Source organism: Sulfobacillus sp. hq2 (genome assembly GCF_002903155.1).
In the GTDB taxonomy this organism is placed as follows: Bacteria; Bacillota; Sulfobacillia; order Sulfobacillales; family Sulfobacillaceae; genus Sulfobacillus; species Sulfobacillus thermotolerans.
The window spans coordinates 1-57,671 of the sequence record NZ_NWUL01000018.1 but is presented as its reverse complement, the minus strand read 5'-3'; the positions used below and the strand labels follow the sequence as shown (position 1 = coordinate 57,671).

Here is a 57,671-nt window from a genome sequence, read left to right as displayed (position 1 = left end):
GCAAGGCTCGTCCAATTTGGTTGGCCAATGGCAAGATATGGCGGTCAAACGCATGGGGTCTGTCGCTAATCAGGCTCAGCACACCCCACACCCCGTGGTGACGCTCGATGGGAATGGAAATGCCAGAGGCCCAGTGATAGGTTTCGATGAAAGAGGCATAGCCGAGATGGGTCAAGGCGGTAGCCAAGTCATTCTCATAGACAGCCTCTCGGGTGCGTACCGCACGTACGGCCAAAGACTGGAAGGCAGCCTCGTTGGTGTTGGTTGGAAACGGTAAGGTGTGCAAGGTCTTGGAACCCGGGCCTTGTGTTACCAGGACGCGTATATGGTCGGGGTCGACGACGCCAATCCAGGCGGCATGAAATCCTTGAGTGCAAAGCGCTGAAACGAGAGACTGCAAACAGTCAGGTTCGGTAGTAGCGGTACTCGTGATGCGATTGACCTCAGAGAGCACGGTATAGAGTTGAAGGGTAAACACATAGCGTTCTCGAGCGTGGTTTAGGCGACTGATAATAGACAAAATGGCCGAATCTGAGATGACAACAAGCCCGGCAAATGCGATAAGGCCGATGAGCATAGTGTGGAGCCAGTCGGCAAAAACCGCCTTTAAGGGGATGCCTTCCACCACATATAAAGGGTAATTGGCCAGTTTGGCGGCGGCCCACAAATCACGGGGAGATCCGGGAACTTTGGCGAGAGGGCCTTCGCCCATAGCGGCTGTAAGGGCGGGGGTCTGATGCAGTTTCCGGATTAACCACGGTTGCCAAGCCGAGCCTTGGTTCGGTGAAAGCGATGATTGAGCTTGGATCAGGCCGTTGTGGCGCACGAGTTGCACCATCAATTCAGCATATGGGGAAGCCGTTAAGTTCTTTATGAGCACAGGCAGAAAGGCAGACCGGGCGATAATGAGGTATTGACGAGTCCCGGGAATGCTCATGCCGGCCAACACCCAAGGCTGATGGTCTTGACGTAAATTGGGGAAAGGCCGAGATAAAAAGAAAGACCCCGTAGAAAAAGCCGATTGCCGGATGGCCCAAGAGCCTAGATGAGCACTGTTCCCAAGCGGCCACTGGACTGGTACGCCCGATTGTAGAAGGGGAACCCCGTTGGCATTCACAATCGCTGCTGTTGCCGCATTTTCTGCACCGAGTTCATTTACCAAAAGGGTCAGAACTTGCCGCTTAGCTGAAGATGAGGGGTCTGTGGTCAATGCTTGGCGTGCGCGCCGCAAAAATTCCTCGTCAGCAGATAGCTTGCTGTCAAGGAGCACGGCTGATCCCGATGCTTGAGCTTCGAGATTGCGCTCAGTCGTCGCAACGTTTGTATTCCAATAGACATGGGACAAGTACACGAACAGAACAACAGCCAGACTGTTGAGTACGAGTAATATCCAAACATAGCTTCGTGATAAACGGACCTTATAAGAGGGGGTCCTATGAAAGTGGTGAATGCCCATGGGGGCTCCTCTCGGGTCGAGTGCAAGAACAGACCGACAGCGGCGGCTATGTAGCCAGGCGAAGGGACCACTCACCTGAGCATCCGCACGAGGAGGACAGCAGCAAGACCCATAGTGTCGTATATATCGGTACTATAGCAAAATAGACAGGCGTAGGCCTTCTTTCAAGGACGAATTATGTCAGAAATGATGAGCCAACGAGGAAGGAAAGGAACTAATCCCGTGGTCTCAAATCTGTCCTGTTCACCAGCCGACACAGGCGGTGGGTCAATGTTGGGACCCATGACACAGAGACGCGGTTGGTCGGAACCGCGTCTGGTGCTAGATACGGTGCAGTCATAAATTAAGGAATTGAGAGGACTAGCTCTAGAAATCTCTTGACGCCGGGGTTATGGCGAGCTACGCGTTCAATCACCTATCAGGACCTGTCATGCGACATCAACAAGGATTGGCAATTCACCTTGCAAGATCGCTTAGTCCCGATGCTGTAACACAAAACGAAAGACGGTTTTATTGTTGCCAGTCAATCCTGATATTCGAATCATTTGCTTGAGGATATGATGAGGCTTGATATCCCATAACTTGCCAAAGCATTCATCCGCAAAGGCGCTTGTCATCACATCAATTCCCCGAAAATCTAGGTGAATGGTTTGCTGCTGCTCTACAGAGTCCACCAATAACTGTCGAAGCTTTCTTCCTTGCTCACGGCTTCCTAATAAGTCAGTGGACATCCATTCTTTAACATTAAGAGAAAATACTTGACCACCCGAGGCTATGGCTACAGCCATTCGTTCACCTCCCATGCGTAACAGCGCTGCTAGCCATGAATCCGAATGACGTAGACCTTGAACTAGAACATCTTCTGTCAATTGAGCCGGAAGATTAATCATAGTACACCTCAATCCATCAGCACTACCCTAGAGGAATTCCTCATTATATGGTAAATTTCTTCCATTCTATCGTCTTTGCCTATTTGTTGTCGAGGTCGAGTGCGGTGGTGTGTTGGTTCTTTACACCCTGAACCGCGAACAAAAATAGCCTTGCCTACTGAGTTCGCCACGTCCATCCGCAAAGAAGAGAAATCAGACTTGCTGCAATGCGCAGCAAAAGTTGCCGAAATGGCGACTTCATGGACGGCCGAAAAACAAAAAGGGCGCAGTTCCGACGGAGCTGCGCCTTTCCCGGTGCGCCCAGCATATTTGCCATGACACACTGGGGCCAGAGCTGGTGCTATGCTACACCACCAATCCATACGATGGCGTGCGAGCAATGCTTTACCCCTTAAGTGTCCTAAGGGTGCATTGCGTATCAGGACCTGAAACCCGATGCGATTGTGTAAATCCACAGCGGAGAGGCGTCTTACTCGATGAAGACCTCACGGGCTTATGGATTATTTCCGTCCGGAGTAGGCATAGCTTGGGCATTGAGTTGCTGCAATGCTTCGAGAATGCCTTGCGGATCAGTGACCGGTGCAGCACAAGTTTGCCCTTGGCAGAGGTACAGAGCGGGCATGGGAATCTCAGGATAACCGCTTTGGGCAAATTCCTCGGTGCCCACTCTCCATGTGCGTACAATACGGTTGCGGTCAAACAGGCCATAAATAGCCTGCCGCAAGGCCGAGCCGGGCCTGTGATGTGATTCGGCCACCGTTGCAGTTAGCAAGGGGGCTTGAGCACGGTCAGCGACAATCGCCCATAGCGCCCCAAAGACGCCTTGTTCTTCTGCTACCGGCGCAAACATGGCAATAAGACTACGCCCACGTGTTGTCCACGCCTCATCATCTAAGATAGCGCCGAGCCGCAAGAAGGCTTTGGCCATCAGGGCGTTTTCATTCACCGGCTGCTGACGGTGTTGCAAACGCCCAGGAGCTGAGGGAGTGTCAGCCTGATCGTAATACGTGTTGGCATCCGATTTGAGCACGGTATCAGCGTACGCAATCAATGTGCGAGCCCGGTCAAGATATACGGTATCTCCTGTGAACTCATACCCATCGATACAGGCATTAAGAAAATGGGCAACATCGGTGAGAAGACCAGGCAGTTCCGCGCTAGCATTTTCGTAGTGGTGAAGTCCTGTCTCATCGTCCCACATTCTATCCCATAGCGCTTCTAACGCCGTCAGCGCAATGGGGGAGTAAACTGTGGGATTGATAAGGGCTGCCGCCAAAAGCTGCGCGGAAATCATTTGCGCATTCCAGTTCGTATGGACGACGGGATCGACAAAGGGCGCCTTGCGCTTGTCGCGTTCTTCTTGGGGCAGGCGATAGTACTCTTCGTCAGCATCTTGGGAGCCGCCCCAAAGGCCATTCATATTCAACAAAAATTTGTTGGCCCAACTGAGCACTTGGTCTGCAATTTGACGATAGGTCTCGTCCCCAAGCACTTGATACGCATGCATGTAAAGACGTGCTAGTTGCGCATTTTCTTCGAGCATTTTTTCGAAGTGAGGAATGGTCCATTCACGTGTTGTCGAGTAGCGGAAGAATCCGCCAGCGACGGCATCAAACAATGCTGAACCCGCCATGGCATCGAGGGTTCGCACCGCCATGCCTGCGGCCCACCCATCACCTGTCGCAGTAAAGAAGAGAAGGGCGAGATCCCAGACGTCTACTTGGGGGAATTTGGGTGCGACACCTAATCCACCATATGCCCGATCAAATTGCTGACGGATAGCGTCCATTATTTTGGTCACAGATTCCGGGTTCGGTGCCGTCGCTTGCACATTCAAATTAATCCCCGCAGGGGCTGCCAACTGATCGCGAATTTCGTTTTTATGTTCTTGCCAGTATTGCATCACTTGGTCCAAAAGGGGACCCATTTGTTCGGGGGCCACAAATGTGCCTCCTGTAATCACTTCCCCCGAGGGTGTGAGAAACGCGGTGGTGGGCCATCCGCCCATGTTATAGCGCTGATTAATGTCCGGCCTTTGATCATTATCAATGCGAACTGGTATAAAATCAGAATTAATGCGGGCGATAATCTGCGCATCCGAATAGGTCGTCTCGTCCATCGTGTGACACCAGTGGCACCACACGGCAGAAATTGACAGCAAAACCGGCTTGTCTTCGGATCGAGCTTTTTCAAACGTGGCAGGGGTCCATTCCTGCCAATGGATTTCGTGAGCCCGGTTGGGCCGTGGACTAAAACGGAAAGTGGGTTCGGCCATGATTTCCATCCTTTCTCGACATCAACAACTCATTGGGTATCATACCAATCTTTGCCCCGGATTGGCGAGACTATGCCTCTTAGGGAGGAGACGAGTTTGAATAATCAACCCGTGCTCGTGGTAACAGGACTGACGAGCAGCATTGGTCGTGAACTAGGAACCATGTTGGTCAATGATTGGCGAATTTTCGGGATTAGCCGCAATCCGCCGCAAGTTCCGGATCCCTATGAGTGGATTGTGGCAGATTTATCGGTGGCTGGCCAAGGTGCAGACCAACTGGTGCGAAGACTGGCGCGAGAAAACATGGCCCAAGTCCAAGGATTTGTGCATCTGGCCGGCGTGGTCTTTAGCGATGCGGCGGTGGCGACAACCGGGTATGAATGGGATTACACCTGCGCCGTTAACCTGCGGTCGGCTTTTGAGCTGGCCGTCGTCTTGAAACCGTTTCTGACAACTACGGCCAGCGTGGTTTTTGTATCGAGCGTGGATGCGGCCTTGTCGAGTGCGGCAGGGCCGGCTGCGGCCTATGGCGCTTCTAAAGCCGGCCTAAACGGGCTTGTACGGCATTTGGCTGCTGAATGGGGGCCGGACGGTATTCGCGTCAACAGTGTGATGTTGGGGGCCCTGCAAGAAGGTATGAGTGCTCAGAACCCCCAAGTGGCGTCCGAGCTGGCCCGGCGAATTGCTTTAGGGCGTCTCGGCACTGCGCGTGATGCTGCGCAAGCTATTCGTTTTTTGTTGGATTCAGAGGCGTCTTCGTATATTACCGGCACAGCCCTACAGGTGGATGGCGGTCTTAATATTCGGTACTAAAGAGGTGGCTTTAGTTGGTTCGGGTGGACAATGTTCGGGGACATCTTTTTGTGCCTCAGTGGGAACCGTGGATCGTCAGTGGTCTGGCGATGGTGACAGGGGTAGTCGGCGGGGTTGGCGCGATTATCTTTCGGTGGATGATCCACGTGGTGCATACGTTGCTGATAGGCGATACCCTGTCTGCTGGCCACCTCGGTTTGGTTGTGCTAGGCCCGGCCGTGGGTCTTGTGTTGGTGAGTTTAATTACTCACTACGGTGCGCCCGAAGTGAAGGGGCATGGCGTGCCACAGATTCTTGAAGCATTGGCGCTTCACGGCGGAAAAATCCGACCTCGCGTGGGACTGTTTGGTATTATTGCGCCGGCCGTGACGATTGGCAGTGGGGGTTCGGTAGGCCGTGAAGGGCCGATTGCGTTGATTGGAGCGGCGTTCGGATCCACGATGGCGCAGCTGTTAAAGTTATCGGAAAAGTACACGACCCTGCTATTGGCGGCGGGATCGGCCGCTGGTATTGGCGCGACATTTAATGCGCCGATTGCTGGGGGCTTCTTTGGCTTGGAAATCATTCTCGGCAGCTATCAAATGGGTGCGGTGGTGCCCATTTTTCTGGCATCCGTTACGGGTACCACAATATTCGACGCGATTATGGGTAGTCGGGCGGTACTTCAGACGCCTCCTTATCACGTGATTAATCATTTTGCTCTGTTGTTTATGATAGGATTGGGCTTGATTATGGCCTTGGTCGCCGTTCTCTATACGAAGGGGCTAACTTTTTCTGAAGATTTTTTTAACCACCTCCACATACCCTTTTGGTTAAAAGCAGTGGCTGGAGGATTAGCGGTCGGCATCATTGGGCTCTTTGTGCCCCAAATTTTAGGGGTAGGCTATCCGACAATGCACATGGCGCTGACGAATCAAATATTGTGGGGTGGCTTAATTGTATTGTTTGTGACGAAATTTGTGGCAACCCTCCTCACTATTGGAGCAGGCGGCTCCGGCGGCGTCTTTGCTCCGTCACTATTTTTGGGAGGCATGGTCGGAGGAGCGTTTGGCCACCTGCTATATGCGATCTCGCCGCAATTGGCGCCTCACCCCTCTATTTATGCGATTGCGGGCATGGCGGCATTGTTTGCCGCTGCCGCGCAAGCCCCTTTTGTGGCGATTACCATCTTGCTGGAAATTACTGGAGATTATCATTTGACGGCGCCGGTGATGGCTTGCGCAGTCATCAGTTTTTTGACTTACACGTACTTCACGCGAGATTCGATGTATACCGTCAAATTGCATCGGCGGGGCATTAAAATTCTTCGTGGGGATGATGTGAGGCCTATGGCGGTCATCTCGGTGCAAACGGCAATGGAACCGTTGGGCGACGTTGTGATTCGCCCTAGTGCCGAAATATCCGAAGCGTGGCAAAAAATGACGCGCCTTAACCGAGGGTTTCTTCCCGTTGTGACGCGACAAAGCGGGCTAGAAGGGATTGTGACCATGCGCGATATTGTGGCGGCTATCCAGAAACAACAACCTCATCTGACGGTTCAAGATATTGTGCAGCGCCTACCCAAGCCTATAGCCAGCAATGCTTCGCTCGATGAGGCCATTCGCTACTTGTCGCTATATAACGTGGCCGTCCTACCTGTCCAAGACAGCACGACGCACAAAATTTTAGGAACGATTACCCAAGCGAGCGTACTAAAGGCCTACAATGCTTCGGCTGTGCACGCTGTGGAAACTTCGCACCAGGTGGAGGCATTGAAGCAAGCCAACCCCGGCCTATTTGTGGAAATGGAGTTGCCGTCCTCGTCTCCCGCTGTTGGCAAATCTCTTCAAACCTTGAATCTCTCTCAAAATGCTTTGATTGTGTCAGTTTTCCGCCAACAAGGCGCCATGATCCCCCATGGATCTTTTGTTCTGCAAACAGGAGACAGGCTTTTGGTGTATGTCGCATCGTCCTTCGACCGCGAACGAATTATTGAGCAATTAAACGCCAAGGAAATCGTGTCCTATCAGGGCGCTTGATGGGTGTCTGGAGGCTCTAGGAGGCGTGCTCGAAGACGTAAGATTTCATAGTTGGCTTGGGCGAACGCCACAAGAATTTCAAACCGCCGAATTTGCGATGAGGAAAATCCTTTGGTATCGCTGCTCGTGATGACCATGAACAAAGGTGTGGGTTCACTCGCGAGGTGCAGGCGAAAGCCGACCAGACTATGGATGCCTAATTGCTCGAGCTGAGCCGGGATGTCCGGCCCGTGCATCGCCACCGGAGATGCGGACAGAAGCGTTGGAGGAATCCAATGAGGCGCAATCGGAAGACCAAAGCAAGCTAACGGATGAGGAGCCGTAGCATTTTCTGCGATCCAGCCGCCGTTGGCTCGCAGATGCGTCAGCAAGACCCCTGCGATTTGTTGCCAAAGTTCTTGAATGGTGGTCGCTTGGGGCAAGGTTTTTATGGTGGTGAGCAGCCGATTTGTCTCTTGCTGGGCTTCGCTGACTTGCTGCTGCAACAAGTTGCGGTCTAATGCCGACGCCAAGGATACAACATAGCTGTCTAGCTCTGCCAGGTGGGGGGACAGCGTTCCTGGCGTGGCTGATCCAATCACCAGCACAAGATTGTGAGATGGTAGAGGAATGGCCGAACAGCAGGCAGGGTTTTTGAGGGCGTCTGGGCTCGAGTCGTCGCTGAGAACAAGCGGTTGGCGGATGCCGGTCTTAAGGGCCTGCTCGAGAGCCTTTTGGTATAAGGGGGTACTCAGATGCTTAGTAAAGGCGGTGTGGTAATCAGGCGACGGCGTTTGGATGGCTAAGGGCACAAAATGTCCCTGGTGCTGTTCTACAATGCTTACGAAGGGATAGGGGCCAAAATCGCTGACGGTGGCCACAAGCAGTTGAACGAGGTCGTCACGGGTATCTAAGGTGTTCATGGCAGCCAAGCCGCGGGCCATGATCTCTTGGCGACGTGCGTGAGCTTCGCTGGCTAGAGTGCTTAAGGAGCGTTCAATCAGCGCCGTCGCTAAAGAGCTTAAAGCCTGCAGGCGTCTAATGCGGCCGGGCGTGAATCCTCCGATTTGGCTGTGATAGACTTTCAAAATGCCGAGGAGTTCTCCTTGCGACATCAAAGGAAATCCTGCTGCGGATTTAATCCCACTATCGAGCATTTCATTCAGCCAAGGGTTAAGCATGGGCTCACTGGCAATGTTGGGGATAATGAGGGCTTGTTGATTGCGAACTATCAATCCCACAGGTCCTTGGCCATCTTGCGTGCTGGGATCCCACAGATCGGCAGCGGGCAGATCGAAGCGTTGGCCATCGGCGGTGACACAATGCAGCTGTTGTGCTTGTAAAATACCAATCCAACCTTCATGGCCGCCCGTAACGGCGAGGGCCGCAGCGACCGCCTTAGCGAGCAAGTGATCTAAATTGGCGGTGTCGGCCAAGGCAGAAATAGCTTCAAATAGCGGTTCTCCGAGTAAACTTTGATCCTCTAAGGATTCTTCACGTTCGGCATAACCAAGAGCCAAGGCGAACAGCGACGCTACTCCTTCCGCTAGTTGGATCACATCGGGACGAATTTGATCGGGCTCATAATATCCCAGGTGTAAAAGGCCCCAGCATCCGAGGTTGTCGCAAACAGGCACGGCGATCTGTGATTCCAAGGGGGAGTGTTGGGGGGAGGGTCCGAGTGCATGGCTTGCTGCACGCTGGAAGATCACGGGTTTACGTTTATGCAAAGCCGCCAATAGGCTAGGAGACTCCGAATTGATGAGGCGATTGTAATTCGTGACCTCTTGGGGGTTTAAAGGAAGTGTTGACTCGAAATAGTGAAGGCCTTCGCCGTCGGCGTTATAGAGAGCGGCCACATCGGCCCCTGTCAGGCGCTTGGACAAAGCCAAAAGATGAGTATAACGCCCTTCACCTTGTGCCATGCCACGAACCATGCGTCGAGCCGAACTCAGGAGACTGTCGAGCTGATCTTGAGCGGTGGGTCTGACGCGCTGCCGGCTGGCAAAATGGTGGGCCTCCAAAGCGGTGTGAAAAGCGGGGTGGGGGCGTCCAAGTAGATACCCTTGCCCATATTCCACACCGATTTCTTTTAGGGTATAGAGTTCGGCAAACGTTTCAATGCCTTCGGCGATAAGCGAGGTCGCGGCAGTCCGGGATGCGAACCGCGCTGTGCTTTCTAACAGCGCGAATTTTATGGAGTTGCGGTCCACATCACGGACTAAACTCAAGTCAATTTTTGCAAAATCAGGCTGAAGATCCACCAGACGATTCAATCCCGAATAGCCGGACCCGAGGTCATCGAGTGCAATGCGGACGCCCATTTCCCGGAACGGCTCCAAATATTCTTGGAGCTTGCGGTCACCGCCCGTGACGGTCTCGCGTTCGGAAATTTCCAGGACAATTTGCCGGGGTTCGATCACAGGATGCTGCTGGAGATGGCGCAAGAACGGCAACGGATGCTCGAGGCTATTGGGAAGAATGTTGATAAACAGGAGATGATCGGGACCAAAGCCTACCCTGGTCGCGGCCTGTAGTACAGCGCCAAAGGCTACCTCGTCAAACACTAGCAAGTGGCCGTGCTGTTCAGCCGAGGCGATAAGTGCTGAAACCTCGATTGGCTCGCCTCCGTCACTTTGGGGACGACTGAGTCCTTCAAATGCTAGGACTGCGCCAGTACGCAGAGAGACGATGGGCTGAAAGACCACCTTTATCTGGCGCCTTTGTGACCACTGGTCCCAAACCGTGTGATAGGGCGGCTCCATCTTCTGATTCAAATGTTCATCCCTCCAGACAACCTCCAAGCGCTCATTGTCCATAAGTTTCGTGCCGTCGCCTGAAACTCCTGCTTTAAATGGCCAATAATTCCCTCTAGGGTTGTATGAGGGTTTGCGTTCGCAATCCATTCGCGGTAATATTGCTCTGAGAGAATATTGCGTACGCTCTATGAGAGAAGATCCCGGAAAGGTAGACAGGGTTCCAGAGAATCGGTGGTTGGTGTGAGCCGATCCCTCCTATTTTTCTTCTCGCTTCTGGAGAGCTCGGATTCAGCCCGTTACCGCTGGTCAAAGAGAGCACAATCGTTGTGCTAAGTTGGGTGGTACCGCGGGTTAACGCTCGTCCCTTACGTGAAATAAGGGGCGTTTTTTAATTGGAGGAGACACGAGATGATGAAGACCGACGAAACTCCGGCCGAAACCGTTTACAATCCCGATCGATACAGTGTCAGGTTGGTGGAAAGCAAATGGCAGAAGGCTTGGGAAGAGGCTCGTTTGTATGAAACGCAATTTTCGGACCGGCCGAAGTTCTATTGCTTAGAGCAATTTCCATATCCATCAGGCCATTTGCACATGGGGCACGTGCGGGTTTATACATTGGGAGATGTGATTGCACGTTTTCGGCGTATGGCGGGATATAACGTTTTACACCCCATGGGATGGGATGCATTTGGGATGCCAGCTGAAAATGCAGCGATTAAGAATGGCGTACCTCCTAGGGTTTCGACCTTGGCCAATATAGCCTATATGAAACAGCAGATGCAGCAAATGGGCTTGTCTTTCGATTGGTCGCGTGAAGTGACAACGTCGGAACCGGAATATTATCGGTTTACCCAAGAACTGTTTCTGTTGTTTTTTGAACGCCACCTCGCGTATCAAAAAGCGGGTGCGGTTAATTGGTGCCCGACTTGTGAAACCGTGTTAGCGAATGAACAGGTGGAAGATGGGCTCTGTTGGCGATGCGATTCGGTTGTCGTCAAACGGGATTTAACGCAGTGGTATTTTCGCATTACCGACTACGCGGAACGTTTGTTAGCCGATTTGGAAGGGCTGGACTGGCCGCAAGAAATTAAAGTCCAGCAATTTAACTGGATTGGCAAGAGCATTGGAGCGGAAGTGGTCTTTGACGTGGCGCAGTCATCTCACACCATTGCGGTGTTCACGACACGGCCAGACACGCTATTTGGGGCGACCTACATTGTGATTGCCCCAGAACATCCGCTTGTCGAAGCATTGATCGCGGACTATGCAGAAAAAGAACAGGTGCGGACGTTCATTGCGGAAGAGCGGATTCACAGCGATATTGAGCGCACGGCGGAGAACACCGAGAAACGGGGAATTTTTACTGGAGCTTATGCTATTCATCCCTTGACAGGGGAGCAAGTGCCCATTTGGATTGCCAACTATGTCTTGGGGGATTATGGCACGGGCGCTGTCATGGGAGTGCCAGCACATGACCAGCGGGACTTCTTGTTTGCGAAAAAATACGGATTGCCGATTAAAACCGTAATCACATCGGCCGGTAGAGACACTATGGCCGAAGAAGCGTATACAGGACCGGGGACCTTAGTAGATTCCGGGCCATTTACGGGGCTTGATAACCAGCAGGCTAAAGAACGCATTGCGGAGGAGCTCAACGCCCGGGGCAAAGGGGGCGTGCGGGTAAGTTACCGCATGCGCGACTGGTTAATCTCGCGCCAGCGCTATTGGGGGGCTCCTATTCCAATTATCCATTGCCCGACGTGCGGAGCAGTTCCTGTGCCCAAAGAAGACTTGCCGGTCTTGCTGCCCGAAAACGTGACGTTTACCGGAAAAGGTGCCTCGCCTCTGGCAGGTGCTGAAGACTGGGTCAACACGGTCTGTCCCATCTGCCACCAGCCTGCGCGGCGAGAAACGGATACGATGGATACCTTTGTGGACTCGTCATGGTATTACTACCGGTTTACCTCGCCGCAAGCCCAGGAGCCCTTTAGACCAGAAGATGCGGCGTACTGGATGCCGGTCGATGAGTACGTTGGTGGCAAAGAGCATGCCGTCTTGCATTTGTTGTACTCGCGGTTCTTCACCAAAGTCCTCTATGACGCAGGGCTAGTTCCCGTGTCGGAGCCGTTTTCCCGCCTTTTAGCCCAAGGCATGGTCGTCTATGACGGCGCCAAAATGTCGAAATCCAAGGGCAATACCCTGAGCCCCGAGAACATCATGCAAGAGTGGGGAACCGATGCCACGCGTGTGTTTATGCTCTTTGCGGCTCCGCCAGATAAGGACTTTGAATGGTCGCATCAAGGGGTGGAGGGTGCTTACCGCTTTTTGCAGCGGGTCTATCGCTTGGTGGTGCGCTCCAGGGTCCAACAACCCGTATCGCCGGATGTGGTGCAGCAGTCGGAGGAAAAGATTAATAAGGCCGTACACCGAGCCGTTAAGAAGATTACGGAGGATGTCCGCGACCGCCGTGCATTTAATACTGCCATTAGCACGCTGATGGAATTGACCAATACCCTATATCAGGATTTAGAGATGGTGCCGACTCAGGCCCAGATCGAGGCGCTCGATGTGCTTGTGCGGTTGTTGGCACCCTTCGCTCCTCATTTGGCCGAAGAGTTGTGGGAGTCCTTAGGGCATGAATCAAGCGTGCATTGGGCAGCGTGGCCGACGTATGAGGAGCGTTGGCTAAAGGATGATGTGGTCACGATTGCGTTGCAAATCAATGGCAAAGTCCGGAGTCGGATGACGGTGCCCACCGCAGCGGATGCCGATACGCTTTCACACCTGGCGCTGGAAGACGAAAAAATTCAAGAGCTCGTGGCGGGTCACAGCCTGGTGAAGGTCATTGCCATACCGGGGAGGCTTGTCAACGTGGTGATCCGGTGAGAACGGCCCTAGCGCTCATTATCGCCGCCACTTCGGCCATCGTCGGCGCGATAGTGGTGCGTGCCAGACGACCAACAGGGCCGGTACCGATGGGGTGGGTCATGATCGTGGCCGCTTTAGGGGCTCTTGTGGCGGAAGTATCCACGATATTGTGGGTAGGGCCACCACGCGGCGTATGGCAGCCAGCTATCGGTGGGGTGCTCATTGGAGTGATGGCCGGAATTTTTTCGGCACGGAATAAAAAGCCCCCGAAAGAATAGAAGGCCCACAGGGCCTTCTATTTTGTTGGTTGTGGATTAGTGAGCGTTAATGCTGATCCGTTTACGCCGTCCCGTGGCCTTATACACAGTGACCCGCAAGAGGCCATAGGTATAATCAGCTTGGGCGGTTTCGGGATCGACTTCTGTAGGAAATCCAATGACTGCGTGAAACTCTTCGCCTGCACGCTTGTCATTCTCGAGCGGCGAGGCGGGGAATGTCCCCTTAACGCTGATGGATTGGTCATCCACCTCAATATTGACATTATCGGGGTTTACACCGGGCAACTCAAACTCGGCCATGTAGCCATTTTCAATTTGATGCAAATGGGTTCGCGGCCGCGTGTTGTCCAAGTTCCAGTCGTCTCGCACTTGACTCCACATCCGTGACATATTTTCACGGAAATGATCCACATCAGTGGGATCCCAACGCATAAGCATAAGCGTCACCTCCGCGCATAGTATGTCCTCTGGCGTAAAATATCTTGCAGGCTTACCGTTTACATGAAATGGCAGAATTTTTATGGCTTGATATCGCGCGATCCTAACAGAATTCGTCAAAATCTTGCCCAAACGGGCAGGAGATTTGCCAAGAACTGTCGTATAACACCAATACCATAGAGATGCCTTTTGCATCGTGATTGCTTGACGACGGGAGATGCCTCAGCGTGCCGCATACTTTTCATATTTTGCCTCATATTCATCTGACCAATGATTTTATGGTGCGCAAGGAGGTTTTGGAAAATCTACCTGTGCCCTTGATTTTTGTCTCGACCACCAAAGAAATTATTTGGAAAAATCGCTTGGCGGACTGGCTAGATCTCAGTCAAGACACACGCAAGGGATTGTTAGCGCTAATTGGAAGAAGTCGTACAGCGAAGGCGTTTGCGTCGGTAAAACTCTTCTCGGGTGTGGAAGTGCTTTTGCAGAGTCAACCCGTTCACTCCCTGACAGGGTCGATCGAGGGCTATTTAGTGTGGGCCTCTGACAATTTATCCGGGTTGGCTGGAGATTTTTTAGAGACAGGCCTTGCTGTGGCCGAAAATGGTCATTTTATCTTAGTCAATGCGGTGGCTCGGAATGTTTTAGGTCTAGAGACGGCCAATGCCTATTGGAATGCCGTTGACTGGCTACCACCATGGCACGTGGCGATGCGGCGGGGACACCGGACGCTCTTCGCATTGGCGCGGGAGGGATTTGAGATTCGGGTCCATGCCCATTACCCTTGGGTCATGTTGGAAGCGATTCCCGTCCCCATCATTGATAACGATCGCATTTCGGTGCAATTTGCTTCTGCGATGATGCATGAGGTGCGTAATCCCTTGTCAGCGCTTAGCGGCTACATCGAGCTGGCTCAAATGCAGCTGCCACCGGGGCCAGTTCGCGACTATCTCGACCGCGCCATGGCGGAAGTGGACCGTTTGTCGCGGATGACGGCCGATTTTATGTCCTTGTCGCGCAGTACGGAGCTGCATAAGCAGTGGTGTCATGTCGCTTCGTTAGTCGAAAAGGCATGGACGATAGCCCAAGCGGGCGAGAAACGTGAACATACCGTGGAACTGCACGTGGATCTTAATGCACAAGACCGGGTGTTTGGGGACCCGGACCGTCTTGAGCAGATTTTGATTAACGCCCTGAAAAATGCGGTCGAGGCGTTTTCTGGGCCTGGGATCATTACCGTCTCCATGCACCGCGATGTGGACGGACAGCATCTGGTCATTGCCGATAATGGACCAGGGATGCCCGATGAGGTGATGGAGACCTTGTTTGTCAAGAGGCGTACGACGAAGGCGCATGGACACGGTTTGGGGCTTTTGATTATTAAGCAGTTGGCTGAAGGCCATGGTGGGGTGGTGCAGGTCACGACGGAAAAAGGGCAGGGAACGGCGATTACCGTAACCCTCCCTTATCCTAATGACGAAGCTATTTTAGACCCGGGGTAGTCGGATCTTCGCTGCTCACGCGCAGTTGATGCACGCGCTTTTTGCGAAAAAAAGCGACTGTGAGCACAAGCAACGGCGTCAGGGTGAGATAGAGCAGGCCGCCAGGGATTAAAAAGGTCTGCGTCATGTAATCACTCACCGCCGCATTGGGGACCAAAATGGCTAAAACCCAGATGACAAGGGCGCTAGGTAGCAATAAGTAGGGGTAAGCGCTGGTTGCATGGACAAAAAACAATGTGGCCAGGTCGTGGGCAGTACACCATAGCCGCACGGCCATAAATCCAAGCACGGCCACCGTCCAAAGCACAATTACCAGACTGCCCCACTTGTTAATAAAGAATCCCGAGATTTCAACCGTGCGCATGAGTGTGACGATGGGCCAGCGCAGCAGTGGAATATAGGCAGGCCCATACGTGGCCATGCACACCTCATACATAGCTGTGAGAATCAACATCATGACCACCAGCCCACCATACGCATACCGCTCCCCAGCTTGTCGCTCCTCTTGGCGCATGAAAGGGTAGAGCGTAATACTGACTTCAAAGCCAATGAAAATAAAATATTGGCGGTAGCTTCCTTGCAATAACGGCAATAATTGAATATTGCCGGGGGGGAGCAACAAGATGGGATGCCGGATTAATGTCCCGGCTAGGCCAATCGTGGCCATAGACAAAACGACCATGGGAATGTAGCCCGTTTGCAATACGCGTCCAAGGGCTGCGGCACCGAACCACGCCATATACACACTGGCAATCATTAAAGAAGATTTAATTGCCCAGGTGGGAATGCCCGGCAAAAAATCATTGTCCATTAACCAAGTAAATTGAACAACCATAACAATGGCCAATAACATGTGGTAGGCAATGGTAAAAAGTCCAACCAGAAAGCCTACGGGCTTCGATAAGATTTGTGATGAAAATTGGCCGAAGGTTTCATTGGGGACGAGGCGACTCATTTTGAAGCTCAGGGCCATGAGAATGAACGTGACCAGTCCATCTAACCATAATCCCCAAATGCCGTCGCGACCGGCCGAGGTTACAAGTTCACGCGGGAAATAAAAGACGCCCATGGCCATGTAACCTGCTGTCACCATGGTACCAAATTGCAATCCTGAAATCCGAGGCAACCGATTATTGGCGTTATGCATAAAGGCCTTCTTTCTCCTACTTGATATTGCCCAGCTTATACACATGCATGTTGACTTTGACGCTGACGGCCACCTTGGGGTACTCTTGGTGCCAATGGCGAAATTTCAGGAAGGTGTGGGGGTGTTGCCAGTTAAGCATCCGCCCGACACCCCATGGATCGACATCTTCTTTCTGTGTGTATTGAATCACCTGCAAGCAGCTTTGGGCCAATACTTTAGAGACCTTGTCAGCAATCGCGGCGTTCACGTTTGGACTTTGGGTAATCGTGGAGGTTCCCGATAATGTACTGGTGACGTTGACCAGAAAAGTGGCATGAACTTTCCCGTGAACGACGGCTGTGCGTAGATGGGCCTCCCCATGGATGGAGCGTAGACTAATGCGTCCTTGGGGTATAAAGATACTCACTTTATTGGCTAACCCTTCTAATAAACCAAAATCTTGGGTTTGTTGCGGTGATAAAGCCGTCACAAATTGAAAATGACGATATAAGGCAACACGATCTGTCACAATGGTATGGGTGTTAGGGTCCAAGCTGACATAGGGCAAATGGGGATCGATTCCCGGGGTGGCAGCGTCTGCGCCGAACTGCCACAATTTGACGCCTAAATTAATAGTTTGGCAATGCGCACAGTTGAACAGCGACGAGTAAAACAAGGTGGGAAATTGGGCCTGATCGGTTTCTGCTTGCATTACCTCCTTAAGAGGATCGGGCGACACGAAAATGTATGGCGTGAGGTCCATTTCACCGACTCGCGTGAGTTCCAACAGCGTTTCATGGAATATGGCGGGATTCAATTTCTGGGCTACTTCGACGAGTTGAATTTGTCCCAAATACAAATCGTGAGAGACTTGGCCTTGCCCTTGATTAAAGCATTGAGGGAGCGTTTGTCCCTCGCCAATGATGTCTGAAACCGGATGTTCTTTGGCGGAAATGCCTTTGTGAGCGGCATAGTCTAGCAACGCGGCCGGTGTGGGGAATTCGAAGATCATTTTCAGCGGGGCTTTGGGTGGACCGTTTTCCAAGCCCAGGGTGGAAACAAGGTCGCGTTCATCCACAGGCCGATTGGTCCAACAACCTGACAAACTTACTAACAATCCGAGAATGGCCATAACCCGTACGGTTACGCGCAAGATCTTATTCATCGTCTAACCTTTCTTGTTGCGTACTATAAAGTTGGGGACTTTTCATCGGATGGGGAATATGCTTGCGCCATTTGCGCAAATCGAGCGTACGCAAATACGTAGGCCGTTTAGCAAGCATTGATGGAGGAAATTTGATCCATGTGTCTTTCAGGTCGCGAATTCGAATTGGACCAAAGGGAGATAGATAGGGCACGCCGAAATTCTCGAGGCTGACGAGATGGGTAATAATAATAAGAAGGATGAGAACGATGCCATAAAGGCCGAATATATAGGATGCAAAGACCAAAACCCAAAACAAAATGCGCCAAGGGGTCGCCATTTCATAAACGGGGGAGGTAAAAAGCCCTAGTGCGGTCAGGGTGATAATAACAATCATTAAATTGTCGACGATTCCGGCGTTAACAATTGCCGTCCCTACGACAATGGCCCCGACCGTGCCCAAGGTGGTTGACATCCCTTTGGGCAGGCGGATGGCAGCCTCGCGCAGCACTTCAATAATGACCCACATGATGAGGACTTCCAATAATGGCGGAAAAGGAATATCTTCACGCGAACCGGCAATGGTCATAATCAGTTTCAGCGGCAGCAAGTTGGGGTCTACCGACACAAATGCGACATAGAGTGGGGGGAGAAGAAGGCCGACGAACAATCCGAACAACCGTACAAGCCGTTCCATGCTAGCGGTCCAAAAACTGACGGTGTAATCGTCGGTGGTTTGATAAAAATCCATAAAAGTTGATGGCACGGCTAAAGCAAATGGCGTATTGTCCACCAAAATCGAGACTTTGCCTTGCAGCAGGTCACGGACAATGATATCCACTCGTTCCGTCGAGCGGACTTGCGGGAAGAGCGACATTGGGTGGGTGGATAGAAATGACCCTAACGTGCTCGAATATTGCAAGGAATCGACTTTAGCTGCGCGCAGACGCCGTTTTACGGCCATGACCAGTTCTGGATTTGTGAGGCCTTCAATATGGGCAATAATCACCATGGTGTGCGTCAGTCTGCCAATCGTAAGCTTGTCAAAATGCAGTTTGGGACTCTTAATACGACGACGAATGAGATTCATTTGAGTCAAGACAACCTCATTAAACGATTCTTGGGGACCCTTTACGGCGCGCTCGGTTTCGGGTCGCTCAATGCCGCGCGCAGGATACTTAACGGTATCCAGCACCAGGACGGATGCGGCGCCTTGAATAAAGACTAAGGTATTGCCGCCCATCACTTTCGGCAGCAGCTTAGACCATTTGTTTTCAGCTGTCGCATGGCCGACCGCAACAATGGAGTCATGGACGAACTGATGAATCGCCGACCCGGACATGTTGAGCGATTCCGCATCTTCATACCGCTGCATTAAGGCAATGGTATCTTGATCGATCATCTGATTATCCGCCAACCCATCATTAAAGACCAACACGGCCGGAATCTGCTGGGTGCGTCCGAGTACAAAACGCCGAATATTGATGTCCGGGGACTGGCCAACGGTATTTTTTAAGTAGTTATAGGCATCTTCTACGCTGCCATTATAAATATCCACCGATTGCGTCGCTCCATGGCTTTGCCTGACGGTGTGAACCAAGGTCTCCAGCTGCTTGCTAAAGGTTTTGGTCTCCGTAATGAGATCCTGGACCAAGCCGATATCGACTCCGGAGATTCCTTCTAGGCTCTCTTGGGCGGTCTTCATGGTCTCCATCAGCGTTTCGGCAGGAAACGGCTTACGGGGGGCTCCCCCTAGATGGTTTTTCACCACAGGTTTCTGGTTGGGGGATGTCTTAGGACCTGGGCGGGAATGGCGAGTCGAAAAGGGCCACATGGCAGAGATCCTCCTAAAGAAATTTCCTGGTGTTTTCCTGTGCTGCGCTTCTCTGGTACAATGTGGCCACTATTGAGAGCCTTTATGCAAGGAAGAAGGTCAAGACGGTGGACATCCTTGAAGGACTGGCCCTCGTTGAACATGGGAGCATGGGCCAAAGCTATTATCTGACAGGAGACTTAGAATTTTGGGCAAAGCGGTGGCTCGATAAGGCGCGCCAGTGGTTTTTGGGTGAGGCTTATGCGGAGGGCTATGTGGTGCTGGAGGGGGTGACCCAATGGACAGAAGTGGATTTGGCCCTTCGCACGAACGGGTTTTTCAGTACGCGCCGCATGGTCGTCGTCAGGGACGGGACTTGGGCGAAGCGCGATGCCCAACTGGAAGCGTATCGGCGTTCGGCCGATCCGGATGTGTTGCTAGTGATCTGGGATAAGAAGCCATCGGTGCAGACAGCGAAGATATTTGGCCCGCAAGCAACGATTGAATTGAAACCCTTGGCTCCGGCAGTTTTTCGTCGCTTTGTCGCGCAAGAAGCCAAGAAGCGCCATCTACGTGTGACTTCGGATGCTATGGATTTGCTAGCAGAGATGCTAACACGCGGTGCTCAACAGGTGATCTATGAACTCGATAAGATGGCGCTCTATGATCCATCGCGAACATGGGACGAAGGGGCTATTACCGCATTTGTCCCACCGTTGCCCCATGACACCCAATTATGGCGTCTGACGGACCCGCTGGTACAGCGTCAAACCGGGTTGATTATCAAGCAGGCTCAGGAGTTGTTGAAAGAGGGCAAGGCGCCTTTGTTGCTCTTTATTGTGGCAGTGCGCCAATTGATTCAACTCAACCACGTGCTGAGCGCCAAGCAAAAGGGGCAGGGGGTCGGGGAATTTGCTCGCCAAGAAGGGCTTAAGGAATTTCCGGCCAAAAAATTGTGGCAATATAGCCAGTACTGGACGCGCCAAGAGATTGAAAAGTTTTTAGAACGGGCCGCGTTTATTGACCGCGCGTTGAAATCGGGTTATGGTGACGCGGAATCGTGGCTATTAAGCTATCTGGCTTTGCTGGCACGGTGAAAAACAAGACCTTCTGGCGAGGGAAGAAAAAAACCCCGAACCGACGGGGTTTTTCCCATATTAGGCGGATGCCTGACGAACCTTATTCAATCGATGTGCCAGCCGTGATTTCTTGCGTGCGGCTGTGTTGCGATGAATCGCACCCTTTTGGGCCGCTCGGTCCAATCGGCCATAGCAGAAACGCAATGCCAACTGGGCCGCTTCTAAATCATTGCGATTTAAAGCATCCTCAAATCGACGCACCGCCGTTCGAACCATCGTCTTTCGGATCTTGTTGCGGAGCGTGCGCACCTGGGTTTGCTTAATGCGCTTTTTCGCAGACTTAATATTAGCCACGCCTATACCTCCTGACGTTTGATTATAGCATGGCCTTGACATGGGGTAAAGCGAGCATGGCAGGTCGAGCGCGAAAACTTTTTCACGCGGATTTCCCAGCAATTTTTCCCAAAGCTGGTCTATTTCTCCATGATTTACCATACATATCATCATCGCAAAGGAGGGAAAGTATGCCGCGGCCATCTCGCCGGCGACGTCCGGCCATTATCTGGTTCAAATGGTCCAAACCTTCGAGAAAGCCTGGGAGAGCCGCTCGCTGGAAAAGGCGTCTGCCTTTGGCTGGCGCGCCCCCTCAAGAGAACTTTCGTCCCTTTCTTCCTAAACAGTTTCCTTGGACGAGCTTGTCTCTTTACGGGATGGTGTTGGTGATGGCGGCGTTGATTTTTATCAAAGTCCCAGCCCGCACGGGCGCGGCGGTTCCGGTCACGGGTCCTATTGGAACACCGCGCCAAACGTCATGGTTGGACCGGACGCTGCATGCATGGCAGGGCAGTTCTTCCTCATTTCTCACATGGATTGAGGACGGAATACCTTTGTCGCGCTTGTCGCAGGCTTCGCCCCGTTCCACCGTGTGGCACGTGCGTTCGGTGATTATGACGGCATTGGCAGATATTTCGGGGGTGCGCCTCACGAGTTTGACGGGCATTTTACGAATGGAAATTCCCGCGTTGGCCACCGTATCTCTTCCAAACTTACCGTCGCGGACTGCGACTGGCGTTCCCCGGCTCAAAGAGCAAGATGCTGTTGAACCCGGATTGCCGGGTGATCACCAAAGGGTGTGGGCAGAATTGGGAAAACAGCCCATCGTGGGCATTTATCAAACGCACAGTCACGAATCGTTCTGGCCGTCCTTGCCAAAAAATGCGCCCACGGCTTATTCCACTGACTGGTCTAAAACCGTGGTGCAAGTCGGTTGGTGGCTGGCACAGGATTTGCATAGTCAAGGGGTCGCGGTGGTACAGTCTCGGGTAGACAACATGTCTCAAGGGTTACTGCCAAGCTATAATGAGTCATATCACACAGCGAAGCGGTTGCTTCGCTGGTATCCTACGGTTCACATTCTTGTCGATATTCATCGTAGTGAAAAACCCTTGGCAGAAACAACGGCGAAGATCCATGGGGTGTCAACAGCACGCATTTTATTGATTGTCGGGAGCAATAAATTATTGCCGAATCCCTATTGGCATCAAAATCTTGAATTGGCCATCCATGTTGCCCATCATTTGGCGGCGATAGCGCCGGGAATTTTAGAGGGGGATGGCATCGATATGGTACCTTACCGCTACAATCAGCAGTTGGCACCTGGAGATTTACTGATTGAAGTGGGTGGGCAATACAATACCTTGGCGCAAGAACGATATGCGGTTAATGATTTGGCACGCGCGCTGGCGCTGGTGGTCCGGGACAAACAATATCCGTGATCACGAAGACAGGATTCGGCAAGGGCTAAGTGGGGGATGGTACAATAAGGGTATCTTAAGGATGGGGAAGGACGGAATTTATGCAGAAGATGCCAGTGGTATTGGACGTCGATACGGGGATTGACGACGCATTAGCGTTGTTATACGCGCTGGCCTCAGACCGCTTGGATGTTCGGGGGATTACTACGTGCTTTGGTAATGGCGATGTTGAGACCACAACGCGAAATACTTTGGCGGTTGTGAGCCTAGCCGAACGGGGAGCGCCGGTGTATCAAGGAGCTGCCCACCCCTTAGTCGGTCAGTGGGAGCCGTCGGCGGAAGCGTTTCATGGTACGGATGGGCTCGGAGGCTATGCCTTCACACCACAAGGCATCGCAGTGCAAGCCCAGAGCGCAGTCCAGTATCTCGGTGAGGTCACCCAAGAACTTAGCGGAGAGATTGTTCTCATCGCTACGGCGCGACTGACGAACATTGCGGCCGCTTTAACGGCGCATCCCGAGATGGTCAGGCGTGTGAAACGGTTGGTGATTATGGGCGGAGCGGCTTTTGTAGGGGGGAATGTCACCCCGGTGGCGGAAGCGAACATTTGGGGAGATCCGGAAGCCGCTTGGATTGTCTTTCACTCTGGCATGCCTATCACGATGGTGGGCTTGGACGTGACGATGCAAGTGCGGATTAGTGACGCGATGCTAGAGACGCTCGACCCGCGTCGTCCGTATGCTGCCATGCTGAAAGGGGCTGTCGACTTTTATTTGGGCGCCTATAATCCTGGCCGTCTTATAGGAGACCGGACAGCGCCACTGCACGACCCGTTAGCGGTGGCACTCGCAGAAGAGCCCGACTTGTGCGACACTATTCCTTACGCGGTGGATATTGAGCGGTATGGAACGTTGACACGGGGAATGACAGTTGTAGACCGACGAGAATGGTTGCCATTGCGCCCGAACATTGACGTGGCCGTTGGGGTCGATCGCGTTCGCTTCATGACAACCTTCGCGCGACGCTTGGGATTTGACGACACGATTATCGAAGGTTAGGAGTGAGGGCTTTCTTAAAAAAGTGATCGGCGGTACGCTTCACGGGATAACGGGCAACCGACCGCATAGGTTTGTGATGCGGGTTTGTACTATTTAGCGCGTAGGCCCTCAACTAAAATGGGAGAATGCGCTCCGGATGACTATAAACGCTGAGTTCGTGGTTTCTAGCAAAGCCGACCGCCGTAATCCCCAGCGTTTCCGCTAGTTCAATGCCGAGATTGGTTGGCGCGGCATTGGAAATGATTAAGGGAATGCCCATGCGTCCTGCTTTAAGAATAACTTCGGACGACAGGCGGCCTGAAAACACGATAGCCTTGTCCGAAAGGTGAATTTGTTGGCGTAGACAATACCCATAGAGTTTATCCAGGGCATTATGACGTCCAGCATCGGTGCGAATCGTCAACAGTGTTGCGCCGTAGGCCAATCCGGCGGCGTGCAATCCTCCTGAATGCTGTTGGTGTGTCCACTGGCTAAATTCTTCAAATAATGTGGTCATCGCCTCGGCAGTAAGCGGATGCGACAAGGGCTCGACCACTAAGGGACTGATATTAGCATCCTCAATGAAATAAAACCCTGGACGTCCTCGCCCACAGCAACTGCTGAGATAGCGCGTTCCGGTTTGCGTGATACGGGTGGGGTCGAGACCCGGGACTCTCACCCAAATTTGTTGGGTACCCGGATGATGTTGGAAGACCGTGATGGCGTCAGCCCGGGAAATAAAATTTTCTGAGGCAAGAAAACCCGTCACAAGCTCTTCTAAATCGGTAGGTGTCACTACCATTGTGACAAACTCATGTCCATTGACAAAGAGAGTTAAAGCCTCTTCCCTGACGACTTCAACCTCTTCGGCCCACCATTGGCCCCCTTGGTAATGGTGGCGGCGAACGTGGGTGATGGATTGGCGCAATGATTGTGGTATTGGCATGATGATGAGACCCCTCCTCTTCGTATTGTACCCTAGCGTGAAAGGTTCTCGTATGGCAAATCCCTGCGGAGGAGGTTGTGCGGTCGATAAAAAAGAGACCGGATTATACTCCGGTCTCAATGCCCAAGCGTTTAACCCACCTTTCAGTATCGAGAGATAAATCATGTAAAAAGTCTTCAGGTTTCCAATCCAGTACCATCATCGAATCGTACAGTCGATGGCCAATGGCCTCCATGGTTCGGAAGAGATCATCGCGCAGGGCAATGAGCTGTGCCTTATGTTCGGAGTCCATGGTTGGCAGAACTTTTTCCAGATACCGCTCGGAAAATGCTTGGTGGCGAGCCTCATCTTTAAGGGTTCGGCGCGATAGCCGTCCGACCACGGTATCAGGGTAACGCTGAAATAGGCCGCCATAAAAGTGTTTGGCAAATAGATCGCTAATTAATATGCCCCAGATCCACTCTGTGGAATCTTTATGACTCAGAAGCCGGGCATGATATCGAAACATCTCGGGAATGCGGTGGCGGCTTGCCGGCTCTTCCTGAAAGATGTGGTAGAGTTTGTGTAAGTTGCGAAAATGACGTCCCTCATCTAAGCCCATACTGCTGAGGTATAAGGCTTCCTCATGATGTCCATGGCTTAGCATATCCGGCAGTACCGCACTGACCCCGTACATCGCCGTTTGCTCTCCCAAATAGACAGGCGTCAGCACCTGGGCGATAGCGTGGCGCAGGTCAGGCGTAATGCGATCTAAATCCCCCCACTCAATAGCGTCGGGGGTCCATTGGCCCAGTGTCCCTTTATCAAATAATCGTAGCAATTGATCGTCGGTCAGTTCGGGATTAACTCGTATCACCTGCGTCAGCTCCTTTTCCACACCATTATGGCTAAAATTATCATTTTTGTCGCGGGTCAAATACGCCAGTCCCGGTAGTCTCTTGGGACAGGATCTCGCTGCGGTCCGCGCTGAGCGCGACCTGCTTCAGCAGGAGGTGGAGGAGCACCGCGATCAGGCGCGTCGCCAGCATGGCTGGACCCCCGAAGAAATCGCCACTCTACACCGGTTAGAGCAGCAGCATATGCCCCTGGGCAGCGCGCTCACGCAGGCCTTGCAGGCGTTAGCCGTCGATCCCCTCGTGCTGTCTCTGGCGCAGGTTCCGGACTCCGCTGCGGCTTTTGCCGCCCAATGGCGCGATGCGGACGGGGCGCCGCTTACGGCCCTCGCCGCCCAGGTGGATCGCGCGCGCGATTATGATGGCGTCGTGCAGCATTGGGAGCAACAAGTGACGCAAGCGCAAAAAGATCTGGCGCAGGTCAATACGTTCTTCGGACGGATTTTTCATGCGGATCGGCTGCGCGCGGCCCGCCAGCAGGTGGCCGACAAGGAAAAACACTTAGCGAGTTTCCGACAAGACGCAGAGGCCTATCATGCGCGCATCCAGCGCTATCAGCGGGCTTCTCAGACTGAGGACACCGCCTGGCAGGCTCTGCAACCGCACGTGGAACAGACGCGGACAGCGCTAGCCGAAGCGTGCACGATCGGCACCCTTGCGACCCTTGTCAGTCTCAATGCGGCCAATCGCCAGCACGCCGCCTGGGCCCAGACGACTTTTCGTCGTCAGCTGGTCGCGGAGGCCCGAACGTTGAGCTCCCGCATTCTTACGCAGCGTGTTGCCGATTGGCGCACACCAGATGTCTTCACGCGGTTTATGGAGCAGCTCAATCCGACTCTCCAAGACTTCCAGGCCGAACGCCGAGCGACTGCCCAACGCGACGCCACAATGCGTGCACGGCGAGCGCAAGACCGCAAGCCCTCGCATCCCCCTAAGAGCCAGGAGGACGAGCTCGAACTCTAGCCCGAGCCCAGACCTTTTTGGGGTCCGGCCAACAAAACGCAGATCTGGATCACGAAGGTCTCTTTACATGGTGAAGTTATGCGCCTTAGATTATCATACGAACCTTGTTGCCCTTTTCTGCTCCATTTGCTACACAGACCCCATAACCTGCTTTTTATTAATATAGATCGTCTTCAGTGTAGCAAAGCGGCGTCGCAAAAGACGCGACGATCCGCCCTTATGCGCCACACCGGTCGAAATGGTGCCAACTCCTGCAAGATCCGAATGAGCCCACTGCGACACACACATCCTTTCGGAATGCTTTGGGGGCAATTCACCGCAGATTCCGGGGAGGGGGGCCCATGATACCCAAAACCTCTTTAGCGGTACACCTCGCGGCGGTGGCCAATGGCCACCACCACCACGACATGGCGGTCATTCTCTAAGAGACAGATGATCCGGTACGTCCCCACCCGGTAGCGCCACAGTCCGGTTTTTTCCCCCTTGAGGGGTTTGCCTAAGGCCCGGGGCGAGTCGAGCCCGGCAACACGGGTGCGCAAGAATTGCACGAGGCGCCGCTGAATCGTGGGATCCAATGCCCGGAGATCGCGATGCGCTGCGGCATCAAACTCAACGGTCCAGGTGGAGTTCACGTTCTATGGCTTCCAATCCGATGCGTGGGTGATGTTCTTCAAGGCGGGCCATAGCCAGAAGATAGTCTTCCTCAGCTTCGAGGAAGTCGGCAATGGCTTTCTTGGCATAATAGCTTTTGGTCCGACCGGTTTTTCTGGCCAGTTCCTCCAATCGCGTTTCGATATCCGGGGGCAAACGGACGGCAAACATCGCACAGCACCTCCTTATCTTATGTCATACTAGTATAACGATAAATCGCGTCCGTGCACAGAGTCTCCTGACTTCTCTTAACGGATCCAAGAGGCGCACGGGGTCCGGGAAGGGGGCGTTATGTCAAGAAGACGGGACAGGGTTTGGCGCCTAGCGGTAACTTGTCCCCTCGGCCCGGCGTTATCTTCAGTATATGACAAAAAATGGCACACCCGCCGCAAGGCGGGGTCGCAAAGTCACGGGTCCTCTCCCTGCGGGAGGATAGCCGGACTCCCTGATCGGCGCCAGACTGCGCTTGCGGATGTCTTCCGTCGAACGTTTCCGGATTGAAGGAGGACGCGAGATGTCCGAAAACCCTTCCCTCATTGTCATTACGCCCGCGATTGCGATTGATCGCGACCAACAGATCGTGCTCCGCTATCATCGGACCGTGTTTCTACCAGCGCGCACCTGGCATCTGCTGGCCTACCTGGTAGACCATCCCCAGCGCCTGATTCCGGATGCGACCCTCCTCAGGGTGGGGTGGCCTCAAGAAGATTGGCATGCGCCTTCAGACCTTTATCGGCATATGCATCGAATTCGTGGGGCCATCGAACCCGATCCGCGTCACCCCCAGGTACTCCTGACCCGGCGGGATGTCGGATATGTCTTGTTATTACCCTCTGGCGTAGACGCGCAGCGACCCTCCTCTCATTGATCGGATTGTCTGTTCTATTCAGATAACAGCACCCAATGACAGATAAGGTGCAGATAAGGTGCAGGTTATTGCCAGGTTCGTGTCAGATTCGCGGTGTACGCTCAATCTATCGACATCCGAGAGGAATGTGGACACGCATGAAAGGCGTTGCGGAAATCATCGTGTTTCTGGGCGGTCTGTTCAGTGGAACCCTGATGTTGAGGCCAGGAGGATCCTCATGATGACCGTCGAAGAGCGGCAAGTGCGAGCGTGGATTCAGACGGTGTTGCGACGTGCGGCGGTGCGTTGGTTTATAGACCAACGCCACCAGCATGCTTCGGAGGTGGCATTGGAACCAAGAGAAAAGGAGGAAGTCTTATGGGAGCACGCGGATCCACATTCCACCGATTCCGACATCGCGGTGTCGATGTGGATGGCTCACTGTTTGCGGCAATTAACGCCGCGCGATCAAGCCATTCTTCAGGCGATCAATCACGGTTGGACGCAAAAGGAAACGGCTCAGGCTCTGCATTGCACCGATCGGACGGTGCGTCGGGCGATCCGGCGTATCCGGAGTCAGTGCCCCTATTCGTAGCCCTCTGTCAGGTTTGCGCGGGGAATGCGGACGCCTTCGAAGCGCTGCTGCCACAATTGACCCCTCAAATGAGCCGCTATCAATCGTGGACGAGAATGGCTGCGGACTCTGCCGATTTACACCAAGAACTCCGCGTGACCTTATGGTTCGCGCTGCAGACGCATCCCCCTCAGATTCTTCAACAAATTTGCGGTTTAGGAGGCGAGACCCATGATTTCTGAACAAGACCTTCGGCACGCGTGTCGGCAGGAACATAGAGCCATCCTCGTGTGTTGTGCGCAGTGGGATACCACCGGCGGGTGTTCATCAGCATTGGAGGAAGAACTTCAGCATCACCACATCGTTTTATCGGTGCTCCGCGATTATCTTATGCAGCAATATCATGAGGATCTGCATCAATGAAAAAATTTATTGCGCCCACCCTGTCCGCTTTTTCCGCAGATTTGTCTCTTACCTTAGTAGACCGGTAAGGTCAAATACTACAACAGGAAAGGGTGTTTTATAATGTCCACTGTGTTTGCATGTGCGTACACCGAATACGATCAGGCCGATACGTTAGCTAGCTACTATGCTCAAGGGCCAGCATGGCAATTAATGGCGGATTATCTTGTCGGAGCAGCAGCGGTTTTAAATGTTCGGTCACCGATTCCTCTTGCAATAGGCAATCTTGAAGATGGAGGTCCGGGGAATAATTGGTTGCAGATGGAACCAACCTCAATCTCGGAGTTTCAGACAAAATTCTGGGCCCAGAATAATGCTACAGGCCAACCGACTCCTTCAAGTACACAAATCCAAGCCATCGACCCTATCAACGCTGCGGCAGGTGTTTGGTGGTATCAACAAGGTGACGATTGTAATGTTACCGATTGGCAGGGACTTTTAAGCCGAAGTTCCTGGTATAATGGCAACTGCATAAACGAGCAATCGGCCTGTGCGTGTCCCACGGCAACAGCCTACGGTTGGACTAGTCTCTTTCTAGCGTACGGCAATGCCTACGATACGATCGATTCGATGAATTATCAAGGAGCCTATTATGTGACGGGCCCGACAGGTCTTCAGTACCGTTATTTGAGTGCGTCGTGTGGGTCTGGCACCAATATAACCGTGCCAACGTTTGCGACGACTCGCATTCTTCGGTCGACTCCCTATGGGCTCAATAGCACCGGTCGGCAAATCGTTCTCTTGGCTTATGATACCATTGACACGATTAGTTCGCTTCAAATCGATATCAACCAGTATGATGCTGGATACTACCAGCCTCTTGTGACGTCCGATGCGGATTTCGCTGCCCGCTCCACACAAGATTCGAGTATTTGCGTGATTGCTGTGGGTGGCCCGCGTAACGGCCATCAACAATGCATGTAGTAGTTTAGGCCTTTCGTGCGAATCGTTCAGCAGCTTTTCGGAATGGGATTCAACGCCTGCTTACGGCTACATTAACGCAGACGGTGCAACAGCTGCAGATAGTTACTCTCTTGGGAATACGGCCGCAGATCAAGCCAGTGCTGCTGGCTGGTAAACGCACATCACCAGAAAGGCCGCTCGATATAACTAGGCGGCCTTTCTGTGTGTCTTGGGATGTCATCGCATTACAAAAACTGTTCATCCCTGCCAAGACACTGCCATGTGCGCTGTATCGATAGGATTAGCCAGCGATGGGATGCTATCCGACAAGTGCACTGTGATTTCGGGTCCCTTTGGGGACCAGTCCATTCGGGTCAGTGGTTTTTGGTGCAAGTTAATAACCACTCCGACGCCTGGACCGGGCGGCAGCAGAGCTTGGTGGAAATAGGATACGAGGCGTTCGGCAATCATTTGATCGGCTGATTCACTACCTTGGCCCACCTCCCAGATCCATTGTCCCTCATGCCATACGATCAAATGCCGGACCGTGTTTGATTCCCCGTTGATTACACCCGAATGGAATTCGCCGTACGCGTAATAGTTTCCAATGATACCGTGCCCCAGATTGACAGCGGTTTCCGATCCGTGCGGAGCAGACCAGAATCCATTCACGCCTTCAAGAGATGTCAGGGGATGTGACTGTGAGGATCCACCTGCGTCGATTGTCCATCCTGCAATCGCGGCCGATGCAGTTTTATCTTGATTTAAGGACGGACTGTTGACGACGGCCAAGGCAGTAGTCGTATTCCACAGTCCTACGGAATATTGGCGACCAACAGTGCTGGTCGCCATCGGTGATAAGACGCCCGATGGAATCCATCGGGGGCCCTCCAGTGGTAAGCTTATATCCCCGATGCCGACGTCATGATGCGAAATCCACGTGAGCGCCGTTCGGACAACCGGCGGCCATTGACTCGCGTCACGCGGCAACGCAATCGTTGTCGACACGGGACTCGACTCTGGCTCACTGGGAGATATTGAGACGTTCGTGGAGGGTTGGACGATGGCCGATGAGCTAGGAGGATTTGAAGACGTATTTGATGCCGGTGGCGGGTTCGACGATGGGCTTGAAGAGGTGGGTACACCACTAGTATGGACGGTACCGGATACATTGTAATTTCCGTTGCCGGTCGGCGTAGCGGAAAGATGCCCGCTGACACCACAGCCTGCGAGCAGTGTGCCGCCCAAGAGGACGAGTGATCCTAACGCGAGATGTTTTATCATGATGGGTTTCCTCCAGTTGCTCTCACAATCTTGTCATAAACATAACGCACGTGCATTGATGCACGTTACAGAACACGGGCGTCCAAGATTTGGGCGGCGATCCCCACAATCCATCGATATTAACGTCGCCACGGCCACCACGGTCCTCTTGGCGACAATGATGATAGAACCGCCTCCGCCATGGCGACGGTGGTCTCCCGGTAGAGAGGAAAATGGCAGCGATCCCGCGGGATCTGATCGACGCGGTGCCCACCGCTGAACCGCACACAAGCGCCTTGTGTGCGGTTCAGAATGCCGTCCTATCAACACTTTTAGCCACGACACCTGATTTTCGTATTGTGAACCGCACAAAACATGATTAAGAGGACTACGGTGTAGCATTGACGAAGGGTGGACCCATCAGGGAAATGAAACACATTCATGCGTGCGGTAGCCAGAATAGATGAATTAAATACCATATTAACCCAATTCTACCGGGGGAAATCCGCGTTTTGTTGGCGGGACCCCTGCACTAAAAAAGTCACCGGCGTGATCTGAAAAATTCTCAAATCGCCGGGAACACACCGCAAGGCACTCCGATTCATTTCCGTCACGAATCTTCGCAGGGTGCCGTATGTTCGTCTCCCGATCGGCCTAATTTGGCTCGGTGATTGGGTATTATCATGCTGATCGTCGCTTATTGCCCTTTTCTGCTCCCATACTACACAGACCCCAAACTCTTCACATCCGTACTAACGAGTTCTACCGATCGTCTGAGTCAATTGTGCAGGGCCCCTGTTCGGACTAGATTGAACGAGGGCCCTCTGCTGGCACGACGGTGCTCACTACACAATCTTTATGGCGTTATAGATTGGGCTTGCGAAACAAAACCACCGCGGAGTTTCCGAATGCTTCGGTATTGCTGGATTCGGTGTCGACCATGTCAAATCCGTGGCTACAGATTTCATCGATGAGAACCTCGGGTGCTTGATCCAAATGCGGAAGAACTTCTAAGGGAATGTCGACCTCCTGACCATCGACCCGAACGCGGCGAGGAATGACCTGACCCGGAATCAAGTCCTTGGCTACCGCATCATAATCCGGAATGGAATAGAACCCTTTCCCCCAGTCGGATTTGCAGTGATCAACCAAAAAATATCCACCGGGTTTAAGGATTTCAAACACCCGTTGAATATGGCGCGATCGCTGCTTAGTGTCCGTTAACATGTGAAGGCATCCCATATTAAGGGCCACGTCATAACTAGAATCCGCAATGGGGCGCAGGTAGATGACGTCGCTTTCGATAAACCGCACCGTCTGTAATCTGAGTTGGTGTGCCAACTCACGCGCACGTCCCAAAGCTACGCTCGATATGTCGACGCCTGTAACCTCCAGTCCCTGTTGCGCAAGGTAAAGGCTATCTCGTCCTTCGCCGCATCCTAGGTCCACGATACGCCCTTTGGCCAGCTCAAAATGCTTTTGCAGCATGTTTACTAGCGATGCATTGGGTTGATCGGATTCCCACAACTGCGCGCCAGCGTCATAAACCCGTCGGTACCGCTGATCATAGCCAAAATAATAGTCATCCAGGCTGTCGGCTGCCTCTTGGAACGCCTTTTGCTCGATTTGTTCACCGGGTTGCCACGACATATAAATGACGACGTCAGCGTCACCCTTCGCGGCACGTATCAAGAGGCGAATGCCCGCCTTTTTGTAGTACGGTTCCCCAGCTCCTAAGAGAAAAGGCTCCATCATTTCAGAGCGCGTAGTGTCGACTTCGCCCAAATCGATTTTATTGGTCTCCACACACAAGATAGCCTCGATCTGGTGTGGCAGCACAATAATCCCAGATTTTTTGGTTAAACGCCATCGAGCGGTCTTAAAACTGACCGTATTGATGGCAAGCCTCTGACTCGTATCACTTTCTGCCAGTTGTTTGAATAGATCGCTCAACGTGTTTACATTATCCATTTTCTCTCACTCCTAGACGCATCTGGGATAACAGCTGATTACGCAATGGGGTTTCATATTTCAAGCTTCGACCGAGATCGATTAGGGAGTCGAGCGTCGGAGGACCGTTGGGCAATCGCGTGATGGCTACGGCGACGGTCAATTCCAAGATGTCTCGCTGGGCGTTACTCCCACCAAATGGCGTCCCTTGCATGGCGTGCCATAAATCCTCCAAACCCCACTGACATTCCCCTGCCTCAAAAAATGCGAATCCGCGTAAGGCATGGCGCAGTGTTTCCTGGGATCCGGGCTCACTTCGCGTAATGGAATGTTGTGCGAGAGCGGCGGCCTTGTCTCCATACCCATTAGCGAGCAGGACGATCAGGGCATGCAGGTCATTGAACCAATAAAATTCCTCGAGCCCGTAGTGCTTCCACGACTGGTACAATTCCATCCAGCGTGACGAGTCGTCGTACCCCAAGAGATGCAAACGCCACAACAATGACGCCGCATCGAGATCCTCGAGGGAATTGGGATCGCTTTTGCGACGGAGTTCCTGGTCATAGATCTCGTACACCTGGGCAATGTCCATCAGATAGAGTCGGAAAATGGCGTAGTGCCACCAAATGTGAATCCGCATAGAGGAGTTGTCGCACCATTCACTCCGATGTGCCTCCATCCATCGACTGCCCTCATAAAATTGCCCAGTTTCGTAGTAATAGTGGCAGACGACATGAATGGCATAAACATTGCGGGCATTGAGGGTCAACGCGAGATTTGCGGATGTCAAAGCCTGCTCGAAGTTTCCATTCTCCTCGAGCGAGAAGGCATCAATTGCTTTAAAGTACGTCAGTAATGGCGTTTGTGCATTCCATGCATCACGGACCAACTGCATCGTTGTAAGCATCTGCGAAATCCAGCCCATGTAGAACTCGAGCATATGACAGGCCCATACGGCTAAAATGTCTTGTGGATAGCGATTCAGCACTTGTCGTAAGTTACGATGCGACTCTTCAAAGCGTCGATTCGTCCAGTGTTCCAAGGCCCTCAGCAGCAACTGATCGCGCTCCGACTGCTCCGCAAATTCCTTCATAGACCGAAGCCATTCCCGTGCGCGTAGAATTTTGGCTTGCTCCATGGTCGTGACCAAATCGACGCACAAAATCTCAAGACTGGCTAATGACGGACGCTCTGAATTCAACACATCTTCCGGAACGTACTCCATTCCTAACAACCCGACCAGTGCCTGTTCCAATACTGGCAAGTCGTTCCGGTCCCAAACGGTTTGCGGCACTCACTCCTCGCACATCATCAACAATCATAGCTATTCATTCCTCCATTGACGGCTGCATACGCACACCGCCGTTCACCGAAATACTGCCCAAAAGCGACAAGGCCATCAGAAGCGCTAAAATAAACGGCGGCATCCACGTATCGGCGATATGTATGCGTGCTAATGCCAATGTGCCAATGAGAATGGGCAACGCGAGACTGTTAGCCCGTGAGACCATCACCCCCACATTTGCAGTGCCATATCGATGTGCCAGAATCGCTCGTGCAAGGATGCGCAAACCGCCAAAGCCAAATCCCAGCAATAACAGACCGAAGAGGCGCTCATCAATTTGTGCCGTGATGTACCACAAGAGGAAACTCAAGACGATGGAGACACCAATGAAGGCTATCGCGAGAAAACTAATCGCTCTGGACCAAAGCGAAAAGACAAATCCCGATAGCGCCATGCCGATACTCAGAGCAGCATCCAACAGCGCCACATCGAGCATCGACCCCTGATGCAATCGCACCTGCACAGGCAACATGAAATTGAAACTACCCAACGTAGGCCAAATTAGGGCCAAGGCCAGAAAGAGAAATCCGCCGCCTCGGGATGCCGGTGCTTTCAGTGGGGTCCCTGGCGATTCCGCTATGGGTCGGCCGATGACGACCAGTGTGAGAGCACTGAAGCCGGCAGCGACAACAAGGTAAAAGCTGCGGTATCCTAGGGCGTGGATAATAAAGGGAGCACAAATAGGGCCTACCATTAAGGCAACCTGATTGATGGTTACCGAGTAGGAACTGAACTTCGGGATGAGATCATTGGCATAGCCTTTGGCAATCCCAGCGAACCACATCTCCCAGCTGGTTTCCAATATGAAGAAGAATGTCCAAATGATGAAGTTAACCGCTACAACGAGGGTCTCGTCGGAGTGGACCCAGAACAGCGCCACGCAACTGGCCACCACGCCGACCAAACCCACGGCCGAGATACGGGAACCATCGTATTTTTTAAGAACATTGCGGGTCATCATGGGTACAAAAATTGCAGGGACAAAGGACAGGACGCTGGCAAGTGCTAAGGCTCGATAGTGGTCGCTTGCACTACTAGACAGTCCCCAGTTAACGGACAAGAGCACCGCTCCGGATAGGAAGCGGTAAATTCCAGAGAGTGCTAGGTAAAGATACATCTCACAAACTCTTCGTGACAAAAATCTCTTGAGACAACGCCTCCGTTAACCGTGTCGGCTCATCCGGTTTAGATGTGAAAAGGTGCGGCCATGTGTATTCCACGACCCCTTCTCGGGCACGCCAGGCGATGGGTGGTTCAGAGACTTTGCCCACGCTGGCTTGTATCGCCAAGGACCTCACGCAGTCATGCAGTTTCGTTGGCAGACGTATGTCGGTGATGATGCCTGGAGGTGCTTTGAGAAAGGCAATGGCGGCGGTCCGTTGCGGAGTGATGTTCCGAACTATATCAAAAGGAGACTCCCCTAGGTAGGCTTTGACATGAGCGGCATATGGATTGAAATCATAGGCCCGCTCAATCTGGTCCATAATGCCATCGCCGCCAGGACGAGCACCGACCTCAATCACCCACCCTTGCCCATCCAAGATTTTGATCTCGGCATGGGCCATGCCCAACGAAAGCTTGAGTGCCTTACACGCGTGAATGGCCATGTCCAACAGCGGGCGATCATGTATGCGATGACTCGGTACCAAGTGGGCCATTTCAGCAAACCACGGTTCCGGCGACAAATACTTCTCGGTTACTGTAATGACTTGATATTGACCATCAAAACACAAGACCTCAACCGACACTTCATCACGCGACGCAATGAACTTTTCGACTAAGAATTTGTTGCCGGCAATGCCGAACTGCTGACGGTATTCGTCCATCATCTCCATGGAATCCCGGAGTCGCGCCCGCGCCTCCTCCACGGTTTTGGCCAAATACACCCCCCCGCTGCCGCCAAAGTCATACGGTTTGATGACGACTGGCAACCCCACCGTTTCGATGGCCTCCATAAGGTCAGCCTCGGTTTCGATGAGAACGAAAGGAGCGGTTGGTACCCCATATTTTGCAAAGACTTCTTTCATGAGATATTTATTGCGGGACCGCAGGATGGTAGTCGCGTCCATGGACGGCAATCCCAGCGCCCGATTTACGGTATGCGCGGCTGCCAACGTCCAATCGTTTAGCGGAATGACGGCTTTGGGGGTCCAGCCTTGGAGCTCATGCGCATGAATGCTCTTTAAAAGGGTGTCTGCGTCTTGAGGATCAACATTTATTGTGCCGTCGAAGTATCGGTTCAGGCTATATGCGACGCCTTGGTCGGCCGTCCAGATGGGTAAGTTCGTCACTTGTTTAGCTCCAGACAACGAGCGTTCGCGCAAATACTGATTAGCGCCTAGTAACAATACATACTGTTGCACCACATAACCCCTCCATAAGGTCCGCTTAAGTACTAATACGAGCTATCTGCGTCAACGATAGCATTCATCCCAATGTGGGTACGCCGTCAAGCATACCAGGATCGGTAACGAGATGGGACAATTGGTGAAGTGAGGGATATGTAAGATTGTATATATCTATCAAGCATCCTGCCGTAACACGCCTAACAGGAGAGCGCTTGACTATGGTACAATCTGAACCATCCCGCGAGCGCAATATAATAGAACTGCACATGTATTGATTCTGGCGGATTATAGTAAAATTTTAACATAGGTAGATTTTTTATGTCTGGTACTTTAAGACGTTTTTCAAAAGTCTTTTCGTGCTAGAGTCTTGCGTATGGTAAAAATCCAAGAAAAAATTTCCGTCACCGTCCGCAGCGTACACGGCGCCGCAATCTTCTGCTGCATCCGCCGCTATATGTCCATCCTCAAAAAACCATGGTCAAGGGTTTTCGCATAGATTCAGAAGGCCTTTTAGGGGTGTCATTTGATTTTCGACCTTGCGCAATCGCTAACCCGGAAACTTCTGCTAGAGTATGGCCACAGTTCGTGATTTTTCCTCCATGCTTCTCGTGTCTAGTTGACGTATACGTAAATATGACACCTCATGGTGGGCTTTGTGGCATTTATAAATGGCCGAGCAAAATGGGGCCATTCACACCCTTATTCTAGGTTTTCGTAATGACGCGTATTATCCTAAGCTGGCTCCTACATTGAGCGAATATTGCATGACTTAATGTCGGGATGGTAGAATTTACCTTGGAGGTGGAGTTTAATGAGAGCACATGACTTGCACATGGTGGCTGCTATTGACGAACAAAACCGGATGGTCATGATTACTGGAGGCATCGATGTAAACGATATCACCATCGTAATGCGAACGGAGTTACCATCAGCCGGAACGTGGACGATTATGAAAGCCGAAACGAACTTAACTGATAAGACATGGTATGGCTGGCAAGTAACGTTGGGGTCGGATATTACCGTTCCTATGGCGGGGAACAAGCCCCAACTGTTGACCTCCCGAAACTTCGAGCATGCCCGTTACGTTCCCGAAACTAACACGGTGGGTTTTTATGGCGGTGAAATCCGCCCGGGAGAACCCATCTTAAAGTTCTACACAATCGAAACGCGCGTTCCACGGATTGTCATGGGCCATAACCGTATCATCGACGAGGCTGATGCTGAGCTAATGGCGGAAGGTCAGCTTTTGGGTGTCGGATTGCCTAAACTGGAGATCGCGGTGCCCACAAAGAAGATCGCCATACCGGACGTATATAGAATTTCGAAAGTTGGGTAGGCGATAAGAAGTCAACGGCAAGACCCGCGCTAGTTGCGGGTCTTGCCGTTTTGGAGGTCAAACCATTTGAAGAGGCCATTAGTGGCATTATTCTCCAGCCAAGTGCTATCGATCGTAGGGGGGCGTTTCATCGAATTAGGCATCCCGTGGTTGTTGCTAGCCACCAATCATGGTACGGCTTCCACGACCATCATGGCCATTATTCCGTTGGTCACGGCGGTTACGGCGCTACCACTCGGTCGATGGGTTCGGACAAAGCGACTGGCCCAAATGCCTGCCCAAGCAGAGTTGATTCAGGGTGGTATCTTTTTTGCTTTCGTCATTCTGATGGTGACAGGCGTTTTGCGACGCTTTGTCGTGCCTGGGTTAGTCATTGCTTTAATCCTCATTGGCATGTTTAGCACGGTGACGCGAATTACGTTAACTCCACAAGTGCGAAGCATTTTTGGGCGCGACAGCATGATTCGCGTGTCTAACTATTTGGAGGGTGCAGATGCCATAGGAACTGTCATCGGACCAGTCTTGGCTGGCGTGATTTTCAGTGTATGGGGCGGCATGGGAATTTTTGGGGCGTTAACATTGTTGTTTGTTGGATCCAGTCTTGGTCTGGCGATCCTCGGTCGTCATGATGCTACTGCGAGTGTGCAAACGCCAGCGAGACTCAACCACGTGTTTGATGGGTTACGCGTGCTCATTACGCCTCCCCTCTTGACGTTGTCAGTCGTCGACTGGGTCGCAAACTTCGTTTCAATCGCTGTCGTCTTTGATCTCGTTTTAATTGTCGCGCGTCACCTACATCTTCCTGATAGTTCCGCCGGATTGGTGTTTACACTCTCCGGCATTGGTAACTTCGTGGCCGTCGTAATCCTTGATCGCATACAAAATAGCCGACGGTTCCATCCCGTCAAGACTTTAGGTATAGCTTTAGGAGTCTCCGTGCTTGGATCAGTGGTGCTATTAACGTCGGGCACATACTACGGATTGACCGTCGGATATGTGGTGTTAGACGGTGGAATGGCAGCCATTTTTGTGATGAATGGTGCGATTCGAAATATGGTTACGCCCGAAGATAAGCTTGTCGCCATGCGGGCGGGGATAACGTTTTCTAACCAAATGGTCCGCGCGATTGGGTCTATGGTCCCTGGGGTGCTTTTTGCATGGTGGAATGGGCGTATTCTACTAGGAATAGTTGCGTTATGTGGTGTGGCACTTCTAGCCCTCGTGTGGTTTGGGCGCTCTGCACTAAGTGAAAATATCATCCGCGAAGGAGCAACACAGCAATGATAAGATACAACAAACGTTGTGATAGTGTGTGGCCCATCGAACTGGGCTTGGATGTTTTTACAGAAGCTATTAAATTACCCGAACAAAAATACATTCCTCTTCGACATGCGCCAAGCGTGGTAGACACACGTGTCGCGATCGTTGGGGCGGGTCCGACCGGAATATCATTGGCGGCCCGCCTTTGGCACATGGGATTGGGCGACAGCTTTGTTCTTCTTGATGAAAGAACGACGTTTGCCGAGTCGTTTGTAAGTCGGCTAATTGCTGTGGGACAACATGTCATGCGAAGCCCCTATCATCATCATCTCGCACCAGACGGAGATATTACCTTGGCGGCTTTCGGCCGACTACATTGGAGTGAGCTAGCCGCTTCCGAGCGACGCCAACTAGATCTTGCCCGGTTATCTGAGCGCTCTCTACCGTCCGCAAGGCTGTTCGTAGACCATATGTACCATATTATCTCGGCTCATCATTTAGCTCGGTCAGCCTTTCAGTTTCGGGTAACCGATGTCCATCGGGACGGTCAATACTGGATGTTGTGTGACGATCAGAATCGGGTTGTGCGCGCCGAGAGTGTTGTTTTTGCTATGGGGCAAATCAGCTCCATGACTTCATGGACTGGCACCCTTATTGATCCGCTTTCTCCCAACACGTCCTCTGGTAACCACGGGAATCTTGTGGGCGTCGTCGGGGCGGGGAACACCGCAGGGCACGTCATCCTCAATGAAGTCCGCGCGGGCTACAGAGTTCTGTGGTTCGTTCGTGAAGACGAACGGTATTCATGTACAGACGTGCCTCATAGGTTTTTCCGCGATGAAGGCATTGCAGACTACCTACGGCAACCGTTGTCATTGCGTCGTAAAGTGTTACAAGAAGCTTTCTTGGGCAGCTGTATGCCTGAGCATTATCGATTGTTCAAGGCATTCAAAGCTCACAACTTGGTGACGGTTGTGAATAAACCCGTGGTTAATGTGGCTCAAGCGAGAGATCTTCAGAAGGTCATTTGCTCAGACAGCCGAGTGTATCTTTGTTCCCACGTGTACAATGCGACCGGACTGAAACCGTCCCCGTTGCCTCGAATAATGCCCGATATTGCAACCGCGGGCGGGTATCCCGTTCTTCACGACACAACTCTCGAATCGGTAACGGCACCGAATATCTTTTTTGCAGGTATCCATAGCGCATTGTCCCTAGGACCGGCTAGTAAACTAATCGACGGGACGCGCTTAGCTGCGGAACGCATCCTGCCAGCTATCCGTTCGCGACTTTTGACCGACAGTATTGCGACAAGCTCACACAACTACAAGTTCGCGATTTTTGGCCGAATGCATGCCATCGGAGGAATGGATGTCAAAACAGGGGAGGATCTAGATGAAACAATCGCAGCTACCCGTTCATGAACTCGTCGAGCCTACGATGACCTTGTTGGAATTTGAATCGCCCATTCTGCTAGCGGGTGTGGGGATTTGCTGGACCTCCAGATCGTTGGAGGCCATAATGACGTTATCGGAAGCGGGTTTTCATAGTCGTTCCATTATAGCTGTTGCCCAGCAAATCGGCCAAGAACTCGTAGACCGGTGGCAGAGCTTAATAGTTGATCAGCATTTAATTGATCAAGGAGATCCTCGAAATACCGTCTCTCGTGTTCTTGTCGCTCTGGCAAAAATTCCCGAAGTGCATGGAAACGGTCCGCTAACGGCGCTCCTCGCTGCCTGCATCGCTCGTCAGCTAATTTAGGATAAGACATCCACTTTTATGAGTCATCGCCTGACATTCTAGTAAAAGCGTAATTACCAGAATGTGGCTTATGGCGGAAAATTAGCGAATCGTTGCCATACCCCAGTGCGGAGCTTACTGTCTCATATGGGTACACCCAACTGAGACTTGTTGCCAGGCACGGGTTGTCGCCGTTTCCAGCGTATCGTATGCTTGTCTCATTAATTATACCGGAAAAGGGAGCGAAACCCCCATGATCTATGGCTATGCCCGGGTCAGTTCGACCACCCAAAGTCTCGAGACGCAGGTCGCGCAATTGACGGCGTATGGCTGCCAGAAAATTTTTCAAGAAAAGCTGTCCGGGCGCTCGCTGAAACATCGCGCCCAATTTACGGCGCTCCTCGATGAGGTCACGACCGGGGACACCGTGGCGGTCACCAAACTCGACCGCTTTGCCCGGAGTACGCAAGATGCCCTCAATACCATGGCCACGTTGACCGAGCGGGGGGTGGCCCTCGTCGTCCTCAATATGGGAGGCGATGTGGTCGATACGTCGACCGCGATCGGCAAGCTCCTGATCACGGTGTTGGCCGGCATTGCCGAATTTGAGGCGGACCTCATCAAGGAGCGTCAAATCGAAGGCATTGCCGCAGCCAAAGCCCGGGGCGTCTACAAGGGGCGTCCCCGGACCTACACCATGCTTCATAAGGGCCTGGCGCATGCGTTGGACCTCTTCGATGCCAGAGACACTAATCACCTCACCGTCAATGACATTTGTGCGATGACGCAGGTCAGCCGGGCCACCTTGTATCGGTTGGCGCGAAAGACCGGCACCCAATCGTAGCGCAAGCGCGCCGGTCGACGGAACGAGTCCCCGTGACTCGCCCGATCATCAATGGTCCTCCAATCCGCTTGCACCCCCGGTTGTTCTCATGGGAATCTTGCCCCTGCGGGTGACGCGCCGCACGGTGTGATGGCACCGCCAATGGACGCCCGTTAATGACCCGCGCCGTATGGAATGTCGACGGGATAGGTGGCGGTCGGTAGCCCCAGAATGTGGGACGGGGCCGTGAGTCCGGAATACCCTTTGAGGGCGACGACTGCCCGAGTGCTCACGATCGGGTGTCCGGTGACCAAATTCAACGCCATGTATGCTCCCGCGGACGGCGTACCGAGAACCACGTCAGTCCCGGTAAAATTCAACACATCAAACACGGGGGCGGGCCCCGGGCCAAAATAAACTGGATGGCCATTGTAGCTTACACCCACAAAGAGACCAACGGGGGAGTCTTGGTAGAAATCCAACACAAAGGGATGGCTGTCCAATATGCCCGTGAAGCCTTCCACCCGGTGATAGGTCTGGCTCGAAAACGTGTGAGGTGACGGGGCAGAACTCGCGACAAACCCATTCGGCAGGGCTTGAGGAGTTTGTTGCCCGGTATAACGCTGAACCTGTTGCCCGGCGAAGGGCGGGGGACTCGTTGCTGTTTGCGATGAAGAGGACGCATGCACCACCACGTGGGTTTGCCAACCGACCATCCCATTGCCCACCGAAACAAGATAAGTCCCCGGTTGCGACCATTGGGCGGTGATTTGATACTGCCCTGAGACGTTGGTGTAGATCGTTTCCCCTGTAGGGTCATGGGGCAACCCCAGGATGGTCATTTTGGCATGCGGAGCGCCTTGACCGTTCGTCAAATAGACCGTGTCCGAAATCGTGGTGGGTTGTTGAGGCGTGATGGGATTCGGTTGCGCCGTCACGGTCAGCTTAGCGATTTGCGCCGGCGCGGGGGATGCGGTGGTCGTGGAAGGGCGAGTCGATGCCGCTGCGTGAGAAGAAGGCGCGGTGGTCGAGCTGGGGGGTGTGCTGGAAGATGAGGGCGATGATGTTACGCCGCTCGTGTGCACGGTGCCGGACACCGTATAGTTTCCGTGACCAGTTGGAGTGGCTGTCAGGTGGCCGGTGACTCCGCAACCGGCTAACGTCAGGGATCCCATGATGATGCCCGATAGAATGAGTGAATGTCGAATGTTCACGGTATCGTCCTCCTTGAATTGAATAACGAGAGAGTTTTTGAACGGTTTCTACGCCAAACGTTGTTGTTCCTCTCGTACGACTACGGCTTATAGGAACGCATCGAGTGGGCAATCGACAACGCTGTTTCCAGACGCTGCTGCACATCCGAGTAGGTCGTGACTTGATAGACGGTCGTTTCGCGATTCCAGGTGATGATCACCTCCGTGGCGATTCGCAGGCTCCCTTGAGCCGTGACACTGGCTGTACTGTTCACGACGAGATAGCCGCTCGTAGCCGGTTGGGGTAATGACAGGGACGTGAGATCATGGGTCAGTTGTCGCGCCTGTTGGCGTGCAAGCGTAGCCGACGGGGCATTGACGACCACCTGCCAGGGGCCTGCTATCCAGCGCAGACTGGTCGCCGCGAGCGAAGCAGCTGAAGTGTGACTGCTGGACTCTTTCCCGATGATCCCAGGGGCAATCGACACGAGGGTTGTCGGACCGGGAGCGACCGAGTACCCTGATTCGATTGTGAGTCCTTCGCGAAGACCCTGAGTGCCTTCGCGGGCATAATTCGTGCCCGCATACGCAGCGAGGCGGCGGGATGTGGGGCTAGTGATGTGCGGATTATTGATCGGTCAGGCCTGATTGGTTTTCCAGAGCTCCACTTGATACGTCGGTAAGGCGCTGCCCCCGAACACGTGGGCGGTGGCCGATAGGATGGTCATCGGTTGCTTCGCATACGGAATCGCTTGTGGGGCTTGGAGGGGCACCCCAGACTGAGATCCCAGCGCCTTCATGGCCGCCACAATCACAGGGCTGGCTTTGGCCGCCAAAAATTGCGGGCCGGGCGTCACCGTGGTCACGGCGCCGGATCGGCGCTGAGCCGACTGCCATGTGGACGTTCCGACCCCGATCCCCATCGCCAAGACCAGGATTCCTGCGGCCACCCACGGCCATGGGTAGGCCCTCCCCGTCCGCTGATGCTGGCGGCGAGAAAACTCTTGGTGCCACCGCTGGTGGTCAAACTGAAAATCGGCGTCAATGGCCGGCCACTCGAGACGCCCGAACCATTCCCGTAAGGCGTCATCTGGCGGGTCGGAGACCTTCTTCTTATTCCACCGGGTCATCGTGATTCTCCTTCCATACGTGTGCAAATCGGTGACGGGCGCGATGCAATCGCGTGCGGACAGTCTCGGATAGCCCGACCCTCGCGGCGATTTCCGCGACCGATAAGGATTGATAATAAAACAGCCACAAGCACTCCTGATCCGCGGGCGCCAAATGCCTCAGCGCATCTTCCACCGCGAGGCGTTGCACCACTTGCTGTTCCATCAGAGGATCGCTGGATTTCACCTCCTCAACACGCAGATTATTGGGTGAGTCGCGGTTCTTGCGACGCGCATCAATGATGAGGTGCCGCGCTGTCGTAAAGAGCCAACCGCCATGAACAACCTGGCGAGGATGGCGTTCGTGCCACTGATATAGCCGCCAAAAGATTTCTTGGGCAATGTCCTGCGCCAACTGTCGATCGTGCGTATGCGAAAGCACAAACCGGGCGATGGTGTCCCCCCAGTCCGCGCCGCCGATCGCTGACCGGGTCCTTTACTGCGCATTCATCAGGTAAAACGGAAGGAACGGCACCGACGTTGCAGCGGATACGCAGGAAAATTTTGCGTACCTTTCAATCGGATGCGATCACGTGACAGAGGCTACCCGATGAAGGGCAGCCTCTGTCAGGACTTCCGCAGTTAAGCGAGCCACCACCGATCGCTGTCGACAGCCAGGATAATCGACGTGATAGCGAAACGAGGGCGCCTCCAACCGATCGGGGCCAGGTTCTAAATCTAATCATAGGATTCCGAAAAATAGTGTAGTTGTAAAAAAGGATCTGAAGCCCTCGTCCAGAAATAGCCTATATGAGAGAATATTCTCTCTGTGACTGGAAGGGGGAATTTATGATGCACTTACTCGCAAAACAGCTTAACTCCACGATAAAAACCGCCATCGTTAGAGTCGCAATGGCTGGAGTGTTGTTAGCATCCTTTAGCTTAATGACACCCAACATTGCAAACGCATATAGCGCTCCCTCCACGGCGGGAAATTCCTTTTACGTCACATCGGCGTGGCTCAACGTTCAATCGAACGGCCATACTTTTGCTTATAACGAAGGTGCAAGCGGCGAGCCTAATGCTAGCGTTGTCGCAATTCTCGATTTTGGACGGCAAGAGTCGACGAGTTCGGGGTGGCAAGTGTTGTTAACTGATGGTACGGAGGAGACACAGTCATGGGTTCAAACTGTGGCGGAAGATTTCGCCTCCGGGTGGCAGAGCGACCACTCTACGACACTGACCGAGGCCATTGGCACAAACAATTCCGATTACGCATGGAGTAACGGTTCGAGCCTATGGGCCACTGCGGGAACCGACTGGGCCAATCTGGTCGATGCGGTAGCAAATCAGTCCTACCAGTACATCGCCGTTTACGGAGCCAATGACATCGAATCGTGGGCTGGGTCGTTTTCTAATGGCTGGGTAGCTACGGGAACCGACTCCACGGATTGGTGCCAAGCATATAACAACGTGAGTGGGTCCCAAACTACTATTGATTATGGAAGCGAAGCCTATGTCGAAGATCCTTCTGTATGGACACAACAGCAGGTTTATGATTGTGCATACGGTTATCTGGACGATATCGTACTGCCGGAAATTTACTACAGTGGCGAAGCGACCGATTGGCAGGGACTATATAACGATTACTCATCGCTCTTCTTCAATGGTATCACATCCGAAAACGGAGCCGGTGGTACGTTAAGTTGGCAAAGTGGATGGGCAGACTTAAACAATGCAACCGGAGGCAGCGATGTATATTCGTGGGCAACGAACATTTAGGAAGATGAAACTTAGACAGAAAGGATGAAACCCATGCGATATCTCTACACGAGCCTAATTGCCGGCGGAATTGTACTTCTTGGAGCAAGTGCGATAACCAGTCATAATGCCGCGCAAGCAAGTACGGTGCAAAATTTCCAAAGCCAAAAACAACAGCGCATTGCCAAGGAACTGGCGCAAGCCGCACAGAATAAAAGCAAGGCCAGGGATCACGGCGGGGTGACGCACTTTTCACCGCCCGTTCCGCATCAGATCGCTGAACCCGGCATACCGATCGGGCCTATACCGATGACGCAGTCCTCCGCATGGACCGCCGGGTGGTACCCAAACACGATGAACGAGGTTCTAGTCCTTGGCGGCTATAAGCGGTCCAATCCTGAACAGGGCATGATTGACGTGCAAGTACTAGACCAAAACAATGCGCCGTGGAGTGGTGAATTTCTGGCGCCGGGGCAAACCGGCGCGATTACTATCACGAATGTCCAGGGGACCATCGTCAAGTGGACGTCGTCAAGCGGGGCATCTGGATCGTTTAATTTAGCTAGCGACAAGTGGGGGCAAAGTTAATAGTGCCTCATGTCGAGCTCTTCTCCGTCAGTGGGAAGAGCTCGGTTTAGGTTTACAAAGGATTTTCACGGAATGAGCAGCCGTTTCCTGATTCCAAACCATAGAGGTAACCTCTAGACAGCCACGAACGTTACATCGATAGGGTGGTTCTTTTGAAATGCAAAGGGGTGATCTGTCTTGGTCAAAATTCCACTGGCCTTATCCGCAACTGTGGTTGCGGCCACGAGCTGTCTGCTCGTGGGATGCGGGACAGGGTCTACACTACGATCAGTCGGTCAGCCTTCGAACGCTAGTAGCCCGGCGGCGCTCCGTCGATCATCCACGCCATCGGCGAGTATCCCGGCTACTCAGCCCACGCATTCGGTGAGTCCACGCACGTTTTCGGAACCGATTCATCCCGTGAGTGCTAAGGAGGTGGTCGGTAACGACATGTTTAATGGCGCACAAAGCATTTGGCGGGATGGCAACTGGAACGATCCGAAAACCTCCCTTAGCGGGCCGCGGTATGTTATCTCGTTCGCCGGAACGGGTAATAGCCGTCAAATCCCGTTGATTGAAGTATATAACGAAGATCGGACACCGTATGTTAACGGCGTCGAATGGGTCGATTATGTGTGTCCACAGCAACTTGGCATCCTTCGGATTACGAGCATTTCAAAGAACGGTGCGATCGTATATTTTGTTTCAGAAGAAGGCGTCCATGGCAGCCTCAATTTAGATACACGCATATGGAAATTCACCTCCTGTGAAAAATAAATGGCACTGCCAACATCTAGTGGTGAGCGGCTTTCCCTCCCCAACATACCGTCAGAGACCGTGACCCACCGGCTTCCATTTTTCATTCATGGGGGTGCCCCGAATCCGGGGCATGGACGTCTCTTAAAGGGGTCTGTGTAGTAACGGAACGAAAACTCGGCGTCGACGGTCAGCCGTCTGCCCCGCCTCTCACACAATCACCTGTCAGTGGTCAACTCAGCATTCTTATTCCTGTTTTTGGTTCCAATGCTACACAAACTAGACCGGGGCAAATTCGCGTTTTGTTGGCGGGTCTCCTTATTTATTTAGTGGGATATCAGCTTCATGGTTACTGGGCGCAGGGGCTCTAATTGACATCTCGGGGTTTTAGTCAAACTTACCCATGTTGTGCCAATATCACGGGAAGGCTCGTTGACGCATCACGAAATCTCTCCGTCTCCAACCATCCATCTCTATTGCACTTTTCGTTCCATTCACAAACCCCGCATTCAAATGCAGAAGAAGTTTTCTCTTATTGCCATTTTCGTTCCATTGCTACAGAAACCCCAACAGCATTGATTGGATTGGTACCCTAGATGAATCTGAATCACCGACTTTTGGTTGTGTTGACTGGGAATAGGATTTAATGGCCCAACGGAGAGGTGAAGCGTTAGCGCTGATAAGTCCGGATAACAGTTACACGTGCCTTTTTTCAAATGCCACCTCAAACTAAGACCTTGGCGAAGGGTAAATCCTCCGTTACTCATGGCGCATTTGCCCCTTTCTATTGGATTAATTCACGGTGCCAACTCTACTCTTTACGGGTATCCGGGATTTATGATGGATCAATTGCTTTCTATCTTGAACAACGATAGGACGTTTCGTGTTGATGGAACGTTATTTCTCAATGCACAATGTCCGCTGCAAATCGGTTGATGGGGGAGAAAACTAATGTACGAGCCCTCCGGCCCTTCGTCATATCTAATCAATTGAAAATACGGAACTATAGGGACAGTGCCGGAGCAGATGCACTCCCTGTGGACGACCAATGCGGAGGTCTCAAGATGCATACGGCAAAAGACCTATCAAACAATTTCCACAAGCAATTCGGCACTATCCGAACATTGACATCTACGTCGTTTAAGTGTCTTCGTATTGAACTTGTTAGTATAAGTAGCTCGTATTTAAAGCGCGGAATCGACGGATGCTGGCATTTAACTTTTTCACAGACCGCGGCTTCGCACGGGAAGCAATGTCGATCGCTTTAATAACCAGGGCGACCCGGAGGGTATCGTCCTCTAGCCCAGAAAGCGCATTCAGTACTTCGTCGAAGCGTTGAACCGCAGTGTCTGCGTCGTCGACAGATAGGGCCATCTCGGCATGCAAAATCCGAGAGGTAAACCATCCACGGCACCAATGATCGCCCAGCAAATCATAGGCCCGGTGAAGATATTGACGGCTGTCCTCCACGCGCCCTTGTTTCCAGGCTATTTCTGCCTGGGTGCCGGCCAATTCCCCCCATTGGTAAGCCTCACCCACTCCGTACCATTGCGGAGCTTCTTGGAGCCATCGCGCGGCTGCTTCCCAGTCTTCCATCATCGCGGCGGTATAGAGGCAATTGTTGAGAGCGGCGATGACGTGGTCCGTCTGGTCGACGCAGCCTCCATAAAATGTGTAGGCGGACTCAAAATACCCCATAGCTTCCGAATATTGCCCTCGGGCCAATGCCACGTTGCCTAATCCCATACTAAGGTGGGCGCGCAAATCCACTTGGGAAATTTTTGACTGCCAGGTTTGCCAATGGTGAGCGGCTTCCTCGTACCGGCCTAAGTTCCACAGGGCGACTCCGACATTATATGCCGAGCGTTCCCAAGACGGCCCAACAGCGGGTAGGGTGATCACTGCTTCCAGCATCGGTAATGCCTCCTGGGATTGATTCCGGAGCAATAACCAGCGGCCCACGGTGGCGCGCGCCTCAATTTCGATTTCAGTCCAATGGTGTTCGTGCGCGCGTTGGGAGAGGAGACGGCCGAGAAAGATGGCGCGTCGGTCATGACCGTGTCGCCAGTCCATCATGGCCAAGGCGAACAGCAGTTCAGCCGATACTTGCGGGTATCGAGACGACTGGCGTAGCAACCTGAGCCAGTTCCGTCGGACACAGCGATACGGCGGATCCGGCCGTGCCAGCAAGCGATTCCCCACCTCTAATGCCTGGCGAGGCTCCGTGGCTCGGTCCAAATAGAGTTCGTCCCACACCCCCGTGGGCAATTCCAGGCCTTGACTAATCGCGTCCAGGATCGAAACCGATGGGCACATACGATCGTGTTCAATTGCGTTAATGGTGGATGCCGAGACAAAACGGTGCACGGCAATCATTTTCCTATGGCGAGCTGTCCGCGCCGTGCGAATCGCCTCGCCTAGTGTCACTTCCTCCTCCACTTGGGACACCCCCTTCTTTCGGCGAGATATGCGGAAATGCATTTTTTGTATTTCTGCTGGTCTGACCTCGCTGGCACACTATACGGTTGCCCTCTTGCGGCAGCGGCCCCTTCCTCTTAATTTTATAACTGTCAAGCAATAGCGGCAATTGACACAAAGGTTCTCAAGGAGGAAGTCGAAAATGGCTATGCAATATATTCATCGCGTGGGACGACTCGTGGTGCTGACCCTCGCACTGCTGACGGTGTTGACGTTTGGTTTAACTCATAGACCCCTTGGGCATTTGGCGGCACCGTCTGCCGTGACCGTGGCAAGTAGCAGCACCACGGGGGCACCCGATACGGGGTCAGGCCCACCCATCGCGTAAGCGGTACCCAGGAGGAAGAGAACATGCCGCGTCATCCAATACGACTACCCGAACCGCATGCGATTAACTCTGTATCCCCACGTACGGCTATGGGCTTGCCCCCAGCCTACGTGTCCGGGCAATTGAACGACAACCTGCCACTAGCGGATAGCCGTGGGTTGTTAGGCGAGCCGGGCGACGCTTTGTCGCATCTTATCCACGAGGGATATCCCCCGCCCCTGCGATATCTGGCGGGAACAGTCCTAGCCTTAGCTGGGGATCCACGAATACAACCGCTCAATCCCAAGATGTTACCGGTGCCCGGCGGACTTTTACGTATGGGCACCGAGGCCTCCGAGGTCGATCGCGTATTGGCACGGTTCAACGACTTAAATTTGGCACGCCCATGGATTGAAAAAGAGGTCCCGACATGGACGGTGTCCATCCCCCCGTTTCGGTTGGGCCGATATCCGGTCACTAATCTGGAGTACGTAGCCTTTCTCCAAGATTGCCCCGAGGCTGCACTGCCGACCAGTTGGGCCTTTGGACAAATGCCCCCCGAACGCGCCAATCATCCGGTGTATTCGGTTCCTCTCCATGCCGCTCAACAATATGTGTCCTGGTTGTCTCAGAAGACTGGGCGACCCTTCCGACTGCCGACCGAAGCCGAGTGGGAATGGGCGGCCTCCGGGGGCGATAATCGGGAGTACCCGTGGGGGAGCACGTGGACGGACGACTGCGCCAATACGGTGGAATCCCATTGCTGGATGACCACGCCCGTCGGCATGTTTCCCAAGGGCGCAGGACCCTTTGGGCATCTGGATTTGGCCGGCAATGTGGAGGAGCTCGTCGACACGTACTATGGCCCGTATCCAGGGGGGCGTTGGATCGATGACGACCTCGCGGCATCGGGACCTTATCCCATAACCCGCGGGGGGAGCTTTACCCGCTTTCGGGATCTGGGGCGGTGCAAACGTCGTCATGGTTACCTGGATCATCCGCTCTACGCCATTGGGTTTCGGATTGCTGAGGACATGACCGACTGAAAGATTGGAGGAGGATGCACCATGGAACGTTTGCTTAAGAGCGTCCGCATTCATCGCGGACCCGTCACAACCGCGATGCCAGTCCCCCATAGTTCTCTCATTGTGACGGCGGGATATGATGGGGCCGTTGGGCTGTTTTCTCCCAACGCGATCGAATTGCTGGGATATCACGATCACTTGGTCAACCGCGTGGTCACGGACCCGACCGGGACATGGGCTGGGTCTTGTTCGTCGGATTACACGATCAAGATTTGGAATATCCCCGAGCGTCGATTGGTCCAGACCTTGCGGGGGCATAGCGATGATGTGGAAGACTTCGTCTTTATTGACTCAGAATGGGCCGTGTCGGCCTCGCGAGATCGGCGCCTGTTGATGTGGAACTGGCCGTCTGGTCGTATCGAACGGATCCTCTTAGGGCACCAACGTGACGTATTAGCGGTCGCGGCTGATAACCAACACATCTACTCGACCGGTGATGATCGGACGTTGCGCGTTTGGGATCGCAATACCGGCACACTTCTCACGCAATGGGGACCCTTTGAAGCGGAGACGGATACCTGCGCGCTGGATGTCCCTCGCAACCGCATTGTGTTAGGGTGTGATGATGGTTATATTCGGATATTTAGTCTCAATACGGGCGCGTCGTTGGCATCCTGGTCGGCCCATCAGTCTGGGATCAAACGCGTCGCCGTCAATTCGGACGGGCGCCTTCTGTCGGCGGGTTATGACCAACGCGTGATCGTTTGGAACATGGATAGCCATGCTCCCCAGGTTGTCCTTGATCCGCATTCGGCGTGTTGGGAACGATCGCTGAATTGGACTTCCGATGGCTCCGGAGTGGTTGCTGGTACGTTCGATGGTACCGTCATTCAATGGGATGCCCAAAGTGGCGCGCAGATGGCGGAACTCGGCGCACAGCCTGCCGGGCCGGATCACATCTGTTGGAACGAAGCCGCCGCGGCCGAAGATGGCACAATTGCCCTCGTAAGTGACGATGGGCGGGTTCGCGCGGGACACATTGACACGGACCCCGCTAGCTGGCTCACGATGGAACCGCCCAGTGGACGTGTTCTGATGAACGCCGTGGCCTACGATCCTCACCACGCGCGCATTCTCGCTGGAGCTCATAACCACGTTCTGCACCAATTAGGCGTATCCCTGACGGGGCTTCGCTTTGAAGCATCCTACAGCCTTGGCCTCGGCCCGATTAACACGATTCGCTTTACGCCCCATGGTGAAGAGGCATGGATTGGTACCTATAGCGGCACGCTCGTGCGCTGGTCTCCGGATACGCATGCCGTTATCGGAGCATATGCCCTCCATGACGGGGCCATCAAAGCACTCCGGCTATTAGCGGACCGCCATGAGGGGGTGAGTTGCTCAGCCGCAGGGGAGGTGCTTGCGTGGGATTGGTCAGGACGCCGTGCCCGGCATTTCGGCGGGCACACGGCGATCGTCAACGATCTGGACGTGTCCTCGGATGGGCGCTGGCTCGTCACCGTCGGACGCGACTTCATCTTGCGACTCTACGAATATCAAACCAGCCGACTCATGACGGCTGTGGATTTAGGGAGGCGTTCACCCAAATCGGTTCTATTGATCAACGAACACGAAGCGTTGGTGGGCGATTATTGGGGATATTTACTGCACGTCAATCTGGATAGTGGCCAGATCGCGTCACGGCGTATTGCCACCAATGGCTTAAGTAGCTTATCCCACGTCCAAACTCGCGTTTTAGCGACATCGTATGACGGCAGCTTAGTGGTGACCGATACCGCCGTCCTATCCGTCCGTTCCCTGGCCCCATCAGGACAGCGCTTCGCGGAGTGGGCCACTGAGGAGGTTTCCTGATGATCAACATCCATCAGAACATCCCGGAGTATTTGAAGCAACGGACGAAACTGCTCGCGCGTGCCGAAGGGATTCCACCCCTATCGATATTTGGACCGGTCAGGCTCCCTCTCGCCACGCCGAAGGGCACGACTCAGGCACAGTGGTACGTCTGGCAGTCATCCCTGGAAGACTTAGAAAATCCCCTGAATATGCCTCCGGGTGGCTCCGCATTCGTCATCGGCGATCTCCAGCGAAAAAGCGCCCTTCCCCTAGTCCGCATGCACAGCGTCTGTGTCACGGGCGATGTGTTTCATAGTGAACGGTGTGATTGTGGGGACCAACTGAATCGGGCCATGCAGCAAATTGTCCAACATGGCACCGGTGTTCTCCTCTACCTGGGCGACCAGGAAGGGAGGGGGATTGGCTTATACCGCAAAGCCATGGCCTATGCGCTACAACAGGAATTCGGCCTCGATACCCTCGACGCCAACTTGGCCTTAGGTCAACCAGCCGACGCCCGGTCCTATCGCGACGCCGCAGTTGTTTTGCGGTTTCTTTGTGATCGACCGATTATTTTACTGACGAACAATCCCCTGAAACCAGAATCTTTGGAGGCCGAAGGCATTTCCATTCGCAGTGTTCGCCCCCTTTGGGCTTCGATTACCCCGCACAATCGTGCCTATCTTAACACCAAGGTTCAACGTTTCGGACATACGCCCGAGGAGGAGATCATGTGACGTGGGAAGAAAACGGCGCTTTTACCTGGTCGGAAGCACAACTTAAGGAGCTACCTCAATACATGACCACCACGGTTGCTCTCATCACCAGCGGGGCATCCAACGATTACAATGTGATGGCGGCCGAATGGACTTACATGGTCGCGCGTCGACCACCTTATGTCATGGTATGCATCCAAGATGGGAATGTCTCAGGCGATTTGATTGCTCAGCAGTTGGAATTTGGTGCTACGTTCCTTACAGATAAACAGAGTGTTCTCGCCGACGTTGCCGGACATTTTAGTAAGTCCGATATGACCAAACTCTCGGCGTCGATTTTTGAAACCATTCCCAGCCAGAAAATTGTGCCGCCAGTCATCCGAGGGGGATTAGCGACCTTCGAGTGCCGCGTGGAGCGCATTATTCGCTTGCCCGGCTATCGCCTTTTTCTCTCACGCGTACTCGCCGCCCGGACGGATCCAGCCGCCCAAGCACATCCGCTGGTTAAGCACGGAGGAATGTATCGAATGGGAGAGCCAATTAACGATAGTCCACTTGCTTTGGCTGCTGACTTTGTGGAGACAGATCAGGGAGACTATATGCTACGAATTGCCGGCCGTATCCCCCATCGATCAATCGGTGCCACAAGCGGCGTTAACATTTGGGTCGAGGATCAATGTGGCCGGAGTGAAGGGCCTTATTGGGCCCAGGTCGATGACCGCGGATATTTTTATGAAATGTTTGAGGCAACCCCCGTCTCCAAGGTTCGCGCTCGGGCTGAAATTGACGGGCATACAGCCTGGGCCACGTTATCCTAGCCGCGATAATCTACTCGGCGGTCGCGCCACTATCGGGCGGGCGACGCTTCTATGTGGCAGAAAGGTGGGAAGCCGTCTCCGTTTTTATATTCTGGGTGACCGCAAACGGGGTCAGGGGTACACGCGTGGGGGGTTGGAAAACGGCTAGGAAGCTCTATTCTGAATTTAGGCTCTTCCTACGGAGTCCAAGGGGGGTGACAAACATGCAAAAGCCTGTGCGGCGTTTTTCGGTTGCCAACCGCTAATAAAAAGCAGAACGGGAGGACGATCGCCGAATAGCGATCGTCCTGTCCGTCCTAAAGCAGATTTAGACAAAGGAGCGGGGTTCGTGGAATCCATTTGGCGGTCTCGGCGTTTCATATGGTTTGCGACCGGCAACACAGGCAACAACATCGGGGATGCTTTGTATGCCGTTGTGTTACCGCTTTTTGTCTATCACGTAACGCACGAACTCGCCGCCATGAGCGTTATGACCATGTTGGCGATGCTTCCGCTCATTTTTGCACCGGTCACCGGAATCTCCGTTGATCGGTGGGGGCCCGGACGTTTGATCGTCCCCGCATTAGGGGTTCAGATCGTTACGGGTAGCCTAATGGCCGTCTTAGCCATGGAACACTCCTTGCCCGTCGGAGCCCTGTACGCTTTGGGTGGTATTCTCGAAGTCGCGGGGGGTATCTACCGTGGTAGTTGGATGGCCTCCTTGCCGCAAGTTTTCCCGGGCCGTGCGCCCCAAGCGCGGGCCGCTTTAGGAATTCTTTACGTGACGACGACGCTTATCGGACCGTTTGTGGCAGGTCTTTTATTGCCACGAATAGGCTATGTACCACTCCTTTGGGTCAACGTGGCCTCATTTGTTTTGCCGCTATTGGTCATGATTACGGGTGTTTCCTACCCAAGTCCGGTATCCAATACACCAAGCCGTTCGCTCTTAGAAGATTTGATTCAAGGATGGCAGGCCCTTAAGGGACTACCGTTACTGCTCGAATCAGTATTAACGGAGGCCGCACAAAACTTAGTCGTTTCGTCGGGACTGACCACGGTCTTGATGTATTACCTTCGCCAAGACTTTCGCATTTCTGCAGCGGTGGTTAGTTGGATCGTGATGGCGGATGGAGCCGGCGCGTTGGTCGCGTCTATTCTGGTGCCACGCTGGGGGCAGCGGGGTATCCGCTGGATCTTACCATTCGGGAGCGTGTTGTCAGCGGGCGTGTTGTTTGGGCTACTCGTGCCGCATTGGTGGATTGTCCCCGTCATTCTGTTCCTACTGCCTCTTGGGGTTACTGGGATCACGACCGCAATTGAAATGGCGGTCTATCACCAAATTGCCCCTGAGGTCCTCGGGCGTGTCAATGGAATTGCCCGCTTAATTCAAGGGCTTCCTGCTCTTCTGTGTCCCCTAGTGCTTGCTGCCCTCTCTCATGCATTCACAATAAAGGGCATGTTTGTCATCGTCGCAGTGTTCATGACGATCGTAGCGCTCGCAACACTCCGTGTAACCCGCAAGGCGCATTCCAAGGGAACCAGTCCTGCTGTCAACCATGACTAGATTGCCATTACATTTTGGAGGTGGAATTCATGAATCTCGCTAATCGCGCAACGCGCATTCTATACGTCTCAGAACTCAATCTTTTGCTAGCCGTCGACACTGCCGGTGTCTTGCATCTCCTCTATCCAAATCTACGGGTCGTCCGTTCTTCCCCACAGCTACGCGAACAATGGCCCATTAATGCTTTGACGGTAGCCGCACCCTATATCTTCACCCGCAATCGTGTCGGAACGATTGCTCGTTGGGGTCTTGAAACGCTCGCACCCATTGATGTGTATCCCGCAACGAGTCTCGCTGATCCAGACTATCTTATGGAGGGTGAAGAGCCGTCTCCGACACCTGCCCGGGGTATAGCGGCGTTTGAAGGTCGACTCTATGTTAATAGCGGATACGGGCAACTGGCCGTATTTGACTGCGACCCATTCCGCCTGCGTACCATGCAACCAGGTTTGGCCGATGGATTTATCGAATGGATTTGCACTGACGCCCCTGGGCTGCAAGTGATGTCCGATAAACATGGGCGGTTACACATGGGCAATCTGACTAGTGGCCAATTCCCCATAACGGTCTCCATTGATGATTCGAATTTACACCGAGTGCGCTACGACCCGGAATACGATGCCTTCTGGGTTACCCAAGACGCGGGAGATGATGCGGCTGCCTTTGTGCAAAATGGTTTGGTGCGCGTCACACGCTCTGGAGAAGTTGTCGCTAAACATCCATTCACAAATGACGATGTCGAGTTTCTAGAACTAGATTCCAATCGTTCCTTGGTGTTAAGTGGCGGATTCGATGGACGACTGTACATCTTCACTAACACCAACGAAGGGGCTGAACTCACAAATCTCATTGGGGGGTTCTCACACCAACTTATCGACTGCGCCTATGTAGATCCTGAGCAAACCTACGTATTGACCCAAGATGGCGAGATTACGGAGGTGTCCCTGTCCGCTGGCCGTGCCAAAAAGGTTCATGCCTTTGATCGGCGCTGTGTCTGGGACATTCAGCCGACGAGCGATCCCTCTATCTTTTACTGTGCCACGGATTCCGGTGTGGCAGCACTACATTTGCACGAAGGGCTGTTAGACACCATCGACGCAGACATTCTTTGGCACCATCGCACGACAATGGGGTTCATTCGGCGCGTAGTACCACTTAAAAACGGGGACTACATTGGGCTCAGTCGCCAGCAATACGTGTTTCGAGCCACCTCATCAGGAGGATTAGTCTGGACCCGATCATTGGCATCGCTTGGGCATACCATATCGGTGGACCAACAATCCCAGAACGTGCTTGTCGCGACGGATTCGGGGGCTCTCGCGTTGGACCTATCGACTGGCGCGGTGATGCGGCAATGGTCGGTCGACGGGGTGCCGGTTTGGGCCTCCGCTTACGCAGAAACAGGAGATGCTATTCTCGCAACGCGTGCCGGACATGTGGTCGAATTCTCCCGTGAAACCGGCCTTGAGTCCCGCCGCATGAAGACAGATCCCAATCCGAAGCGCATGTGGGTCGCCGATAAGAGTCTCTGGATTACGGGTGGGTTTGGCATTAAAGAATACGATTTCTCAACCTTTGAACTGCGACATCGGTGGGTTGACCTTATCGAAAATACGGCAGAAAACGCCGTCGCACTCAATGGGTTTGTTCATGTCGTGAGTTACGGATATCAGTTAGCATCGTACGAATACGAGGACGAGGAGCTTACGGGTCTTGAAGAGCCCTTACTCGACTTTACTAAAGGGATTGCCCATTTCCAGAAGAATGAAAAATCCTGGATTCTTGTGGGAGGGCGAGGAGGATTCGTTAGCATCTACGGCCTAAGTCACGGAAGGCCTCAAAAGGTTCGAGAAATTTATATCTGATTTGATGGTACTACGAACAAGGGGGCAGCTTATGCCTCACCGGCTCAGGCTGATTAGAGGACTTTCGTGACTTCCCGAAGGGCCTGGCAAGCTTTCGTGGGGAGGACGGCGTCCCAATCCTGTTGGTCGGTGGGCGGGGCGGA

Annotated in this window: 51 protein-coding genes and 1 riboswitch (1 of these 52 running past the window's edge); of the genes, 28 read left to right on the top strand and 23 right to left on the bottom strand. The window is 53.2% G+C overall.

Annotated features, from left to right (window positions below):
• The 3 genes from CO251_RS03010 to CO251_RS03000 all read right to left on the bottom strand — a co-directional run.
• Positions 1-1,456, bottom strand: partial view of a diguanylate cyclase gene (locus CO251_RS03010; RefSeq protein ID WP_103374328.1) — the start only. It extends 1,607 nt beyond the left edge of the window; only the first 1,456 of its 3,063 coding nucleotides appear in the window; its start codon is at positions 1,454-1,456; its stop codon lies off the left edge, out of view.
• Positions 1,457-1,929: 473 nt separating this feature from the next.
• Entirely contained in the window at positions 1,930-2,244 is a 315-nt protein-coding gene (locus CO251_RS03005) for an STAS-like domain-containing protein (RefSeq protein ID WP_103374358.1), read from the bottom strand.
• Between the two features lie 595 nt (positions 2,245-2,839).
• Positions 2,840-4,621, bottom strand: coding sequence for a thioredoxin domain-containing protein (locus tag CO251_RS03000; RefSeq protein ID WP_103374327.1), 1,782 nt, complete (start codon positions 4,619-4,621; stop codon positions 2,840-2,842).
• 96 nt (positions 4,622-4,717) lie between these two features.
• Between CO251_RS03000 and CO251_RS02995 the strand changes: the two genes are divergently transcribed.
• Positions 4,718-5,434, top strand: coding sequence for an SDR family NAD(P)-dependent oxidoreductase (locus CO251_RS02995; RefSeq protein ID WP_103374326.1), 717 nt, complete (start codon positions 4,718-4,720; stop codon positions 5,432-5,434).
• A 23-nt stretch (positions 5,435-5,457) separates the two neighbouring features.
• Positions 5,458-7,452 (top strand): chloride channel protein, encoded by a 1,995-nt coding sequence (locus CO251_RS02990; protein WP_242968270.1) that lies wholly within the window; start codon positions 5,458-5,460, stop codon positions 7,450-7,452.
• Here CO251_RS02990 and CO251_RS02985 read toward each other — a convergent pair.
• Positions 7,440-10,208 carry an EAL domain-containing protein gene (locus CO251_RS02985; RefSeq protein WP_158246148.1) on the bottom strand — a complete coding sequence of 923 codons (2,769 nt, stop codon included), beginning with the start codon at positions 10,206-10,208 and terminating at the stop codon, positions 7,440-7,442. The two genes, CO251_RS02990 and CO251_RS02985, sit on opposite strands and share 13 nt — an antisense overlap.
• A 390-nt stretch (positions 10,209-10,598) precedes the next feature.
• Between CO251_RS02985 and leuS the strand changes: the two genes are divergently transcribed.
• Together leuS and CO251_RS02975 are read left to right on the top strand one after the other, a co-directional pair.
• A complete protein-coding gene (gene leuS, locus CO251_RS02980) occupies positions 10,599-13,076 on the top strand; it encodes a leucine--tRNA ligase (protein ID WP_242968266.1) in 2,478 nt (825 codons plus the stop codon).
• Positions 13,073-13,336, top strand: coding sequence for a hypothetical protein (locus CO251_RS02975; protein WP_103374323.1), 264 nt, complete (start codon positions 13,073-13,075; stop codon positions 13,334-13,336). Before leuS ends, CO251_RS02975 begins: the two co-directional genes overlap by 4 nt.
• Before the next feature lie 36 nt (positions 13,337-13,372).
• On the opposite strand, the gene CO251_RS02970 is transcribed toward CO251_RS02975, so the two are convergent.
• Entirely contained in the window at positions 13,373-13,774 is a 402-nt protein-coding gene (locus tag CO251_RS02970; protein WP_103374322.1) for an Hsp20/alpha crystallin family protein, read from the bottom strand.
• Positions 13,775-14,001: 227 nt separating this feature from the next.
• On the opposite strand from CO251_RS02970, the gene CO251_RS02965 reads away from it, so the two are divergent.
• Positions 14,002-15,276, top strand: coding sequence for a PAS domain-containing sensor histidine kinase (locus CO251_RS02965; protein ID WP_103374321.1), 1,275 nt, complete (start codon positions 14,002-14,004; stop codon positions 15,274-15,276).
• Here the strand turns inward: CO251_RS02965 and CO251_RS02960 are convergent.
• From CO251_RS02960 to CO251_RS02950, 3 genes are read right to left on the bottom strand one after another with little or no spacing between them, the layout of a single operon-like run.
• Positions 15,257-16,423 carry a GerAB/ArcD/ProY family transporter gene (locus CO251_RS02960; protein WP_103374320.1) on the bottom strand — a complete coding sequence of 389 codons (1,167 nt, stop codon included), beginning with the start codon at positions 16,421-16,423 and terminating at the stop codon, positions 15,257-15,259. The two genes, CO251_RS02965 and CO251_RS02960, sit on opposite strands and share 20 nt — an antisense overlap.
• A gap of 16 nt (positions 16,424-16,439) precedes the next feature.
• Entirely contained in the window at positions 16,440-17,567 is a 1,128-nt protein-coding gene (locus CO251_RS02955; protein WP_103374319.1) for a Ger(x)C family spore germination C-terminal domain-containing protein, read from the bottom strand.
• The gene (locus CO251_RS02950) at positions 17,560-19,380 is read right to left on the bottom strand and encodes a spore germination protein (protein WP_103374318.1); all 1,821 of its coding nucleotides are present in this window, start codon (positions 19,378-19,380) and stop codon (positions 17,560-17,562) included. Before CO251_RS02950 ends, CO251_RS02955 begins: the two co-directional genes overlap by 8 nt.
• A 107-nt stretch (positions 19,381-19,487) precedes the next feature.
• Between CO251_RS02950 and holA the strand changes: the two genes are divergently transcribed.
• Positions 19,488-20,456, top strand: a complete 969-nt coding sequence (holA, locus tag CO251_RS02945) for a DNA polymerase III subunit delta (protein ID WP_103374317.1) — start codon at positions 19,488-19,490, stop codon at positions 20,454-20,456.
• Positions 20,457-20,516: 60 nt separating this feature from the next.
• Here the strand turns inward: holA and rpsT are convergent, their stop codons facing one another.
• Complete coding sequence (gene rpsT, locus CO251_RS02940) at positions 20,517-20,792, bottom strand: 30S ribosomal protein S20 (RefSeq protein ID WP_103374316.1); 276 nt, start codon at positions 20,790-20,792, stop codon at positions 20,517-20,519.
• 170 nt (positions 20,793-20,962) lie between these two features.
• Between rpsT and spoIIP the strand changes: the two genes are divergently transcribed.
• The gene (gene spoIIP / locus CO251_RS02935; RefSeq protein WP_158246147.1) at positions 20,963-22,213 is read left to right on the top strand and encodes a stage II sporulation protein P; all 1,251 of its coding nucleotides are present in this window, start codon (positions 20,963-20,965) and stop codon (positions 22,211-22,213) included.
• A gap of 80 nt (positions 22,214-22,293) precedes the next feature.
• A complete protein-coding gene (locus tag CO251_RS02930) occupies positions 22,294-23,250 on the top strand; it encodes a nucleoside hydrolase (protein ID WP_103374314.1) in 957 nt (318 codons plus the stop codon).
• Positions 23,251-23,362: 112 nt separating this feature from the next.
• Here CO251_RS02930 and fdhD read toward each other — a convergent pair whose 3' ends face one another.
• Together fdhD and CO251_RS02920 are read right to left on the bottom strand one after the other, a co-directional pair.
• Positions 23,363-24,175 carry a formate dehydrogenase accessory sulfurtransferase FdhD gene (fdhD, locus tag CO251_RS02925; protein ID WP_158246146.1) on the bottom strand — a complete coding sequence of 271 codons (813 nt, stop codon included), beginning with the start codon at positions 24,173-24,175 and terminating at the stop codon, positions 23,363-23,365.
• A gap of 103 nt (positions 24,176-24,278) precedes the next feature.
• Positions 24,279-25,031, bottom strand: coding sequence for a hypothetical protein (locus CO251_RS02920; protein WP_103374312.1), 753 nt, complete (start codon positions 25,029-25,031; stop codon positions 24,279-24,281).
• A 46-nt stretch (positions 25,032-25,077) separates the two neighbouring features.
• Between CO251_RS02920 and CO251_RS02915 the strand changes: the two genes are divergently transcribed.
• Positions 25,078-26,031, top strand: coding sequence for a hypothetical protein (locus CO251_RS02915; protein WP_146038967.1), 954 nt, complete (start codon positions 25,078-25,080; stop codon positions 26,029-26,031).
• A gap of 359 nt (positions 26,032-26,390) precedes the next feature.
• Here CO251_RS02915 and CO251_RS02910 read toward each other — a convergent pair whose 3' ends face one another.
• Together CO251_RS02910 and CO251_RS02905 are read right to left on the bottom strand one after the other, a co-directional pair.
• Entirely contained in the window at positions 26,391-26,663 is a 273-nt protein-coding gene (locus tag CO251_RS02910; RefSeq protein ID WP_103374310.1) for a type II toxin-antitoxin system RelE/ParE family toxin, read from the bottom strand.
• Positions 26,641-26,853, bottom strand: a complete 213-nt coding sequence (locus CO251_RS02905) for a TraY domain-containing protein (protein ID WP_103374309.1) — start codon at positions 26,851-26,853, stop codon at positions 26,641-26,643. The genes CO251_RS02910 and CO251_RS02905 overlap by 23 nt, the downstream gene beginning before the upstream one ends.
• Positions 26,854-27,048: 195 nt before the next feature.
• Positions 27,049-27,131: riboswitch (cyclic di-GMP riboswitch) on the top strand.
• 65 nt (positions 27,132-27,196) lie between these two features.
• On the opposite strand from CO251_RS02905, the gene CO251_RS02900 reads away from it, so the two are divergent.
• From CO251_RS02900 to CO251_RS02885, 4 genes are all read left to right on the top strand, one after another.
• On the top strand, positions 27,197-27,550 hold the full coding sequence (locus CO251_RS02900; protein WP_158246145.1) for a helix-turn-helix domain-containing protein: 354 nt from the start codon (positions 27,197-27,199) through the stop codon (positions 27,548-27,550).
• Positions 27,551-27,767: 217 nt separating this feature from the next.
• Positions 27,768-28,124, top strand: coding sequence for an RNA polymerase sigma factor (locus tag CO251_RS02895; RefSeq protein ID WP_103374308.1), 357 nt, complete (start codon positions 27,768-27,770; stop codon positions 28,122-28,124).
• A gap of 210 nt (positions 28,125-28,334) precedes the next feature.
• Positions 28,335-28,526: a hypothetical protein gene (locus tag CO251_RS02890; protein WP_103374307.1), complete on the top strand. Its 192-nt coding sequence runs from the start codon at positions 28,335-28,337 to the stop codon at positions 28,524-28,526.
• Between the two features lie 102 nt (positions 28,527-28,628).
• A complete protein-coding gene (locus CO251_RS02885; RefSeq protein WP_103374306.1) occupies positions 28,629-29,489 on the top strand; it encodes a hypothetical protein in 861 nt (286 codons plus the stop codon).
• A 237-nt stretch (positions 29,490-29,726) separates the two neighbouring features.
• Here CO251_RS02885 and CO251_RS02880 read toward each other — a convergent pair whose 3' ends face one another.
• The 5 genes from CO251_RS02880 to CO251_RS02860 all read right to left on the bottom strand — a co-directional run bounded on the left by CO251_RS02880 (position 29,727) and on the right by CO251_RS02860 (position 36,389).
• Positions 29,727-30,752, bottom strand: a complete 1,026-nt coding sequence (locus CO251_RS02880; protein WP_146038966.1) for a hypothetical protein — start codon at positions 30,750-30,752, stop codon at positions 29,727-29,729.
• A gap of 843 nt (positions 30,753-31,595) precedes the next feature.
• Entirely contained in the window at positions 31,596-32,702 is a 1,107-nt protein-coding gene (locus CO251_RS02875) for a bifunctional 2-polyprenyl-6-hydroxyphenol methylase/3-demethylubiquinol 3-O-methyltransferase UbiG (protein WP_207654604.1), read from the bottom strand.
• Complete coding sequence (locus CO251_RS02870; protein ID WP_103374304.1) at positions 32,695-33,975, bottom strand: hypothetical protein; 1,281 nt, start codon at positions 33,973-33,975, stop codon at positions 32,695-32,697. Before CO251_RS02870 ends, CO251_RS02875 begins: the two co-directional genes overlap by 8 nt.
• 34 nt (positions 33,976-34,009) lie before the next feature.
• Entirely contained in the window at positions 34,010-35,143 is a 1,134-nt protein-coding gene (locus CO251_RS02865; protein ID WP_103374303.1) for a hypothetical protein, read from the bottom strand.
• A gap of 1 nt (position 35,144) precedes the next feature.
• Positions 35,145-36,389: an acetyl-CoA carboxylase biotin carboxylase subunit family protein gene (locus tag CO251_RS02860; RefSeq protein ID WP_207654603.1), complete on the bottom strand. Its 1,245-nt coding sequence runs from the start codon at positions 36,387-36,389 to the stop codon at positions 35,145-35,147.
• Between the two features lie 796 nt (positions 36,390-37,185).
• Here CO251_RS02860 and CO251_RS02855 point away from each other — a divergent pair.
• The 5 genes from CO251_RS02855 to CO251_RS02835 all read left to right on the top strand — a co-directional run bounded on the left by CO251_RS02855 (position 37,186) and on the right by CO251_RS02835 (position 41,554).
• Positions 37,186-37,710: a DUF6423 family protein gene (locus CO251_RS02855; RefSeq protein WP_103374301.1), complete on the top strand. Its 525-nt coding sequence runs from the start codon at positions 37,186-37,188 to the stop codon at positions 37,708-37,710.
• 66 nt (positions 37,711-37,776) lie between these two features.
• On the top strand, positions 37,777-38,994 hold the full coding sequence (locus tag CO251_RS02850; RefSeq protein WP_146038965.1) for an MFS transporter: 1,218 nt from the start codon (positions 37,777-37,779) through the stop codon (positions 38,992-38,994).
• Entirely contained in the window at positions 38,991-40,394 is a 1,404-nt protein-coding gene (locus tag CO251_RS02845; protein WP_103374299.1) for an FAD/NAD(P)-binding protein, read from the top strand. The genes CO251_RS02850 and CO251_RS02845 overlap by 4 nt, the downstream gene beginning before the upstream one ends.
• Positions 40,366-40,731 (top strand): hypothetical protein, encoded by a 366-nt coding sequence (locus tag CO251_RS02840; RefSeq protein ID WP_103374298.1) that lies wholly within the window; start codon positions 40,366-40,368, stop codon positions 40,729-40,731. The genes CO251_RS02845 and CO251_RS02840 overlap by 29 nt, the downstream gene beginning before the upstream one ends.
• A 232-nt stretch (positions 40,732-40,963) precedes the next feature.
• The gene (locus CO251_RS02835) at positions 40,964-41,554 is read left to right on the top strand and encodes a recombinase family protein (protein ID WP_031942676.1); all 591 of its coding nucleotides are present in this window, start codon (positions 40,964-40,966) and stop codon (positions 41,552-41,554) included.
• Between the two features lie 152 nt (positions 41,555-41,706).
• Here the strand turns inward: CO251_RS02835 and CO251_RS17695 are convergent, their stop codons facing one another.
• The 4 genes from CO251_RS17695 to CO251_RS02815 all read right to left on the bottom strand — a co-directional run bounded on the left by CO251_RS17695 (position 41,707) and on the right by CO251_RS02815 (position 44,289).
• On the bottom strand, positions 41,707-42,747 hold the full coding sequence (locus CO251_RS17695; RefSeq protein ID WP_031942675.1) for a hypothetical protein: 1,041 nt from the start codon (positions 42,745-42,747) through the stop codon (positions 41,707-41,709).
• Positions 42,748-42,827: 80 nt separating this feature from the next.
• Entirely contained in the window at positions 42,828-43,214 is a 387-nt protein-coding gene (locus tag CO251_RS02825) for a hypothetical protein (RefSeq protein WP_146038964.1), read from the bottom strand.
• Between the two features lie 150 nt (positions 43,215-43,364).
• On the bottom strand, positions 43,365-43,856 hold the full coding sequence (locus CO251_RS02820) for a hypothetical protein (RefSeq protein ID WP_031942674.1): 492 nt from the start codon (positions 43,854-43,856) through the stop codon (positions 43,365-43,367).
• On the bottom strand, positions 43,840-44,289 hold the full coding sequence (locus CO251_RS02815) for an RNA polymerase sigma factor (protein WP_255398086.1): 450 nt from the start codon (positions 44,287-44,289) through the stop codon (positions 43,840-43,842). Before CO251_RS02815 ends, CO251_RS02820 begins: the two co-directional genes overlap by 17 nt.
• Positions 44,290-44,684: 395 nt before the next feature.
• Here CO251_RS02815 and CO251_RS02810 point away from each other — a divergent pair, with 395 nt between their 5' ends.
• The 3 genes from CO251_RS02810 to CO251_RS02800 all read left to right on the top strand — a co-directional run bounded on the left by CO251_RS02810 (position 44,685) and on the right by CO251_RS02800 (position 46,940).
• A complete protein-coding gene (locus CO251_RS02810) occupies positions 44,685-45,617 on the top strand; it encodes a hypothetical protein (protein WP_146038963.1) in 933 nt (310 codons plus the stop codon).
• A gap of 33 nt (positions 45,618-45,650) precedes the next feature.
• Positions 45,651-46,184 carry a hypothetical protein gene (locus CO251_RS02805; RefSeq protein WP_031942671.1) on the top strand — a complete coding sequence of 178 codons (534 nt, stop codon included), beginning with the start codon at positions 45,651-45,653 and terminating at the stop codon, positions 46,182-46,184.
• Between the two features lie 429 nt (positions 46,185-46,613).
• Positions 46,614-46,940: a hypothetical protein gene (locus CO251_RS02800; RefSeq protein ID WP_103374294.1), complete on the top strand. Its 327-nt coding sequence runs from the start codon at positions 46,614-46,616 to the stop codon at positions 46,938-46,940.
• 1,143 nt (positions 46,941-48,083) lie between these two features.
• Here the strand turns inward: CO251_RS02800 and CO251_RS02795 are convergent.
• A complete protein-coding gene (locus CO251_RS02795) occupies positions 48,084-49,358 on the bottom strand; it encodes a tetratricopeptide repeat protein (protein ID WP_103374293.1) in 1,275 nt (424 codons plus the stop codon).
• 181 nt (positions 49,359-49,539) lie between these two features.
• Between CO251_RS02795 and CO251_RS02790 the strand changes: the two genes are divergently transcribed.
• From CO251_RS02790 to CO251_RS02760, 7 genes are all read left to right on the top strand, one after another.
• A complete protein-coding gene (locus CO251_RS02790; RefSeq protein ID WP_103374292.1) occupies positions 49,540-49,725 on the top strand; it encodes a hypothetical protein in 186 nt (61 codons plus the stop codon).
• Positions 49,726-49,748: 23 nt separating this feature from the next.
• Positions 49,749-50,750 (top strand): SUMF1/EgtB/PvdO family nonheme iron enzyme, encoded by a 1,002-nt coding sequence (locus tag CO251_RS02785; protein ID WP_103374291.1) that lies wholly within the window; start codon positions 49,749-49,751, stop codon positions 50,748-50,750.
• A gap of 21 nt (positions 50,751-50,771) precedes the next feature.
• On the top strand, positions 50,772-52,601 hold the full coding sequence (locus CO251_RS02780; protein ID WP_103374290.1) for a WD40 repeat domain-containing protein: 1,830 nt from the start codon (positions 50,772-50,774) through the stop codon (positions 52,599-52,601).
• Positions 52,601-53,320 carry a GTP cyclohydrolase II gene (locus CO251_RS02775; RefSeq protein WP_103374289.1) on the top strand — a complete coding sequence of 240 codons (720 nt, stop codon included), beginning with the start codon at positions 52,601-52,603 and terminating at the stop codon, positions 53,318-53,320. Before CO251_RS02780 ends, CO251_RS02775 begins: the two co-directional genes overlap by 1 nt.
• A complete protein-coding gene (locus CO251_RS02770) occupies positions 53,317-54,117 on the top strand; it encodes a flavin reductase family protein (protein WP_103374288.1) in 801 nt (266 codons plus the stop codon). Before CO251_RS02775 ends, CO251_RS02770 begins: the two co-directional genes overlap by 4 nt.
• Before the next feature lie 328 nt (positions 54,118-54,445).
• The gene (locus CO251_RS02765; protein ID WP_242968262.1) at positions 54,446-55,663 is read left to right on the top strand and encodes an MFS transporter; all 1,218 of its coding nucleotides are present in this window, start codon (positions 54,446-54,448) and stop codon (positions 55,661-55,663) included.
• A gap of 29 nt (positions 55,664-55,692) precedes the next feature.
• On the top strand, positions 55,693-57,528 hold the full coding sequence (locus CO251_RS02760) for a hypothetical protein (RefSeq protein WP_103374287.1): 1,836 nt from the start codon (positions 55,693-55,695) through the stop codon (positions 57,526-57,528).
• Positions 57,529-57,671 lie beyond the last annotated feature (143 nt).

Excerpts from the sequence above, each read along its gene's own strand:
- CO251_RS03005 (WP_103374358.1), bottom strand. The coding sequence starts at position 2,244 with ATGGCTGTAGCCATAGCCTCGGGTGGTCAAGTATTTTCTCTTAATGTT.
- CO251_RS02865 (WP_103374303.1), bottom strand. The coding sequence starts at position 35,143 with ATGTATCTTTACCTAGCACTCTCTGGAATTTACCGCTTCCTATCCGGA.
- CO251_RS02875 (WP_207654604.1), bottom strand. The coding sequence starts at position 32,702 with ATGGATAATGTAAACACGTTGAGCGATCTATTCAAACAACTGGCAGAA.
- fdhD (WP_158246146.1), bottom strand. The coding sequence starts at position 24,175 with ATGCCAATACCACAATCATTGCGCCAATCCATCACCCACGTTCGCCGC.
- CO251_RS02780 (WP_103374290.1), top strand. The coding sequence starts at position 50,772 with ATGGAACGTTTGCTTAAGAGCGTCCGCATTCATCGCGGACCCGTCACA.
- CO251_RS02785 (WP_103374291.1), top strand. The coding sequence starts at position 49,749 with ATGCCGCGTCATCCAATACGACTACCCGAACCGCATGCGATTAACTCT.
- CO251_RS02760 (WP_103374287.1), top strand. The coding sequence starts at position 55,693 with ATGAATCTCGCTAATCGCGCAACGCGCATTCTATACGTCTCAGAACTC.
- CO251_RS03000 (WP_103374327.1), bottom strand. The coding sequence starts at position 4,621 with ATGGCCGAACCCACTTTCCGTTTTAGTCCACGGCCCAACCGGGCTCAC.
- CO251_RS02900 (WP_158246145.1), top strand. The coding sequence starts at position 27,197 with ATGTCCGAAAACCCTTCCCTCATTGTCATTACGCCCGCGATTGCGATT.
- CO251_RS02835 (WP_031942676.1), top strand. The coding sequence starts at position 40,964 with ATGATCTATGGCTATGCCCGGGTCAGTTCGACCACCCAAAGTCTCGAG.
- CO251_RS02950 (WP_103374318.1), bottom strand. The coding sequence starts at position 19,380 with ATGTGGCCCTTTTCGACTCGCCATTCCCGCCCAGGTCCTAAGACATCC.
- spoIIP (WP_158246147.1), top strand. The coding sequence starts at position 20,963 with ATGCCGCGGCCATCTCGCCGGCGACGTCCGGCCATTATCTGGTTCAAA.
- CO251_RS02840 (WP_103374298.1), top strand. The coding sequence starts at position 40,366 with ATGAAACAATCGCAGCTACCCGTTCATGAACTCGTCGAGCCTACGATG.
- CO251_RS02810 (WP_146038963.1), top strand. The coding sequence starts at position 44,685 with ATGATGCACTTACTCGCAAAACAGCTTAACTCCACGATAAAAACCGCC.
- CO251_RS02885 (WP_103374306.1), top strand. The coding sequence starts at position 28,629 with ATGTCCACTGTGTTTGCATGTGCGTACACCGAATACGATCAGGCCGAT.
- CO251_RS02930 (WP_103374314.1), top strand. The coding sequence starts at position 22,294 with ATGCAGAAGATGCCAGTGGTATTGGACGTCGATACGGGGATTGACGAC.
- CO251_RS02845 (WP_103374299.1), top strand. The coding sequence starts at position 38,991 with ATGATAAGATACAACAAACGTTGTGATAGTGTGTGGCCCATCGAACTG.
- leuS (WP_242968266.1), top strand. The coding sequence starts at position 10,599 with ATGATGAAGACCGACGAAACTCCGGCCGAAACCGTTTACAATCCCGAT.
- CO251_RS02905 (WP_103374309.1), bottom strand. The coding sequence starts at position 26,853 with ATGTTTGCCGTCCGTTTGCCCCCGGATATCGAAACGCGATTGGAGGAA.
- CO251_RS02790 (WP_103374292.1), top strand. The coding sequence starts at position 49,540 with ATGGCTATGCAATATATTCATCGCGTGGGACGACTCGTGGTGCTGACC.
- CO251_RS02775 (WP_103374289.1), top strand. The coding sequence starts at position 52,601 with ATGATCAACATCCATCAGAACATCCCGGAGTATTTGAAGCAACGGACG.
- CO251_RS02855 (WP_103374301.1), top strand. The coding sequence starts at position 37,186 with ATGAGAGCACATGACTTGCACATGGTGGCTGCTATTGACGAACAAAAC.
- CO251_RS02960 (WP_103374320.1), bottom strand. The coding sequence starts at position 16,423 with ATGCATAACGCCAATAATCGGTTGCCTCGGATTTCAGGATTGCAATTT.
- CO251_RS02805 (WP_031942671.1), top strand. The coding sequence starts at position 45,651 with ATGCGATATCTCTACACGAGCCTAATTGCCGGCGGAATTGTACTTCTT.
- CO251_RS02820 (WP_031942674.1), bottom strand. The coding sequence starts at position 43,856 with ATGACCCGGTGGAATAAGAAGAAGGTCTCCGACCCGCCAGATGACGCC.
- CO251_RS02880 (WP_146038966.1), bottom strand. The coding sequence starts at position 30,752 with ATGATAAAACATCTCGCGTTAGGATCACTCGTCCTCTTGGGCGGCACA.
- CO251_RS02800 (WP_103374294.1), top strand. The coding sequence starts at position 46,614 with ATGTTTAATGGCGCACAAAGCATTTGGCGGGATGGCAACTGGAACGAT.
- CO251_RS02955 (WP_103374319.1), bottom strand. The coding sequence starts at position 17,567 with ATGAATAAGATCTTGCGCGTAACCGTACGGGTTATGGCCATTCTCGGA.
- CO251_RS02895 (WP_103374308.1), top strand. The coding sequence starts at position 27,768 with ATGATGACCGTCGAAGAGCGGCAAGTGCGAGCGTGGATTCAGACGGTG.
- CO251_RS02970 (WP_103374322.1), bottom strand. The coding sequence starts at position 13,774 with ATGCTTATGCGTTGGGATCCCACTGATGTGGATCATTTCCGTGAAAAT.
- CO251_RS02890 (WP_103374307.1), top strand. The coding sequence starts at position 28,335 with ATGATTTCTGAACAAGACCTTCGGCACGCGTGTCGGCAGGAACATAGA.